The sequence below is a fragment of the Psychrobacter glaciei genome, assembly GCF_014652895.1.
GTDB lineage: Bacteria > Pseudomonadota > Gammaproteobacteria > Pseudomonadales > Moraxellaceae > Psychrobacter > Psychrobacter glaciei.
Genome location: NZ_BMZR01000004.1, coordinates 1 through 40,605, shown reverse-complemented (window position 1 = coordinate 40,605; position 40,605 = coordinate 1). Strand labels below are relative to the sequence as shown.

Annotated in this window: 41 protein-coding genes; 25 read left to right on the top strand and 16 right to left on the bottom strand. The window is 43.4% G+C overall.

Translation table 11 applies throughout. The annotated features are described in order from the left end of the window. Positions 1 to 174 precede the first annotated feature (174 nt). Complete coding sequence (gene gmk / locus IE130_RS10060) at positions 175 to 801, bottom strand: guanylate kinase (RefSeq protein WP_189585402.1); 627 nt, start codon at positions 799 to 801, stop codon at positions 175 to 177. 336 nt (positions 802 to 1,137) lie between these two features. On the opposite strand from gmk, the gene ispH reads away from it, so the two are divergent. The 11 genes from ispH to IE130_RS10005 all read left to right on the top strand — a co-directional run bounded on the left by ispH (position 1,138) and on the right by IE130_RS10005 (position 11,456). Beyond that, positions 1,138 to 2,094 carry a 4-hydroxy-3-methylbut-2-enyl diphosphate reductase gene (gene ispH / locus IE130_RS10055; RefSeq protein WP_010201433.1) on the top strand — a complete coding sequence of 319 codons (957 nt, stop codon included), beginning with the start codon at positions 1,138 to 1,140 and terminating at the stop codon, positions 2,092 to 2,094. 1 nt (position 2,095) lies between these two features. After that, positions 2,096 to 2,341 carry a hypothetical protein gene (locus tag IE130_RS10050; protein WP_189585399.1) on the top strand — a complete coding sequence of 82 codons (246 nt, stop codon included), beginning with the start codon at positions 2,096 to 2,098 and terminating at the stop codon, positions 2,339 to 2,341. Positions 2,342 to 2,494: 153 nt separating this feature from the next. Next, entirely contained in the window at positions 2,495 to 3,310 is an 816-nt protein-coding gene (locus tag IE130_RS10045; RefSeq protein ID WP_189585396.1) for a thioesterase family protein, read from the top strand. A 536-nt stretch (positions 3,311 to 3,846) separates the two neighbouring features. After that, positions 3,847 to 5,832 (top strand): molecular chaperone HtpG, encoded by a 1,986-nt coding sequence (gene htpG, locus IE130_RS10040; protein ID WP_189585393.1) that lies wholly within the window; start codon positions 3,847 to 3,849, stop codon positions 5,830 to 5,832. Positions 5,833 to 6,151: 319 nt separating this feature from the next. Beyond that, the gene (locus IE130_RS10035) at positions 6,152 to 7,654 is read left to right on the top strand and encodes a C13 family peptidase (protein ID WP_189585390.1); all 1,503 of its coding nucleotides are present in this window, start codon (positions 6,152 to 6,154) and stop codon (positions 7,652 to 7,654) included. 102 nt (positions 7,655 to 7,756) lie between these two features. Next, the gene (gene fghA, locus IE130_RS10030) at positions 7,757 to 8,662 is read left to right on the top strand and encodes an S-formylglutathione hydrolase (RefSeq protein ID WP_189585387.1); all 906 of its coding nucleotides are present in this window, start codon (positions 7,757 to 7,759) and stop codon (positions 8,660 to 8,662) included. 310 nt (positions 8,663 to 8,972) lie between these two features. Further along, positions 8,973 to 9,221, top strand: a complete 249-nt coding sequence (locus IE130_RS14240) for a TIGR03643 family protein (protein WP_227676205.1) — start codon at positions 8,973 to 8,975, stop codon at positions 9,219 to 9,221. A gap of 95 nt (positions 9,222 to 9,316) precedes the next feature. Then, on the top strand, positions 9,317 to 10,006 hold the full coding sequence (gene rpe, locus IE130_RS10020) for a ribulose-phosphate 3-epimerase (RefSeq protein ID WP_189585381.1): 690 nt from the start codon (positions 9,317 to 9,319) through the stop codon (positions 10,004 to 10,006). Positions 10,007 to 10,136: 130 nt separating this feature from the next. Beyond that, a complete protein-coding gene (locus IE130_RS10015; RefSeq protein WP_189585377.1) occupies positions 10,137 to 10,493 on the top strand; it encodes a hypothetical protein in 357 nt (118 codons plus the stop codon). A 146-nt stretch (positions 10,494 to 10,639) separates the two neighbouring features. After that, positions 10,640 to 10,951, top strand: a complete 312-nt coding sequence (locus IE130_RS10010; protein ID WP_010201409.1) for a hypothetical protein — start codon at positions 10,640 to 10,642, stop codon at positions 10,949 to 10,951. A gap of 193 nt (positions 10,952 to 11,144) precedes the next feature. After that, positions 11,145 to 11,456 (top strand): hypothetical protein, encoded by a 312-nt coding sequence (locus IE130_RS10005; protein WP_010201404.1) that lies wholly within the window; start codon positions 11,145 to 11,147, stop codon positions 11,454 to 11,456. Between the two features lie 144 nt (positions 11,457 to 11,600). On the opposite strand, the gene rpmG is transcribed toward IE130_RS10005, so the two are convergent. Next, positions 11,601 to 11,756, bottom strand: a complete 156-nt coding sequence (rpmG, locus tag IE130_RS10000) for a 50S ribosomal protein L33 (RefSeq protein ID WP_010201403.1) — start codon at positions 11,754 to 11,756, stop codon at positions 11,601 to 11,603. 134 nt (positions 11,757 to 11,890) lie between these two features. Next, positions 11,891 to 12,127 carry a 50S ribosomal protein L28 gene (gene rpmB, locus IE130_RS09995; RefSeq protein WP_010201401.1) on the bottom strand — a complete coding sequence of 79 codons (237 nt, stop codon included), beginning with the start codon at positions 12,125 to 12,127 and terminating at the stop codon, positions 11,891 to 11,893. 485 nt (positions 12,128 to 12,612) lie between these two features. Between rpmB and IE130_RS09990 the strand changes: the two genes are divergently transcribed. Both IE130_RS09990 and purU read left to right on the top strand, forming a co-directional pair. After that, the gene (locus IE130_RS09990; RefSeq protein ID WP_189585375.1) at positions 12,613 to 14,922 is read left to right on the top strand and encodes an Ig-like domain-containing protein; all 2,310 of its coding nucleotides are present in this window, start codon (positions 12,613 to 12,615) and stop codon (positions 14,920 to 14,922) included. Positions 14,923 to 15,113: 191 nt separating this feature from the next. Beyond that, on the top strand, positions 15,114 to 16,037 hold the full coding sequence (purU, locus tag IE130_RS09985) for a formyltetrahydrofolate deformylase (RefSeq protein WP_227676193.1): 924 nt from the start codon (positions 15,114 to 15,116) through the stop codon (positions 16,035 to 16,037). Positions 16,038 to 16,155: 118 nt separating this feature from the next. On the opposite strand, the gene IE130_RS09980 is transcribed toward purU, so the two are convergent. Beyond that, positions 16,156 to 16,947, bottom strand: a complete 792-nt coding sequence (locus IE130_RS09980; protein WP_010201396.1) for a cytochrome C assembly family protein — start codon at positions 16,945 to 16,947, stop codon at positions 16,156 to 16,158. Positions 16,948 to 17,336: 389 nt separating this feature from the next. Here IE130_RS09980 and ffh point away from each other — a divergent pair, with 389 nt between their 5' ends. From ffh to IE130_RS09950, 6 genes are all read left to right on the top strand, one after another. Next, a complete protein-coding gene (ffh, locus tag IE130_RS09975) occupies positions 17,337 to 18,887 on the top strand; it encodes a signal recognition particle protein (protein ID WP_189585371.1) in 1,551 nt (516 codons plus the stop codon). 189 nt (positions 18,888 to 19,076) lie between these two features. Further along, a complete protein-coding gene (gene tsaB, locus IE130_RS09970; RefSeq protein ID WP_189585368.1) occupies positions 19,077 to 19,760 on the top strand; it encodes a tRNA (adenosine(37)-N6)-threonylcarbamoyltransferase complex dimerization subunit type 1 TsaB in 684 nt (227 codons plus the stop codon). Positions 19,761 to 19,849: 89 nt separating this feature from the next. After that, positions 19,850 to 20,692, top strand: a complete 843-nt coding sequence (locus IE130_RS09965) for an undecaprenyl-diphosphate phosphatase (protein WP_189585365.1) — start codon at positions 19,850 to 19,852, stop codon at positions 20,690 to 20,692. A gap of 51 nt (positions 20,693 to 20,743) precedes the next feature. Continuing rightward, on the top strand, positions 20,744 to 21,655 hold the full coding sequence (locus tag IE130_RS09960) for a class I SAM-dependent methyltransferase (protein WP_189585362.1): 912 nt from the start codon (positions 20,744 to 20,746) through the stop codon (positions 21,653 to 21,655). Between the two features lie 99 nt (positions 21,656 to 21,754). After that, entirely contained in the window at positions 21,755 to 22,693 is a 939-nt protein-coding gene (ubiA, locus tag IE130_RS09955) for a 4-hydroxybenzoate octaprenyltransferase (RefSeq protein ID WP_189585359.1), read from the top strand. Continuing rightward, positions 22,686 to 23,369 (top strand): DUF4112 domain-containing protein, encoded by a 684-nt coding sequence (locus IE130_RS09950; protein ID WP_189585356.1) that lies wholly within the window; start codon positions 22,686 to 22,688, stop codon positions 23,367 to 23,369. The genes ubiA and IE130_RS09950 overlap by 8 nt, the downstream gene beginning before the upstream one ends. A 102-nt stretch (positions 23,370 to 23,471) precedes the next feature. Here IE130_RS09950 and IE130_RS09945 read toward each other — a convergent pair whose 3' ends face one another. From IE130_RS09945 to ispZ, 6 genes are all read right to left on the bottom strand, one after another. After that, positions 23,472 to 24,095: a hypothetical protein gene (locus IE130_RS09945; RefSeq protein WP_189585353.1), complete on the bottom strand. Its 624-nt coding sequence runs from the start codon at positions 24,093 to 24,095 to the stop codon at positions 23,472 to 23,474. Positions 24,096 to 24,210: 115 nt separating this feature from the next. Beyond that, a complete protein-coding gene (locus IE130_RS14415; protein ID WP_373299674.1) occupies positions 24,211 to 24,309 on the bottom strand; it encodes a YjbQ family protein in 99 nt (32 codons plus the stop codon). Positions 24,310 to 24,344: 35 nt separating this feature from the next. Beyond that, positions 24,345 to 26,441, bottom strand: a complete 2,097-nt coding sequence (mnmC2, locus tag IE130_RS09935; protein ID WP_189585351.1) for a tRNA (5-methylaminomethyl-2-thiouridine)(34)-methyltransferase MnmC2 — start codon at positions 26,439 to 26,441, stop codon at positions 24,345 to 24,347. 251 nt (positions 26,442 to 26,692) lie between these two features. Then, on the bottom strand, positions 26,693 to 27,112 hold the full coding sequence (locus tag IE130_RS09930) for an SH3 domain-containing protein (protein ID WP_227676192.1): 420 nt from the start codon (positions 27,110 to 27,112) through the stop codon (positions 26,693 to 26,695). Positions 27,113 to 27,126: 14 nt separating this feature from the next. Continuing rightward, positions 27,127 to 27,456, bottom strand: coding sequence for a YciI family protein (locus IE130_RS09925; protein ID WP_189585348.1), 330 nt, complete (start codon positions 27,454 to 27,456; stop codon positions 27,127 to 27,129). A gap of 180 nt (positions 27,457 to 27,636) precedes the next feature. Then, positions 27,637 to 28,188 (bottom strand): septation protein IspZ, encoded by a 552-nt coding sequence (ispZ, locus tag IE130_RS09920; RefSeq protein ID WP_189585346.1) that lies wholly within the window; start codon positions 28,186 to 28,188, stop codon positions 27,637 to 27,639. Positions 28,189 to 28,360: 172 nt separating this feature from the next. On the opposite strand from ispZ, the gene IE130_RS09915 reads away from it, so the two are divergent. Together IE130_RS09915 and IE130_RS09910 are read left to right on the top strand one after the other, a co-directional pair. Beyond that, positions 28,361 to 29,242, top strand: coding sequence for a PHP domain-containing protein (locus IE130_RS09915; RefSeq protein WP_189585344.1), 882 nt, complete (start codon positions 28,361 to 28,363; stop codon positions 29,240 to 29,242). 346 nt (positions 29,243 to 29,588) lie between these two features. Then, positions 29,589 to 31,043: a GGDEF domain-containing protein gene (locus tag IE130_RS09910; protein ID WP_227676191.1), complete on the top strand. Its 1,455-nt coding sequence runs from the start codon at positions 29,589 to 29,591 to the stop codon at positions 31,041 to 31,043. 32 nt (positions 31,044 to 31,075) lie between these two features. Here IE130_RS09910 and truD read toward each other — a convergent pair whose 3' ends face one another. Then, positions 31,076 to 32,329, bottom strand: coding sequence for a tRNA pseudouridine(13) synthase TruD (truD, locus tag IE130_RS09905; RefSeq protein WP_189585343.1), 1,254 nt, complete (start codon positions 32,327 to 32,329; stop codon positions 31,076 to 31,078). A 266-nt stretch (positions 32,330 to 32,595) separates the two neighbouring features. On the opposite strand from truD, the gene IE130_RS09900 reads away from it, so the two are divergent. Together IE130_RS09900 and IE130_RS09895 are read left to right on the top strand one after the other, a co-directional pair. Beyond that, on the top strand, positions 32,596 to 34,233 hold the full coding sequence (locus tag IE130_RS09900) for an FAD-dependent oxidoreductase (RefSeq protein WP_189585341.1): 1,638 nt from the start codon (positions 32,596 to 32,598) through the stop codon (positions 34,231 to 34,233). Positions 34,234 to 34,470: 237 nt separating this feature from the next. Further along, positions 34,471 to 35,094 (top strand): GNAT family N-acetyltransferase, encoded by a 624-nt coding sequence (locus tag IE130_RS09895; protein WP_189585339.1) that lies wholly within the window; start codon positions 34,471 to 34,473, stop codon positions 35,092 to 35,094. Positions 35,095 to 35,113: 19 nt separating this feature from the next. Here the strand turns inward: IE130_RS09895 and IE130_RS09890 are convergent, their stop codons facing one another. Beyond that, on the bottom strand, positions 35,114 to 35,326 hold the full coding sequence (locus IE130_RS09890; protein ID WP_189585337.1) for a hypothetical protein: 213 nt from the start codon (positions 35,324 to 35,326) through the stop codon (positions 35,114 to 35,116). 451 nt (positions 35,327 to 35,777) lie between these two features. On the opposite strand from IE130_RS09890, the gene IE130_RS09885 reads away from it, so the two are divergent. Next, positions 35,778 to 36,239 (top strand): DUF2846 domain-containing protein, encoded by a 462-nt coding sequence (locus IE130_RS09885; RefSeq protein ID WP_189585335.1) that lies wholly within the window; start codon positions 35,778 to 35,780, stop codon positions 36,237 to 36,239. A 73-nt stretch (positions 36,240 to 36,312) separates the two neighbouring features. Here IE130_RS09885 and gorA read toward each other — a convergent pair whose 3' ends face one another. The 3 genes from gorA to IE130_RS09870 form a co-directional block, all read right to left on the bottom strand. Continuing rightward, complete coding sequence (gene gorA / locus IE130_RS09880) at positions 36,313 to 37,668, bottom strand: glutathione-disulfide reductase (protein WP_189585332.1); 1,356 nt, start codon at positions 37,666 to 37,668, stop codon at positions 36,313 to 36,315. A 183-nt stretch (positions 37,669 to 37,851) separates the two neighbouring features. Then, positions 37,852 to 38,304, bottom strand: a complete 453-nt coding sequence (locus tag IE130_RS09875; RefSeq protein ID WP_189585329.1) for a threonine/serine exporter family protein — start codon at positions 38,302 to 38,304, stop codon at positions 37,852 to 37,854. Position 38,305: 1 nt separating this feature from the next. Beyond that, the gene (locus tag IE130_RS09870) at positions 38,306 to 39,121 is read right to left on the bottom strand and encodes a threonine/serine exporter family protein (protein WP_189585326.1); all 816 of its coding nucleotides are present in this window, start codon (positions 39,119 to 39,121) and stop codon (positions 38,306 to 38,308) included. A 163-nt stretch (positions 39,122 to 39,284) separates the two neighbouring features. Between IE130_RS09870 and IE130_RS09865 the strand changes: the two genes are divergently transcribed. Continuing rightward, positions 39,285 to 39,566, top strand: coding sequence for a DUF503 domain-containing protein (locus IE130_RS09865; RefSeq protein ID WP_189585323.1), 282 nt, complete (start codon positions 39,285 to 39,287; stop codon positions 39,564 to 39,566). Positions 39,567 to 39,660: 94 nt separating this feature from the next. On the opposite strand, the gene IE130_RS09860 is transcribed toward IE130_RS09865, so the two are convergent. Next, positions 39,661 to 40,155, bottom strand: coding sequence for an REP-associated tyrosine transposase (locus IE130_RS09860; RefSeq protein ID WP_189585320.1), 495 nt, complete (start codon positions 40,153 to 40,155; stop codon positions 39,661 to 39,663). Between the last annotated feature and the right edge of the window lie 450 nt (positions 40,156 to 40,605).

The following is a 40,605-nucleotide window of genomic DNA, read 5'->3' as shown; positions in this document are numbered from 1 at the left end:
AATAGCTACCTCGGTTGTTTTTATTAGTCACAGACATAGTCCGTCACTCAAATAAAAATAATATCAAAAATATAAAGGGGAATAGCTAGACATTGTAGCATTTTTTGCCTAGGTAGGTGGTTGCTTTTTATGTCTGCTTGCCAAATTAAACCCTACTGACAGGCAGTAATAACCCTACTCTTGTACTTTATTGCTTAGCAAGTTGCTAATCGTACGATGATAACGCTGCTGTTGGCGTTTTAGCGTCTGTCTATCAGCGACGATAATGGCTTTTAGCTCAGTCAAAGCGACTTCGAAATTATCATTAATTATGACAAAATCAAAATTTACGTATTGCGCCATCTCAGTCACTGCGCCTGCTAAGCGCTGCTCTATGACTTCTATCGTGTCTTGCGCGCGAGTCGACAAGCGCTGGCGTAACGTGGCAATGCTTGGGGGCAGAATAAAGACCATCGTCGCGTCAGTAAATATTTTTTTGACTTGTAGCGCCCCCTGCCAATCAATCTCCAAAATCACATCGACACCGGCCTCTAATTGCGCACGTACGCTTTGTTCTGAGGTGCCATAATAATTACCAAACACTTCGGCGTGCTCCAAAAATTTATTGTCGCCGATGGCAGTCACAAATTTATCGACATCGGTAAAATGATAATGATGACCATCAATTTCACCCGGACGCGGGACGCGAGTCGTATGGGAGACACTGACGGTCAAGTCATTGGTGGTGGCAAGTAGCTGTTTCACCAGTGAGGTCTTGCCCGTACCAGAGGCAGCGGTAATAATAAATAATGAACCTGTCATACAAAGTGTCCTAATGGGGTGTGCCCTAATAAAGTGTGTGCTAATAAAAGACGAAAAGATATGGTAGTGAACCGCCAAAGCATCAAAGGCTGGTAAAAATATAAAATGCCATCATGTAAGGTTAGAGAAACCATAACCACTGCCTAATTATAAACTGCTTTTGACACTTTTGTTTTTTTAAAGACCGACTGCGTCTATAGCGACTGAGACGGTGGTATTTTAAAAGGCAATAAAAGCAAATTATGCTAAAGTAGCGTATTGAATGCATCCCAACTTTTGACGTTAAGCTTTTGACGTTAAGCGATAAATACAAATTATCTAATGATAGGCCATCTTATGCAAATTTATCTTGCCAATCCACGTGGTTTTTGCGCTGGTGTCGATCGCGCGATTGCGATAGTCAACGAAGCATTGACCCGCTTTGAGCCCCCTATTTATGTCCGTCATGAGGTCGTCCATAATAAATTTGTGGTCTCGGATTTGGCCAATCGCGGTGCGGTATTTGTCGAAGAGCTTCACGAAGTGCCTGATGGTGCAATCGTTATTTTCTCGGCGCATGGGGTCTCAAAAGCGGTCGAAGATGAGGCGACTCGTCGTGACCTGACCGTCTTTGATGCCACTTGTCCGCTAGTCACTAAGGTACATATCGAAGTCGCTAAATTTGCCCAAGATGGTATGGATGCGGTGTTGATTGGTCATGCTGGACATCCTGAAGTTGAGGGCACAATGGGGCGGTTTAACCGTCGTCATGGTGGAGAGATTCATTTGGTCGAAAATGAAGCCGATGTCGAAAAGCTGACTGTGCAGGATGGTGAGCGTTTGGCATTTGTTACCCAAACGACCTTGTCGATGGACGATACGGCACGCGTCATCGATGCACTGCGCGACAAATTCCCTAGTATCGAAGGGCCGCGTAAAGATGATATCTGTTATGCCACCCAAAACCGCCAAGATGCGGTCAAAGATTTGGCCAGTCGCTGCGAGATAGTATTGGTGGTAGGCTCGCCAAATTCCTCAAACTCAAATCGTTTGCGTGAATTGGCAGAGCGGATGAATTGCCGTGCTTACTTGATAGACAACGCCAGCGAAATGGACAGTAGCTGGTTTGACGGCGTAGAGAATGTGGGTGTCACCGCAGGGGCTTCAGCGCCAGAAGTACTGATTCAAGAGGTGCTACAGCAGTTGCAAGATTGGGGCGGTGATTTGCCAAGTGAGCTGTCAGGTATCGAAGAGAATGTCATATTTAGTCTGCCCAAAGCCTTACGTATTCCGGTCACGCAAGTAGGTAAGTAACATGAAAAAGCACAAAAAAAAGTTCGTATTGGCCGAAGCCACAGTCGATGACATTAATAAGCAATTGAAAATTAATATGTTTGTGATTGTTATTTTGGTATTGATGCTTATGCTTAATACGGCACAATTTATGAAAGATTATAGTGTCTTATATGGTGCGCTCATTGCCATCATGGCTTTTTTCCTCTTTATAATGGCTAAGAGTCGCACGTTGCTCAATATGAGAAAGCAAGAGCTTACTAAATAAACAATAAAGGTAAGCCACGCCTAAAAATTACTAGGAAGTGATTGACAGGCTCTGGTAACGCATAACTTTTTTATACAACCATAACCACGTCTCACAACAGTTAAAAAATACTGGATGAATGAGCAAGATTTGGGACAACATTAAGGATGGTTAATGTCAGCTTATTACAACTTTATCAAACGTGAACAGCAAGACGATGGTGTAATGATTGCACACTATCAGCCCACCAAGCATGCCCAAGGCGCTTGGAATGAGCACGAGCAGCATATGGCACCAGCGACAGGATTACTAACCGCTGAGCTTAGTAGGTTCGCTCCACAAGAGAATATGAGAATTGCCCGTATTAGTCTCGACATTTTGGGACTCATACCGCTCGATGAGTTTACTGTTACTACCCGTTGTATTCGTCCGGGTAGAACCATTGAGCTGGTTGAGTCGGTGCTGAGCAGTCGTGGCCGTGATGCTATTATTGCTCGTGCATGGCGACTGATGACTCAAGACACCAGCGAGATTGCAGGGCTGGAGGATCAAAAGGCACAGTACCAACCTGAAGACTTGGCAGTCTGGGATGGTATGAAAGGTTGGCCAGGTGGTTTTATTAAAACAGTGCGCTTAGTCACTGATGCTGATCGTCGCGCTGGGCGTGGTATGGTTTGGATCACCAATGATGTTGGGATGGTCGAGGGCGAACTGACGAATGATTTGGTGCATTTATTGGGCATGGTCGATACTGCCAATGGCGTCGTGCCACGACTTGGTCTCGGACTATCAACGTTGGAGTGGATGTTTCCCAATACTGATTTGCAGATTCATATGCATCGCGCGCCGCAAGGACGTTGGCTCGGCATTGACGCGGTACAACAGTATGGCGCTGATGGGATTGGGGTGACCAGCGCAGTGTTGCACGATATATATGGCCCGTTTGGTCGCAGCGAGCAGATTTTGACCATTCGTCCGATGCCACGTTAAATGTTGAGTAATTTTATTGTTTTAAAAAACAAAACAAAAATATAGATTTAATATATTTTACAGAATTATAGTAATCGGTTGTAATGGTGTCTATCAAGACAATATTACTGCACTGAAGGTTACTATGAAAACATATATTCACTTTTCAAATAAGCTAACGACTATTTGGGATTTATTGATAGAAGCTTACTCAGAATAAAGTTCAATATAATTTCGATACAAGGAAACCGAGTGCAAGTTATACATTAGCATGCTTAGCGAGGATGACGATGTAGCGGATTTATATAGACTTGACTATATGCCTTTTTAAATGATTATGTGAGTATATGGCTCATAAAAAACACCGCCTTCGCAAACTAAGACGGTGTTTTTTATTGAATAACCCTTTTGCGCTTGAAATTTTCTTTGCTGCCCCTATTAGTATAAACAGCTTAACGGTATCCAACAGGCTAGCTTTGATAATGCTATTAAAGCGGTCTTGGCAGGTTCATCGTTATTTTATAATAAGTACTTAATAGAATTCAAAGGAGTGTTTTATGAGTGAAGCAACTCAAGCTAAAGGTCTGAATCCAGAATTAAAAAAACATACGTTTGAAGCGGAAGTGGCACAGTTGCTGCATTTGGTGACGCATTCGCTATATTCTAATGCCGATATCTTTGTCCGTGAGCTAGTATCTAATGCCTCTGATGCCTGCGATAAGCTGCGTTTTGAAGGCACCAATGATGACAGTCTTTATGAAAGCGATGGTGAGTTAAAAATTCGTATTGCTATCGATGAAGATGCTAAAACCATCACCTTTACCGATAATGGTATTGGTATGAATGAAGCGGATGCCATCGAAAACTTAGGTACGATTGCTAAGTCTGGCACTAAAGCGTTCTTAGACAAGCTTTCTGAGTCGCAAAAGCAAGAAGGTCAATTAATCGGACAGTTCGGTGTTGGTTTCTATTCAGGCTTTATCGTGGCAGATACGATTAGCGTAGAATCACGCAAAGCGGGCGAGCCTGCAGATAAAGGCGTACGTTGGGTATCCGATGGCACTGGTAGCTTTACCGTTGAGCCCATCACCAAAGACGCGCGTGGTACTGCCATCACGTTGCATCTAAAAGAAGAGTACGTTGAAGGTGAAGACAGCTATCTAGACCGCGCCAAAATCAAGCGCTTGGTGAATAAATACTCTGACCATATCAGCCTACCGATTCAAATGCGTAAAGAAGTTTGGCAAGAAGATGTAGCCGATGACGAAACTGACAGCGCTGATGCACAAGCCTCTGCTGGCGGCGAAATGGTACTGACTGACGAATGGGAAACCATCAACAAAGCCAGTGCTCTGTGGACTCGCTCAAGCTCTGAGATTGAAGATGAGGAATATGTCGATTTTTATAAAAACATCTCCTATGATATGGATGCACCGCTGACGTGGACGCATAACCGTGTCGAAGGCCGCGTTCAGTATACGCAGCTGCTATACATTCCTAAAAAAGCGCCTGTAGATTTATATACTCGTGAGCAGCAGCATGGTCTCAAGCTTTACGTCAAGCGCGTCTTTATTATGGACGAGGCTGAGCAGTTGCTACCGATGTATCTACGCTTTGTCAAAGGAGTTATCGATTCAGCTGACTTGCCATTGAACGTCAGTCGCGAGCTATTGCAAGAATCGCGTGATGTGAAGTCTATCCGTGATGGTAATGCGCGTCGTATTTTGACCTTGCTGGCAAGTTTGGCCAATAGCGAAGACAGTGATAAGCAAGAGAAGTTCGCGCAGTTCTACGCTGAGTTTGGTGATGTCATCAAAGAAGGTGTGGGCGAGGACATGGGCAATCAAGAACGTATTGCCAAATTGCTACGTTATGCGACCAGCACGCAAGACAGTGTGATGACCAGCTTTGAAGACTATAAAGCGCGCATGAAAGACGGTCAAAAGGCCATCTATTACATAACGGCTGATAATTTGGCAGCGGCAAAGAACAGTCCACAGCTTGAGTTGTTCAAGAAGAAAGGCATCGAAGTTATTTTGATGACCAGCCGTGTCGATGAATGGGCGATGAACTTCTTAACCTCATTTGATGAGACACCGCTACAAAATATCGCCAAAGGCGCGGTTGATTTGGGTGATTTGCAAGACGAAGCCGAAAAAGCCGAAGCCGAAAAAGCCGAAGAAACCATGAAGCCAGTGGTTGATAAGCTAAAAGCAGCGTTAGGCGAGCGTGCGAAAGACGTGAAAGTGTCTACGCGCTTGGTTGATAGCCCAGCCTGTTTGGTCGTTGGTGAAGGTGAGTTGTCGCCGCAAATGATTCAAATGCTCCAGCAAATGGGTCAAGATGTGCCAGCGAGTAAGCCAACGCTTGAAGTCAACCCTGATCATCCATTGATTAAGAAGTTAGAGGGTAGCGAGCAATCTGACGTCGATTTTGACAAGCTGGCGCAAGTCATCTTTGATCAAGCATTGCTAGCAGATGGCGGTCAATTAGACGATCCAGCCGCTTACCTAAAACGTGTCAATGAGTTATTGATGAGATAGTTTTGAGTCGTTGATATAGAAGGAGGTCTTGTATTCAAGGCCTCCTTTTTTTAATTGATTTTCGGTCAGATTTGAGCGATTTTTTACAAATCAGCCTTATCCTCTTGACCGACAATCCGTTACAATCGCGTTAGATTGGCGAGCCATACTATTGACTCATATTATTCGTTTTTTTGCTTATTCTATAGTGAATCAAACATAACGTCGCTGTGTGTAAGCCGCGCAAAAAATGTAAACAAATAACATTGAACGGCTGCTGCATCAAAATACTTATCATTGATTCACTTTATTTCTTTCGACTGGCTAGAGGTCTAAGTCTTTGTCACTTACGTCGCTAAAAACCGTATCGCTTCAGCGCTTTTCACTCAATTTCGCTGCCAATATTATCGCAACTTTATGGATGCTAGTGGGGTCAACGCGCGCGTTTTCTTGGGTTAAGCCCACCTTTATTCAGTTTGCAGTCTTCGCGCTATTGGCACTTGGTAGCAACGTGCTTTTCTCATGGCTGGCTGCTGAAGGCGGCAGTATTTTTAATGAGCAAGGATTGGTCAGCTATCTCATTTGGCCGATGATTATTTTATTGAGTGGCATTATTTTGGCACGGCGAGCGGGCAATCAAGCGCTGGTTTTTGTGCCTGTGGTGCTATGGTTGGTTGCTGACACCTTGTCGGCATTGTTACAAAGTCTGGTGCAGTTTTTTGGCAGTTATGGTTGGCTGCCGGACTGGAGTTATTCATTTTTACCCATTCTGTTTTTAGTGCTGTTCTTATGGCAGACGCTTGCCTTATTGTGGATTTTTTCTCGTCGCATGCGCACACCATGGTGGGAGCGTATTATTGTGCTGGTAGGCGCAGTGGCACTGTTGACTATCTGGCAGCGTAATGTCGCTGATCAACCCATATTCAAGCAAATTCCTGTAGAACCGGTGTTAGAAGAGGCTGCATTGTACGAGCAGCCACGTCTGTTGCAACAAGCGCTTGATGGCATTGATCCAAGTATCGATGGCAAGACTGACTGGTACTTTATGGGTGTGGCTGGGTTCTCTGATCAAAATGTTTTTCGCTCCGAGATTAATAAAGTACGTGAGCTGTTCGATGTGCGCTTTGGCACCAGCGGTCATTCGCTCTCACTCATTAATAATCAGTACAGCTGGCTCGATGAACCAATTGCGACTAAGACCAGTATTTTGCGCGGCTTAAAAAGAATTGGTCGGCAGATGAATGCCGATGAAGATGTGCTGTTTCTCACGCTATCCTCACACGGTACTGAAGATATTGTGCAATTGGCGAATCCACCACTTGCGATAGATAATTTAGATGCCACCTGGTTGCGTGAATCTTTGGATGCTTCAGGTATTCGCTGGCGTGTCATCGTCGTATCAGCGTGTTACTCAGGCTCGTTCATCGATGAATTGGCCTCACCGACCACAGTGGTGATTACTGCCTCAGCAGCTGATAAAGCTTCGTTTGGCTGCACCAATACGGCAGAAATGACTTATTTTGGGCAAGCGTTCTTTGCTGAAAGCCTGCGTGAAAATACCAGCTTTGAATCCGCCTTTAAGGATGCCCGCTTACGAGTGACTGAGCGCGAAAGTGTGATGGGTTTTGAGCCATCAGAGCCACAGATGGTGATTGGTAGCCTAATGGAGACGGCGCTACCTGCGTTTGAGCAAGTATTGTTTGATAAAACCCGTCCACCAGTCGCTAGCATTACGAATAATGCGGGTTCTACCACCGTTAATATTTTACCCAGTAATACTGCAAACACCGCTTCCAACAGTACCTTTAACTTGCCAGTGGATGCTACCAGTGATATTGATTAAAATTTGAGCGCTATTTGACTTGTTATCAATGTGCTTTTTGCCTTATAAAGCGCTTTTTATAGGCCATCGTTTATTTTACCTTGGATAAAGAGGAAGTTACTCATGAACAATACTTATAATAAAAGCTTGTCTGCTAACAGCCAGCTCACACAAAAGAGTGTGAACCGTTGCTTTGACGGCGAGCAGCATTACTATAGTCATCAATCGACAGCGACGAAAACGCCGATGACGTTCAGTATTTATCTGCCTGATGAAGCGCTCGCAGGGCGGTTATGTCCTGCCGTTTTATATCTATCTGGTCTGACCTGTAATGCCGATAACGTCACCCATAAAGCGCATTTTCAACAAAAATGTAGCGAGCTTGGTATGATATTTATTGCTCCAGATACCTCTCCTAAAACTGGTGACGGCAGTGACGGTGACAGCGGTGAAGTGCCGAACGATGAGCGCTATTTTGTCGGTCAGGGCGCAAGCTACTATGTGGATGCGACACAACAGCCGTGGGCAGAGCATTTCAATATGCAAAGCTACATCGTCGATGAGCTATACGATTTGCTGCGCTCAGAATTTCCCATTCATAGCATGGGTATCACTGGACACTCCATGGGCGGTCACGGGGCGTTACTGTTAGGTTTTAAATTCCCAAGTAAGTTTGTCAGTGTCTCCGCCTTATCACCTGTCTGTGCCGCTAGTGAATCGGCATGGGGGCAAGCTGCCTATACTGAGTATTTTGGTGAAGACCAATCACTATGGTCACAAGCCGATGCATCGAAGATGATCGAAAAGGTCGGTCAACAGTATGCCAGCATCTTGGTCGATCAAGGCGCTGCGGATAATTTTTTAGCAGAAGGGCAGCTGCAAACAGCCAAACTTCAAGACGCTTGTACAAAAGCCAAGCAGCCTTTAACATTGCGTTATCAGGCAGGTCATGACCATAGTTATTATTTTATTCAGAGCATTATCAACGACCATATCGAACATCATTGGCGCATGGCACAACTTAGCTAAGCGTCGATATCGAACTCTTTTCACTAAGCCGCTCAACACGCGCTAATGTTTAAAAGGTAAAATTATGGCAAGTTATCAAGATTTAACAGCATCTAATTCCGATGCGAACTCAATACGTGACACCCATTCAATAAGTGACACTCATCCAGAGTCTAAAAATGCGCAATCAGCACTCGCGACTATGCAAGCTGATATGGATGCGGCTCTAAAAAATAAACAACGCACCAGTATTACTGAAAATGGCAACCAAGTCTCTAAAGCTAACTCAGATGAGTTCATCGCAAAAAATATCAATGACGCTGGTGATAGAGTGCTTGATGAGACCCAAGTCTCGCGAGTGATAGAGATGGCATGGGAAGACAGAACACCATTTGGCGCGATCGAGCATAGCTACGGTCTTAATGAAGCTGGCGTGATTAAGCTCATGCGCCAAGAGCTAAAGCCGTCGTCCTTTCGATTATGGCGTCAGCGCGTGAGCAACCGTGCTACCAAACATCAAGCGAAACGAGATTTTGGCGTTGGTCGTGCTTATTGTAAAACCCAATATAAACAGCGCTAGTGGTTTAATTCCTTAAGGTTATTGCTTTAAAGGCTTAAGTTTTTTAAGTCAGTTCTTAGTATTCTTTTATTCCAACAAAATTAGGTAGCTCAATTATGATCAGTCCTTCTAAACCATATCTTATTGCACCGTCGATACTCTCAGCTGATTTTGCACGTTTAGGCGAAGAAGTTGAAAAGGTATTAGAGTCAGGTGCCGATGTGATTCATTTTGATGTAATGGATAATCATTACGTACCCAATTTGACGTTTGGTAGTATGATTTGTAAGGCACTGCGTGACTATGGCATTGATGCACCTATCGACGTACATCTGATGGTGTCACCTGTTGATAGTATGATTGAGCAGTTTTTGGAAGCAGGTGCGAGCATTATTACTTTTCATCCAGAAGCCAGTGGACACATTGATCGTTCGTTGCAGCTCATCAAAGATGGCGGTGCTGAATGTGGCTTAGTATTGAACCCAGCGACGCCATTACATTATTTAGACTATGTCATGGATAAAGTGGATCAGATTCTACTGATGAGTGTCAATCCTGGCTATGGTGGTCAGTCGTTTATTGAAGGTACTTTGGACAAGGTGCGCCAAGTTCGTCAACGAATCATTACCAGTGGTCGTGATATCAGGTTAGAAGTCGATGGTGGTGTCAAAGCCAGTAATATCCGAGCCATCGCTGAAGCGGGCGCTGATATGTTTGTCGCTGGTTCTGCGATATTTAACCAAGAAGACTATAAGGCTGCTATCGATGCCATGCGTGTAGAGCTTGCATTGGCCAATAATAGCTAATAACTGCTAATAACTGCCGTATGACGTGATAGCAAAATTGACCCAGTACCACTGGGGCAAAAAAGTATTAACATGTGCTGTATAACTTATAACGATGCCTAACAGCAAGTTCCGTAAAGGTAGGTGAAATATGGACACAAAAAATTCAATCAACTCGTCAGCGTCACCTGAACCAGTGGCAAGCACAGCGCAGCAACGCAGCTTAGTACCCAAAGGTATTACCATTGGCTTGGCTATGTTTGCGCTTGTCTTAAGCTTGGCAGGTTACGGCTTTCGTCTCATGGTAGGTGATGATACTGGCGAAGTATTACGCCACGCTGCGGTCATCGTGCCTGCATTTATGCTAGGTATTCCGCTGTTGTTCTGGATAGGGTCACGCATATTTAACAAGGTCAAAGGCACACATATAGAAGGCTGGAATGCGATTAGCTTGGGCTATTTAACCTCTTGTATATCGATACTATGGTTGATGGGCACTTATAGTTAATTTTTTAGTCGCTAAGATGAGGTTGCTGAATAGCTATAACCTTATGAATGTTCAACAGACCCTAATATGGCAATATGTTTCATAAGCGGTTTTTACACACTTTTTCATCATTAAGTCATGCTCTATAAGCATGACTGGAATTTTACATGCGAATCATACCGACCAAGATTGCTAACATTATTTATCCAAAAGACTTACCAAATGGTTTATTTACCAGCTTAATTATCGCGTGTCTGCTGTTAGGGCTGGCATCACTGCGTCATGGTACAGATTTTCAAGGCTGGCTAAATGTCATCGAAAACTGGCTGCTTATGCTGTTGATATTTCCGACTGCTACTGCCACCGTTGCCTTGCCATTTAAATATCGAGATCCAACGCTAGAGTTAAAGCTCATGTATTACCTTGGCATGTTTGTGGCTTTCTTATTCACCATCGCAAAACTACGCTATTGGCGTTAATTGGTTTGCAGCGTCAGCAGGCGAAAGTTGCATTGATATGTAAGACTTGCGTGACAGCCCTTGAATTCTAAGGTCAAAGCGTCCATTGTATGAGTAAGATAGTTTTACCCGCGTTACTGTCAAATGCTAGCTTTATTAAATGAATTATTAGGGTTTCTTTGCAGCGATAAACGGGATAATAAGGATAACGTGAATGCCATACGACATTGATAATGAAATAGAAGTAGACAACGAAAGTACCGATCAATTTGCAGGATTTGCCAAAGAGACCACACTCGAGCTAGTAGAGGCGGATGATGGTCGATTGTTATTGCGTGACGCTGAACAAGATGAAGCGCCGTTGATGACCATTGATTTTTCTGAAAAACTAAAAGAGTTGCTTGGTAGTGATACGCAAGCGATAGGTCAGCACATGATTCATGCAGCGATTCAGGTCATTATGCAAAAGCAGATGAGCCAATGGCATGCGCATGTCTATGATAAAGAGCCAACACACTATAGTTAATTTAATCTGCATAGCTATCTCTGTATGGCTATTAATAATAGCGAGCAAGTTAGTAAGGCAAGTTAAGCACAAATAGTCAAAACGTCAGCAATAAAAAAAGGGTATATCAATTGATATACCCTTTTTTTGTTCAAATAACAGCAATTATTTGATTTTAGCTTCTTTAAAGATCACATGCTGGCGTACTTTTGGATCAAACTTTTTGATTTCCATTTTGCCAGGCATAGTGCGCTTGTTTTTGGTAGTGGTGTAGTAATACCCAGTACCAGCAGTTGATACTAACTTAATTTTATCTCTCATGATAGCTTTCCTGTAAATGAGGGGTCTTCAAACGATAGGTACGGATCTAAAAAATTAAGTGGCTACAATAAATGTAGCAGAATGGCAGCTTAAGTAACAAAGATAATCGATGTCCTTAAGCTGCCAGTCGTCACTTATACTTTTTGACCTTGTGCGCGCATATCTGCTAACACTTTATCGATACCAAGTTTGTCAATGGTGCGCATACCTTTGGTAGACACACGTAGACGTACAAAACGATTTTCAGACTCTACCCAAAAACGATGGTTATGAAGGTTTGGTAGAAAGCGACGACGGGTTTTGTTGTTTGCGTGCGAAACATTATTACCCACCATAGGGCGCTTTCCAGTCACTTGGCAAACTCTAGACATGGCGAACTCCTAATCTATGAGGTATGAGTTTTTCTCATACCAGTCTGGGCAAGTTGCACGTATTTGCGGCATGGACACAGCAAGCGGCAGCTTTGCACCAAACAAAACTATATGAAGGTTGAGCTGATATGACTGTCATCTAAAGGCAAATAACAGGCTAACCAATTCAGAAAATTTTAAAGCCGACATTTATACCATAAAAGTAATGAATACTCAAATATTTTTATGATAATTGTCTGCTTCAACGCGAGCTATTATACCTGAAATGAGGGAACTATGTGATTGATTATTTAACGGTAAAGGTTAATTTTTAGTTGTAAGTTATAACAAAAGTCAGTAAAGTTGCTGTTATAAAATTAATACAATCTGTTAATACAACTGGCTTTAATGTAAATCTATGTATCATTGCCAATCTATTATGATTCTGTGTAATGCTATTTTACTTATTTGCTCGAAAAAATTACTGCTCATGCGGAGTTCAGAACATGTCATATAGCTCATTACCACTTAGCTCTAAACTATTTCAATTTACAGCGCTAACATTGGCTTTAACTCTAGCAGGCTGTGGCGGCGGTGGTACTGATACGGTCGCACCAGAACCTGATTTGGGTGTGACGCAACCTGGGACGGGTGGTGGTGACGGTGGGGAACAAACTATTGGAGACATCAATATTGTTGAAGGTGCACTCTTTAACGCTGATGGCAATGTCATAAATTCAGTTAGTTTAGAAGGCGCATATTATAAGATAAAGGTAGTTGATGATACTCAAAACCCTATTATAAATGCAAAAGTTGCTTTTGATATTGATGCAGAGGGTATAGAGCTTTCTCAAACGACATCAGGCTCAGTTCTTACAGATGCAGAAGGCATAGCGCAAATATTCTTGAAACCTAGTAGTGCAGAAGTTTCGGGCGCATATACTATATCAGCAAATGCGACTTATGAGCAGCAGTCTGCCACAGCCAATACCACGTTTTCAGTTCAAGCGACGAACGTCTCTTTATCAGCAATAACAGTTGGATCCAATAGTTTGGCTTCAGGAGGTCAAACGCCTATCAGCTTGAAAGTAACTGATCAGGCGGGGAGTATTTTAAGTGGTGTCTTAGTAAACCTTAATAGCAGCTGTGGTCAAATACCAGAACAAGTCACGTCTGATAGTGAAGGAATGGTTGAAGCAGTTTTTAAAGCTATTAATTTAGATACAACATTATGTAGTGGAAATGTCCGAATATCTGCAACGACTGGCAATTCCACACAATCAACTACAGTGATTGTCGCATCTGCTGAAGCTACTTCAATTATTTATACTTCTAGTGATGTAAGTCTAGGTATTCGCGGGAGTGGCTCATCCTCTACAGGGCAAGCTGAATTTACTGTATATTCTGGAGCCACTACGCTTGCAAATGAACAAGTAAGAGTATCTTTAGAAAAATCACCTTTTGGTCTTACTTTTGGACCAAATAGAAACCAACAGTCATATGTAACAACAACTGATGCAAGTGGTCAGGTTGTTGTTCCTATCTTCCCTGGTACGACGCCTGGTCCAGTAGAGATCGAAGTATCTTTAGTAGATGACCCCTTAATAAATGCTTTATCAAAAAATATCACAGTAGCAAGCTCACGAGTTACTCAGACAGGCCTCAGTCTCTCATGGGAAAAGAACGTTTTAGACTGGTCTTATGATGGTGATAGTGCTCAAATTAATGCAAGAATGGTAGATCGTAACGGTAATGCTGTGCCAGATGGTACAGTCATTAATTTCACTGCAGAAGGTGGCAAGATTACATCTAGCTGTGCCACAGTTGATGGCAACTGTGATGTCACCTTTACAACGCAAAACCCGCGTCCAGGTGATGGGCGAGTAAGCATATTAGCAGTTGCTGAAGGTGAAAAAGATTATATCGATATGAACGAAAACAATGCTTGGGATGAAGGTGTTGATATATTAGTTCATAATATCGGTGATACATTCCGTGACGATAATGAAAGCGGAGATTTTCAGGTTGGTGAGTTTACTTATCCACTGACAACTGGGGCAAGCAATGCATGTGAAAATAATATTGATAAGTACATCAATTTAAAATTTCCATCATTGTCTGATTTGAAAAAGCGTCAGTACGAATCTAGGTATATCAATGAGTTTGTTTCACCTAACAAAGTGAATAGCTGTAACACTGATTTAGATACGGTAGTACGTTATCAAGCTGTTACTTTGCTGTCTAACGGTAACGATACGCGTTTCACTGTGGGAAGTTTAGATCAAGGTGGTAATTTTACAGTTCGAACACCTCAAGCTATTTTTAGTAGTGACACATTAATATCATTCAGAGTGAATAGCGGTGGTTTTTACGACTTAAATCCTATGCCTTCTGGTACAACGATAACTGGTGCAGGCATTGATCAAACTTCAGCAGATCCAACAGCTAAAATTGTTGCGGTAGAAAATGGATATGTGATTGAAGTAGCAGATGCTAACCCGAGATCAACGGTAATCGTAAAAGTTGGAGAAATAGAGTATACGATAACCACAAACAGTAGAGGTCAAGGTGTTTCTTCAAGGTTTGTAAATCCACCTGTAGGCGACATTAGTGTAGAAAGCAAAAACAATACTTGTGAGGCTACCCTATCAGGTGTTACTAAAGTACCTGCTAACTTAGCAACTGGTATGCCGGGTGATAACTTGGGTACTTTTACAACCTTTAAGCTGAAAAACTGTCAGGCAACGGATGAGGTTAAGATTACTGCCACTTCACCAAATGGCAATGTAACTAGCTATACTTATACTATTGGATAGTTGCTTTAGGCTTTAGAACGAACCCCTAACCTCGCGTTGGGGGTTTTTACGTTATGAATCTTAATAACTAAAAAAAACCAACTCAGTCAGCAAAATATCGTAAAAGCGACTAAAATAGCGGTTTTCTTATACTACGAATAGATTCTAAAACCAGTAGTAAATTTTGATTTATTTTTTAGATTGGGCGCACTATGTTAAGTAATAAGACATCAGATACCACAATAACAGCTTCATCTTCTAATAATACCTCTGTTAACCCTGCCATTGATACCGCTACTCTTTTGATTAAATGTAAAGATCAAGCCGGTATCGTGCAAGCGGTATCCGAGTTTATTCATCGCTATGGTGGCAACATCATTACTCTTGATCAGTATTCAACCGCTCATGAAGGCGGACAGTATTTTATGCGCTTAGAGTTTGCGCTATCAGGGTTAAGCGACATCATTGATAATTTTGAAGCCAGCTTTGGGCATACGGTTGCCAAGCGTCACAATATGACTTGGCGCTTACACGATAATGCCATTCAAACCAAAGTCGGTATTTTGGTCTCAAAGTTTGATCACGCTTTATTAGATTTGTTATGGCGCCATCAGCGTGGATTGCTCGATTGCGAGATAACCTCTGTCGTTAGCAACCATGAAGATTTACGCCAAGCGGTAGAAAACTTTGGTATACCCTTTCATTATGTGCCAGTGACCAAGGACAATAAGGCCGAGGCAGAAGAGCAGATTCATGAGCTAATGGCAGGCAATGACTTGCTAGTATTGGCGCGCTATATGCAGATATTGTCGTCTGATTTTGTGAAGCGTTGGCCGATGCAAATTATCAATATCCATCATTCGTTCTTGCCAGCCTTCGTCGGTGCTGACCCGTATCGTCAAGCTTATGATAAAGGCGTCAAGCTTATCGGTGCGACTGCGCATTATGTCACTGCAGAATTGGATCAAGGGCCTATCATTGAGCAAGATGTGCACCGTGTGACGCATCGTCAAGGTGTGATAGAGTTGCGGGCTATTGGTCGTGATATCGAGCGCAATGTGTTGGCACGTGCCGTCAACTGGCATGTGCAAAATCGCGTCATTGTGACTGGAAATAAAACAGTGGTTTTTAATTAGAGCGGTTTTAGAGTTAGAAGAAAGCATTAAAAATAGAGTTAATAAAAAGCCGCCAGTAGTATTAAATAATAATATTGGCGGCTCCACTTTTAAGCACACTACGGTTTTAAAGCTAAGTTTATAAAAGCATCTCTAACACAAATTTGCTGCCGACAAAGCCAATAGCCAGTAGGATAAAGGCATAAATGGTGATGTTGGCCGCACGCTTACCACGCCAGCCAGCGCGCCAATTACCGAATAGTAGCGCGCCAAATAATAACCAAGACAGCAGGCTAAACACGGTCTTATGCACAATATGCTGTGCCATCAAGTCTTCTACATAAATAAAGCCAATGCCCAGAGCAATACTAAGTAGGACGAATCCTACCAACAGCATATCGAACAATAGACTCTCCATACTTTGCAGTGATGGCAGTTTATTGACCCAAAAGCGATGGATAGTTTGATGCTTAAGTTCACGGATTTGTAGCCGCAAAAATAGCGCTTGCAGCGCTGCCATCAGCAGCACACAATAGGCGGCCAGTGATAATAAAATATGCGCCTCAAGACCAACGCTAATATCCGTGAGCGGTTGATAAGGAGCGCGGCCTATATAGCCGATCGTCATGCCTATCAGGGCAGTCGGTGCTGCCAAAATTCCGAGGCTAAGAATGGGGCGATAAAGACAGAACAGCACATAAAAGAATAAGAAAAACAGACTGGTCAGGCTAAACACATTAAATAAATTAAAATTTAGCCCGTATAAGGTAACGACGTACGGATAGAGTAGCGTCGCGTGTGCGAGCATGCCGACCAATAGCAAGCCCAAACTGATGCTTTTATGGATAGGTTTATCCTGAATAAGCGCCCAGCCAATGTGGAAGCTGACGATGATATAAGCCATACTAGCAAGTAAGAATGCAAGGTGCACAGGTAAAAAGCCTCATCTCTTTATGAGCGTAAAATAGCCGCTCAATATAATGCTAAAGTGATCGTGTCAGAATGATTAGAATAATCGTCCAATTTATCATAAAATGGCAGCCAATTGAGTGTCATCTTATTTATTCCTCATAAATGCTGAGCGATGGCATGATAAATAAGATCTTGTATCGGTAACTGATGAGTTTACCCAGCAACTATTTTGCAAAACGTCTATAAGTTTTTAATCACCTTAATGCTATAGTATTGATAATATGCTGTTTTATTTGCTTAAATTGCGACCATTAACGTAAAAACACACCCTAATATTATTTATAAGCCATTGGCATGGTTTACCTAACAATTATTTTAATTGCGAATTATTTTAACTGAGAGTTATTTATGTTTGATACCTTAACAGAACGCTTATCGTCGAGCCTACGCAATATCGTAGGGACTGGGCAACTGACTGAAGACAATATCAAAGACACGCTGCGTGAAGTGCGCATGGCGCTGCTAGAAGCCGACGTGGCGCTACCAGTCACCCGTGACTTTGTAAAGCGCGTCAAAGAGCAAGCGCTTGGTGCAGAAGTGCTCAAAGAGTTGGCACCGGGGCAAGCCTTTGTCAAAATCGTCCACGATGAGCTGACGGAAATGATGGGCAGCGCCAATCAGCAGCTTGAAATGACAGGTAAGCCACCAGTGGTTTATTTACTAGCCGGTTTGCAAGGGGCGGGTAAAACCACAACCGCTGGTAAATTGGCCAAATTTTTACAAGAGCGTCATAAGAAAAAGGTGATGCTAGTCTCGGCTGACGTTTACCGTCCGGCAGCGATTGCCCAGCTTGAGCAAGTGGCTGGTCAAGTGAATGCTAAGTTTGTGAATTCAAGTACAGATGAAAACCCCATTGATATCGCACTACGCGCTATCGAAGAAGCCAAGATTCAGTATCAAGATATTCTAATTATTGATACTGCTGGTCGTCTGCATATTGACGACAATATGATGGATGAGATTAAGGCGTTAACTGCAGCGGTCAATCCATCTGAGACCTTATTCGTCGTCGATGCGATGACGGGTCAAGATGCAGCCAATACTGCCAAAGCCTTTAACGATGCGTTGCCATTGACGGGTGTGATCTTAACCAAGACGGACGGCGATGCTCGCGGCGGTGCGGCGCTTTCTGTACGCGCCATTACCGGTAAGCCGATTAAGTTTTTAGGTCGCGGTGAAAAATTAGACGCGTTAGAGCTATTCCATCCTGAACGTATTGCCCAGCGTATCCTTGGTATGGGTGACGTACTGAGTTTGGTTGAAGAAGTCGAGCAAAAAATCGACCGTGATAAAGCCGAAAAAATGGCGAAAAAAATGCAAAAGGGCGGTGATTTCGACCTTGAGGATCTTTTGACTCAGTTCCAACAAATGAAAAGCATGGGCGGCATGGCAGGTTTCTTAGATAAAATGCCAGGTATGGGCGGCTCAGATATGCAAAAAGCGGTTGAAGATGCCAAGCCAGAAGAGAAAGTGCGTGAAATGGAAGCGTTGATTAATTCGATGACACCATTTGAGCGTAAAAACCCTGATAAGATTAATCCGAGCCGTAAGCGCCGTATCGCTGCTGGTTCTGGTCGCGAGATTCAAGACGTCAATCGTTTGCTCAAGCAGCACAAGCAAATGGCAAAAATGATGAAAATGATCTCCAAGCCTGAAGGCATCAGTAAAATGATGAAATCTATGCAAGGGTTAATGGGTGGCGGCGGTGCTGGTGGCGGCGGTGGCGGTCCTTTATTTGGTGGCGGTGGTCAGCAAGGCGGTGCTAAAGACGTTAACCCACAACAAATGGCCAAACAGATGGGTCTGGATCCAAACAACATGCCAAGCACTGAAGAGATGCAAAAGCAAATGCAAGAAATGCAACATCAAGCACCAAAGGATTTTAAAAAGCGTTTTTAATTAATATCTGCTCGGATCAATAAGCCGTTTTAATGACAGCCCCATGGCAAAAATAGCCTTGGGGTTTTTTATGTCTGCTACATTCTGATGGATTAAGTATGAAAAACGCAGAAAGTCATAAAATTTGCTTATCCTAAATGCTATGATAGGCGCTGTTTTATAATGCTAAGCGAATAGGCTGAGGTGAAGATGTTTTTAGCAATGGATACCGTGTTTGATCAGTGTTCGATCGCGATTTTAGATGCCAGCGGTCAAGTGCTGTCGAGTCATACGGAGACGGGTAAACGCCAGCAAACCCAGCAAATTCTGCCGATGATTGATGCCGCTTTGTCAGAGGCTAAGCTGAACCTTGCTGATTTGCAAGCCTTGATATTTAACCGTGGCCCTGGTGCCTTTAGCGGTATACGGATTAATACGGCAGTGGTACAAGCATTGTCTGTCGCCCATGATATTCCTTGTGTGGGTGTCTCAAGCCTACAAGCGATTGCGCAAGCGGCGTATCAGAAATATGGTGTGACCGACGTGTATAGCGCCCTTGATGCGCGTATGCAGCAAGTTTATTTTGGGCAATATGTTGCAACAGATAATCTGATGCAGGCGGTTAATCAAGAAAATGGTGAAGATACCGAGCAGCTGCTCGATTATGACAGCCAGACAGTGCTTAATATTCCTATCGCTGGTAATGGTGCGTCGCTATTAGCATTATATGACGGTCAGATAATTCAGGCAGATATCCACCCTGACGCTACTGTGATAGGGCAGCTTGGTATTGCTCAGTTCATAGCGACAGGTGGCACAGAAGCCTCGCAAGCTCTACCAAAGTATCTTCGTAATCAAGCGTGGAAAACCCTTAAAGAGCAAGGTAAAGCGTAGTCAATCCCTATTATTTTTAACGCTATGTAAAATATAACAACACACTAAAAACTGTACTAACCAATAGGTCTGTATCTAGGAAAGCCATCGTGGATATCATTTTATTAATTCAAGCTGTCATCATGGGTATCGTTGAAGGTATCACTGAATTTTTACCCATCTCTAGTACTGGCTACTTGATTTTATCAGCGGATTTGATGGGCTTTTGGACCAAAGAAAAGGTCGATTTGTTTGTGGTAGTTGTGCAGCTTGGTGCTATCTTAGCGGTCATTTATGATTACTGGGGCAGACTATGGCAAGCGCTTATGGGTCTACTGACCGGTAAAGCAGAAGGCATGAGTAATCCAAGACAGCTTGGATTGAGCTTAATTGTTGCGACTATTCCGGTGATGATCGTTGGTTTTACCTTCGCTGACGAAATCAAAGCCTATTTGTTTAATCCTATCGTCGTGGCGATTATGCTGATTATCGGTGGTCTACTGATATTCTATGTAGAAAATCGTCCTAAAGTGATTATTGCGCAAGAAGCAGAAGACGTTAGTCTAAAAACAGCGTTGATGATAGGTCTGCTGCAATGTCTGGCATTGATACCGGGGACATCACGTTCAGGTGCGACGATTATTGGTGCGTTATGGTTGGGTGTCTCTCGTAAAGCTTCCGCTGAGTTTTCCTTCTTTTTGGGTATTCCGGTCATCGTCGGTGCGGCATTATTGGATTTGCTCAAGCACCACGATGTGTTGACTAATAGTGCAGACTGGCTGGTTTTAGGCATAGGTACGATCGTATCATTTGTGGTGGCTTTACTTTGCATTCGCCTGCTAGTCGCTTGGGTCAGTCGTCGTGATTTCAAAATATTTGCATGGCTACGTATCATCACTGGCGTCATCGTTTTGGTCGCTGCTTGGGGTTTTGGCTATCAAATGGCTGGCTAGATTTTCACTATATTTTTTAGCCTTAGAAGCAGTAAATAGGGTGGAGCAGTTATGACCGTTTTACAGCAAGAGTCTAAAAAAGCTAGTACCTTTATGATGCATTGCCAACTTCTCTACGTTAGCGAGTCTCAGCAAGCCCAAGTCGAGCGCATACAAGCGCTGATCGCTGTACATCAACTGTCAATTATTCTAGATATTGAGCTGTTTACTGATAAGCTCAATCAGAAACGTCGCCAGCAATTAAGCCAGACATCAATTCAACCTATTCTCTTGTTAGATGAGAAAAACAAGCTTTCATGGCTGAGTGATGGATTGAGCGTTGCGCCAGAATGGGATAAATTACAACGCCGTGTAGTGAGTGCGGGGCGTAAGTCTGAGCTATTATTGCAAGCGGCCAAAGTCACATCGGATAGTATAGTCATTGATGCGACGGCTGGTTTTGGTCATGACAGCTTGATATTGGCCAGCACGGGTGCACAGGTCATTATGCTAGAGCAGCAGCCCTTGATGGCATTGTTATTGTTAGTAGAACAGCAGCGTATGAGTGGGCTAGCAAATTGGCAAAAGCTGATGAGCCGTTTGCAGATTATCAATAACGATGCGCTCAGTTATTTTGACAGCTTGAATAATGTATCGGCAGCTGACCAAAGTAAGCTGATCGATGTGGTTTATTTGGATCCTATGTTTCCAGAGAATAGCTATCAAGATAGCAAGACAGGTAAAGGCGCTAAAGTAGGCAAGCATATGCAAGCACTACACCAATTAGCGCTCCCGCCCACAGCAGACGAAGAGCTGCAATTGCTACAAAGTGCGCAAGCCGTCGTCCATCAGAATGGGCGAAACACACAAGTACAGGGCCGTGTGGTTGTTAAGCGTCCACAACTTGCACCACAACTTGCGCATCAGCCAGCAAGTGAAAGCTGGCATAATGAAGCCGTACGTTTTGATGGCTATTTTGTTTGATGGGTTTTTGACGATGACAAGTCTACTTATTTAATAAGCTTAATGGACACGCGTAGAGATATTACGCTCAGATACTGAATATTTAGAGATGACACTGCAATGACTAACACTCACTCCGCTTTGAGTTTTAAAGAAAAGCTATATGCCTATATGCAGCTGACGCGCTTTGATAAGCCTGTGGGTATTGAGCTGTTACTGTGGCCGACGCTATGGGGTGTGCTACTGGCCGCCATGGGTCAGGCGCAGCAGAACGGAGCGACGGCAGGTCTGCCAAGTCTTAAAATATTTTTGCTTTTTGCCCTCGGCGCGATTTTTATGCGGGCGGCAGGTTGTGCGATTAATGATTTTGCCGATCGTAAGGTGGATGGTCATGTGACCCGCACCAAGGGACGCCCGCTCGCTGATGGGCGTCTGTCTGCTAAAGAAGCAATCGCTGCTTTTTTAGTATTGGTGTTACTCAGTGCCAGTCTGCTGTTTTTCCTGCCCGTTGAAGTGTTCTATTGGTCGCTTGGTGCGATCATACTGGCTTTCATTTATCCATTTATGAAGCGTTTTACCCATTTTCCGCAAGTGTTTTTGGCAGCGGCTTTTGGCTGGGCGATACCCATGGCTTACGTAGCGGTACAAGGTGCTCCTGATGTTTGGTGCTGGCTGTTGTTTAGCGCCTATATGTGCTGGACAGTGGCCTATGATACTCAGTACGCCATGGCTGACCGCGAGGATGATTTGCAGATTGGGGTCAAATCAACGGCAATATTATTTGGTCGTTATGATGTGATTATCATATCAATACTCCAAATGCTGTTTTTATTGATCATGGGCGCGGTCATGTGGCATTATTTTGCACCGACAACGTTAGGCATAACACCAGTATTTGGGCTCGCGTTAGTGGCGATGATGTTTTCCAAACAAAACAGCGCTTGTGCCAGTCGCAATGCTTTGACTTGCTTTCAGGCATTTTTAGCCAATATATGGGTGGGACGTTACGTCTTTGCTCTCATAGCAATCGCTTGTATATGGACGACTTTTAATGGATAAGTTCAATAAATTTTCGAGATTAAAAACGAAAAAATTATCTGATACCAATACTAATGCACCTGTCATCGATTATCAGGCAAAGCTGGCCGAGCATGGGTTGACACGTGAGCAAGTTATCGCGACCGAGCGTAAATTGGCCAAGTTTGCTAATACGATGGATTCGCTCGTACGTGTGCCTTTTACCAAACAAGGAATGGGTGCCGATGCGGCGCTTTCGACCATTCCGTTGGCAGGAGATTTGGCAGGATTGGCGTTAACCAGCTATGCCTTTATATTAGGTCGTCAACTGGGTGTGCCTGCGCACAAAATGACGCCAGCTGTCAGATTGGCACTCATTGATATGGTGGTTGGCATCGTGCCTGGTATTGGGACGCTACTCGATATCTTTATTCGTCCCAGTCGCAAAACCTTAGGTATCGTGCATGAGCATCTACAGGACGAATACGGCATCACTGAAACCATGCATCTGGATCGACCGTTTTTGCATCAATCACTAGAAGACAAGCAACAGCGCAGTCGCTTTGGTTTTTTTTGGCGCAATCCAGTCGTTGCTTGGTTGTATTTACATATCCCTGATATGCTCGGCTTAATGGTCATTGTGGTGATTGGCTGGGGACTGTGGGCAATGATTAGCTGGCTCGTGAGTCTGTTTGGTAAGACCACTGGTTTTGGCTAGAGGAAAGTAAAAAGACCAAAAAAGGCGGCACACGTTACTATCTAGTATTAACGTGCGTCGCCTTTTTTATGACAAATTTTTATAAGTATTCAGTCTCAGATATTACTCAGTGATGACCTCTGCTTCAGCACTGACAGCATCAAAGCTAGTGACTTTATTATTTCGAATAAGATCAATAGTGCCGCCACCCGCATGACTGACCAGCTGAATACTGCCATCGCTTGATCGATAAGTTGGGTTATTGCCTTGACCTTCAGGCGCGCTTAAAGTCATTTTCGGTTTGTTCGGTAAGGTGACGATAGCGTTGAGCACGCCCGCTGCCGAGGTTTCAAAAACGACAGAGAGTGATTCGCCAGCCGCATTTTTATAACGGACATCAGTGATTTGCGCGCCTTTAATGGCTTGTTCAGGACTGGGCGCTATGCCAGCATTATTCACTGACGGCTCAGTTGCGCCAAGGTCGTTTTCTAGCTCAGTTAAGCTCACATCTTGTTCTGAATTTACTTCAGGCTTTGCGGTATCCTCACCATTATTAGCGGCCGTATCAACATTAATATTGGTAGTCACGGGTGTGGTTTGTACTGCTACTTCAGAGGTTGTCTCGTTATCTGTCTCAGGCTCTGGTGTTTTTTGACAGGCACTCAATAGTGAGATACTCAAAAAAATAGCAGAAACAGCCTGAAAATAGAGGGTAGGTTTAGTTGGGTTAAATATATGGGTTTTCATAAGGAGATGAATATCCGTAAAGAGAGCTTTATTTAAGCACAGTAAATGGTCAGGAACAATCTACCATTTATTAAGTATTCACGGTAATAATGACTTTTCTATTGCCATTATATTTTTAAAGATAGTCTCGATGCTCACATAAATAAATGCCTTGCCACGTTCCTAGTCTTAGTGCTCTATTTACCAGCGGCACAGTCAAACTGACTCCAAACAGAATGCTTTAATGAGCGGGTAGATCATTTGGATTTTTTAAGTCAACGGTGTTTGTAAACGCGTCCGATTTGGTGACAGGCGCGCAAGCATCGCCATTGACAAGGGGGCAAACGATCCTAACATCATATCTGTTAGCCCTTCAGCACATATTGGTGCAATGGCATACCCTTTAGCACCCATCGCACTCATGACCCACATCCGTTTGCTTTGATCTAACTGTCCAACGATTGGATGATAATCAGGCGTTTGAGTGCGAATACCCGCCCGTCCTTGCCACAAACTGAGATTTGTTGGAATGACAGAGTCCATCTCAGGAATGGCAGTCACTAGTTTATCGCGGCTAATCTGATGCTCTTCCTCGCGAATATCCGTGTCTGTATCATTACGTATAAAGCTCGCGCCTAGTAATAAATACGGCGCACCCACTATCACATTATTTAAAGTTTCATCATCTGTTTGCGCGGTAAATAATGCACAGTAGCCACTATATTTGAGCGGAATTTTGGGTAGGCTTGTGAGCTGTGCGACTGTGGGCGTAAACCAAGAAAGCTGACCACGAATTTTACGGCAATCAAAAATACGCTTGTCCAGCTCATGACTCTCAAAAGCAGCGCAAATTACCACATTATCAGCGCTAATGGATATTATCTGTTTATCCTGATTATTGCCCTCAATACAAACACTTTCTTCTGTTTCACTAGCACTCGTAACGTCTAACTGCTGAAAGTGGATGAGCGGATGCGTCAAGATAGTATCTTTCAATGCTTGTGGATTTACCAAGCCAGACTGTGGTAAGTACAAATTCTCTGATAAATCTTGTGTTTTGAGGCCGCTCGCATTTTGCGCCTGTTCGCAGGATAGTGTGGTTGCCATGTCGTCAGGATAATCAGCGATTTGCTCTGTACCGATATTGGCCTTGATTAATAAATCAAGCGCGCCAGTTGGCTCTAGTATTGATGCCCCGCTTTCTTGTTCAGCTTTTGCATTCAGCAAGCGATATAATCTGCTGCTATAAAGATAACCTATGGTATGCAGATGTTCGTCGACATGATGAATGGGCGTCATCTTGGGAGCGAGCAAGGCACGCGGGTTACCTGAAGCGCCTGCTAAGGGGGCTGATTTATCTAATAAGGTGATTTGAATACCGCGATTGGCAAGCGACCAAGCCATCAATAGCCCAGAGACACCAGCACCAATAATAATGGTATGGGCGGGCAGATTATCATTAAGTTTGACAGACTCGCTATTGTTGTCTGTGGCGGGCGCTGCGGTGCTAGCATTATTGTAAAAGGTGATATCTTTACTATTATTAGCATCTAAGTTTATGGTATCTAGCATGATCGCTGTTAGCATTTCGTTCTTACGACCAAAGCCTTTCACTTTTTTAATCTGAAAGCCACAGTTTTGCAGCCCACGTTTGACGATACCGGCACAGCTATATGTGGCAGCGGTGGTCATTGGTCGCGATAAACGCTGCATTTGTGCAAAAATACTATCTGTCCATAAGGTACTATTGCAGGAAGGTGCAAAACCATCTAAAAACCAAGCATCAACATAAGGCGCATGAAAGCTAGCAGCGTTATTTGCCAGTTTAGCTAAGCTTTCAGCAGCATCACCCAACCATATATCGACTGTTAGATTGTCTTCAAAGAAGTTTAGACGATGACAGCCAGCGATGAGAGGTGGGTATGCTGTTAGTAGTGGCTCAATGAATTCAGCAAGCTCAGGCGCACGCTGTCCCCATAGGGCAAGGATCTGCGTTAAATCTACAAGCGGGATGGGATATTTTTCAGTCGTTATAAAATGCAGGCGAGCAGTCGCTAATTGAGGGTATATATCCCGCAGCTGTCGCCATAGCTGCCAAGTTGCTAAGAGGTTCAACCCAGTACCAAAACCCAGTTCAGCGATCGTAAAGCACTGCTTTTCTACAAGGTTTGCTAGTCGCTCTGGCAGTTGATTGTGCGCTAAAAACACATGACGTGACTCTGCTAAACCATCAGCATTTGAAAAGTAAACATCACCAAACTCGCCCGATACAGGCACTTTATTACCTGTATCATCCATCTGCCAGTGAATCTTGGCAGGGGTAATGACGTTTGGCTGTTCAGCGTTATTTAGTTGAGCGTTAGACATGGCGAAGTTCTTAAGAGCGTTGCTAGCTACAGCCTGACCAAAATAAAATCACTACAGCGTCAACCTCGCTGACCATACTCATGTATGGCTTATACTCGGTTTTTGTTGTAGATGTTATTTTAGGTTGACTGTATATGTGAAGAGTCAGAAAAATTGAATTCCATCAAGTGTTGTTAAGCCAAGTGCCGTTAAGCCAAGTGCCGTTAAGCATAGACAGACAATCAAATAATTTTAATCAATAAAAACAGGTATTACCAACGTTCGCGGCGCACAAACACCAACCAAGACACAAAAATACCCACCAATAAGCTGATTAACACCGTGAACGCGCCATATAAAAACAGTTGACCTTTACTCTCATAGACCAAGACATTGGCTTGGGTTTGCAAGTCATTGACCTGTCGTTGGAGTTGGGCATTACGACTGAGTAACTCTTGATTGGCGGTATTTAGCGCCTTGTTGGAGGGTTGCAGCTGTGCCGCCAAGGTATTGTTAATATCAAGGCTTGAATTTGGGGTCGTTACTGGCGCGGTAGCCGCTTGTTCCGCCAACGGATCAGTCGTACCTGTATTCACACTCGTATTGGTAACGGTGGGGGCAGCGTGCGCTGACATAGCCGCGATTAGCATGACGGCAGCAAGACTACATTGATAGTGGCGACTTTTTGACAAGGATGCGCACTGATTCACGACTGTGCTACTTTGTCTGATACGCTGTCATCGGGCTTGGGTAAGGTATAGATAAAGGGTCTGATATCGACATGACTGTACACACCGTCACGCAAGTAAGGCTCAGCGTTTGCCCATGTCTGTGCTGCTTCAATAGAGTCAAAGTCAGCAATGATTAAGCTGCCTGACATCTCGCTTTTACCATGCTCAATAGGTGTCGGACCGGCGATAATTAACCGTTGTTCGCGATCTAATGCTTGCAGGCGCTCGACGTGCTCTGCGCGGGTAGTCTGCCGTTGTGCGCTACTATTAGCAACGTCATGACCAATAATGGCAAATAAAGACATAATAATTCCTTAATAAATAGTAATAATAAATCGTATCATCATTAATGAGTAATCATTATCAATATTAGGATTTTGCAGTAATGAGTTATGATAAGACAGTAAACTTGCATACCGAATGGTGAATCATTCTAGCGGCTACTTATCTAGCAATTACTTACCTAGCGGCTAATTATTTAGCGCTTACTTAGCCGTTTTATCGGTCAGCGCTGGATTGATATGTTTTTTTAGCAGCGCAAACTGAGCGATTACGAACACCAACATAATAGGAATCCAGCCATAAGTTTTGAAGTTGATCCAAGCCTCATCCGACATGGTAAATGCCGTGATATAATGCAGTACACCCATAAAGGCAAAAAACAGTGCCCAAGCGACGGTTAGTTTTTTCCAACCGCTAAGCGTCAAGGTAAAGACTTCTTTCATCGCTAGCTGCATCAACGGCTTATTGATAGCGGCACTGACAAGCAGTGTCAAAGCAAAAATGCCATTAATAATCGGTGATTTCCAACGCAAGTAAATGTCATCGCGTAGCAAAAGCGTACCGCCACAAAATACGATGGTCAATAATAGAACCACCCATTGCTGCTTATCAAATTTGCCTTTTTGGCGGATAAAATGAATGGCGTAGACAACAATAGTGGCAATCAGTAAAGCGCCTGCTGCCGCCAAAATACCTTGGGTACGGGCGACAATAAAAAAAGCGATCAAGGGAACAAAGTCTAATAGGGCTTTCATAGCGTGTGGCATGTCCAACGAAACGTATGGGGTAGTTTACACGTCTACTGCGCCAAAAAAAAGCAATCAACACGATAATCGTTTTATATGACATCCCTTAGCCATTTTTTGGCATTTTATTGATACCATACTCATAAGCGTTATCACATTCAAAACCTTAAGGCCACTTTATATGAAAATCGACTTACATTGTCACAGTACCTGCTCAGATGGCACTTATGCGCCAACAGAAGTGGTGCAACGCGCCCATGCGGCTGGCGTCGATGTATTGGCATTGACAGACCACGATACATTATTGGGTATCGATGACGCGAGAGCCACTGCCACTGCCTGTGGCATGACGCTTATCAATGGTGTTGAAATCAGCTGTGAACATACGCTGAATGGTGGTTACGGTAAAAATAAATCCACCAACAAGATTATTCATGTGCTGGGACTGGATTTCACTGACCGCGAAAAAATGCATGCAACGCTGCAGCAATTACAGGATAGCCGCGCCACGCGTGGTCAACGAATCACTGAAAAGCTCAGCGAGCTATTAGATATCAACTATGATGAGCTGTGGCAAGCCGTACTGGACAAAGCGAGCGGTAATCCACAAGCAGTTGGGCGTGCACATATCGGTCAAGTGTTATTTGAGCGTGGCGAAGTGAAAACGGTACAAAAAGCCTTTGATAAATACTTAGCAGACAATAAACCGGCTTATGTGGCAATTGATGCACTGAGCATGGCTGACGGCATTGAGCTGATTCACGCGTGCGGCGGCAAAGCAGTACTGGCGCATCCAACGCGCTATCAGCTCTCGGCGACGCGAGTGCGTAAGCTTATCGAAGAGTTTGCTCAGCTGGGCGGTGACGCTTGTGAGCTGCCTGCGAATAGTGAACCGATTAGCACTCGTAGAATGGTCGATCGCAGCATAGCAGAGCACAAGCTCGTTACCTCGATAGGGAGCGACTTCCATGGTAGTAATATGCCGTGGCGACGGATAGGAGATGTGCCGACATTGCAGCCAGAACAACAAGGCATTTGGCAGTCTTTTACGGCATTGGCTTAGTCCAAAATAAGGTATCACTCAGACCCAATAGATAAGCTAAACTATCTTTGTTTAATAATTCTTAAATGTTATTTAATATTTTCAAAGGACAACTTTTGATTATATTAAGTCATGAACGATAATAATCGTTAAAATTTGACTCGCAATTATCTAGTAACGCCATGACGCAAAGCCATGCCATAAAAAAAGATGCCAGATATTGACGTATAAATCACTTAAACAGATTGATAGTTAAAGGAAAGATTGCCACACTAAATGCGACAGTTTGGGTTTAATATAAGTTAGCCCCTTTATTTTCTTGTTTGGTCTTAGCTCAATCACTTTTATTATCTGCGGTAGCCCAATTATGGCTGTAAAGATATCTCATTTAGGCTATAAAAAACTCTCCCGAGTTATTTTTGAATGGCAGGCGGCCGATAGGGCGTCGCTGCTGGCCTTATTTGTGTTGATAGAAGTGTTTTCCCATTGGCTATGGTGCTTGATGGTCTGGTGGTGTCGAGATACGCTCAATGATTATGTCAATATTCAACTGTTATATCCACTATGGTTAGGGGTGACGGTAACAGGATTGTTTATTTGGTGGCTAATCGGCTGCTTATCTCGTAGCGGAAACAACGGTAAAGATTTGGATAAATGGCAAATAATGTTCATTGTGCCTTATACCATTTATATTGCCGTGATCATCGTGATGATAGGCTACAGCAGTTTGTTTGCAGGGGTGTCGCTGGTTGGTGGTGCGATGCTAGGAATGGTGTTGATCAAGCGTCGTTATGCTTGGCGGGTATTTTTGCTGCAAGTTTTTCTGATTTTGTTGGCTATCGTATCGCCTTATCTTGGTATTGATTTGCCTAGCTTGCGTCAGCTAACGGTGATTTATCCCATGCTTGATACTCCAAGTTATTTGAATTACAACGAAGTCATGGCTATCGAAAATGCCGTTGCCGCCTCCGCTTTTGAAAGTGCGACATTGGACTGGGACAGCATGAGTGAATTGCAGCTCTCTTCAACATTTTTTTGGCGATTAACCCATGTGTTTTTGGCATTGCCCAAAGCTGTTTTTATCGTTTATATGTTTCGCACCTTGCTATTGATATTGGATGACAGCAAAAAAGAAGTGCTGCTACATGCCAATCAAGACGAATTGACCAAACTAAAAAACCGCCGTTATGGTTTGACGCAAATGAAGCAAGTGCTGAAGTCAGTAGAAGACCATCAAGATATCAGCGTTATTTTATTGGATTTGGATTGGTTTAAAGAGGTCAATGACAATTACGGTCATGAGATAGGAGACCGAGTTTTAGTGGAGGTCGCACAGACGCTCTTGCAGTCTTTAACTGATGAAACCATCATTAGTCGTTATGGCGGGGAAGAGTTTCTGATTGTATTGCCAGATACGAATCACGACACGGCTATGATCATTGCTGAACAACTACGGCTAAGCATTGCTAAGCAAACCATAATTGTCGATGACAATATAAGTTTTAATGTGACTGCCAGCTTAGGGCTGTATACGCTGACGCATGACGAGCGCAATTGCATAAAGCAAGCGTGCAAAACACCCATCCAAAAAGAAGCGTCGCAGTCGCTTGTAATACCGCGGATCATCAAATCGTACAGCAGTAAACGAGCGAATCGTCAAACTCCCACAGCGCAGCTACCGCATGATATTTGCCAGCGTTTAATTTGTATGGCGGATAAAGCTTTATACGAAGCCAAAGGCTGTGGTCGCAATCAAGTGGTGAGTGCCAACGAGATGTTGGCGGCAGAAAATAATAATATTAAGGTGCTCTACGGCACATGACTAGCGACCATAGTCGAAGGACCGCATACGCTTTAGTGTATTAATTGCTTTACTAAGCTTGCCAAAACACTGGTGGCAAAGCTGCCTGTCGTTAAAGTGAAATTTAGCACCAAGATTTGCGTCTCACCTTTATCCTGCCATTCCCAAGATAGCGCTTCAATAGGTAGGCGTAGCGCACGTCGTTGTGCTTTTACCTCGCGCTGCTCTAAGCCATTTGCCAAGCGACCTAATAGCGGGTTTTGCTGAATCAGGTCATTCTCGATATCTGCCGCCACACCGCTGACTTTATCATTGCCTGCACCCCATAGCACAGCAGTAGGATGGATATCACCCGTCTCAAGGCGTGTACGCAACGTATCGTCTATGGCTTCGCTAGTAAATATTGACCCTGAACCATCTAAGTTAAACACTTCGCCTGCCAATCCAGTATTCCAGCTGCCATCACGCACTCGTGCTGCCAATATCTCATTGAAAATCAGACTACGTGCAGCAGACAACTCCATGCTGTTTTGCTCTCGTGGTACGCGCTTACTTTTGCTCTTTTTGGATTGTGGTCTGCTTTGTTGCGGTGGACGCGCAAACAGCGATAATGCTTCTCTAATATTATTACCATTACGTCCAAAACGCTGAGGACCAAAATAGTTGGGCACGCCAGTTGTGCTGATGTTTGCTAAATGCTGCTCGACACCTTGCTTTGCCAATACTAATTGCTCAGGTGTTGGCGATATCGTATCGAAATTAGTAAATTGGATATCACGCAAGGTAATGATAAATTGGTTGGCACGATGCGTGCCGCGATTGAGCTTTTTATTGTGCCATTGCTGGTCGATGATAGTGACCGATTCATTGGCTCCGATATCTATCGGCGTAAACTCAACAGTTGGCAACTGCTTTTTAGGTATCCGTAAGCTGAACCACTGCGTTGTCAATGCATGACGATCTTTCAGGCCTGAATAGCCAACATCGCGCAGAGGAATATCTGCCCACTCTGACAGCAGTTTTGCCAGATATGCGGTGTTCATTCCTGATTTTTGGATATGCAGCCATAGGTGCTCACCTTCACCTGTGAATTCGAGCGGCAATAGCTCATTAACGATGAAATCAGTTGCGTTGGCTTTATAGGTTACTTGCTGTACAGGTGGTTGAATAGGCTGGGGTAACTGCGCAGTATCTGTCGCTGCGGTAATATCGATGCTTGCTATATCAAACTGCTCATTATCTTGAGTGCTTTCAAGAGCGGATTGAGGGCTAGCATTAATATCTGTGATGGCATTAGGAGAAGTCATAAAATCGTCTTTTATTTTGAGGATAAATTTTAACAAGAAGCGTTAAAGATAGGGATTAAAGGTTAAAGATTACGTTTTGCAACGCAGTAAACATACAAAAAAACAGCGTGTGCGAAAGGGTCTTGCTACTATCAATGCATAGCGTTTTAAAAAAGCATTTAAAAAACAGAGAGAAAACAATGTTTTTCGTTGAGACTGACTGATGCGATAGGGTTATTTTCAACACGTTTGATTCAGGAAACCATTATAACTGTTAAGGAAGACTTATGACCAATGCAACGATTCACACAGTGACTATTAATAAGGCCGATATTGCCAGTGGCGGCATGAAATCGTACAAGCAAGATGATGATAGTATCATCTTAATTACCCGCGATGACGATGCGTTTCAGGCGTTCGATGGCAAATGCCCGCATGCAGGCGCAGATTTAGGCACAGGCTTGCGTTGTGGCAATCGCGTGGTCTGTCCTTGGCATCATGCGACGTTTGATAGCCGTGATGGGACGCTATTAGAGCCAATAGCGACAGAAGGCTTGACTCAATATGAAGTGACCGATAACGGTGACAGCTTGACGGTGAATACCTCAGCTAAGATAGATAAACAGATTGCAAATGACAAACTGACGGATACACATACCCTCATCGTGGGCGGTGGCGCGGCTGGTTTTATGACAGCGCATCAACTGCGTAACACTGGCTATGGCGGCAAAATCACCTTGATTAGTGCTGATGACAAAGCCCCTTATAACCGTCCATTATTGTCCAAAGCATTTTTAGCGGGCAATATGCCTGAAGAAAAGCTGCTCCTGGGCGGTGCAGATTGGGCGAGCAAATACGATATTAACTTACTCTTAAATAAAACCGTCAGCGAAATATTACCCAATGAACGTACGATTGTCATCAAAGATAAAAATGGTCATAGCGACAGACAAACCGCCGATTTTTTAGTGGTCGCAACAGGCGCTGAGCCAAAGATACCGCCTTTTAAAGGGGCTGAGCTTGATGGCGTTTATACACTGCGCAGTATGGATGATGCCAAATTGATCAAAGCGGCCAGTCACGATCAGCGTGTGGTGATTGTCGGTACTGGCTTTATCGGTATGGAGGTCGCTTCCGCATTGGCGCAAGCAGGCACGACGGCTTCTATTACGGTCATCGGACAAGATCATCGGGTGATGGGAAATATTGTCTCCGAAACGGTCAGTAATGCGCTGATTAAGCTGCATGAGGAAAAAGGTATTCAGTTTGTCTTTGATGCCAGTGTGACCGAAATCGTCGAGGTAAAAAAAGCAGATGAGACTAGCGACAGCAATTTTTCGCAAGTTGGCGGTATTAAACTAGCAAATGGTGAGCAAGTTGATGCAGATATCGTGATTTTAGGGACTGGTGTAGCACCACGTATAGAATTGTTCGAAGAAGTAAATGCGCCAGATGGCGTGCAAGTGGATGACCATTTGCAGCTACGTGATGGGGTTTATGCATTGGGCGATATCGCGAAAGCTTCTGGACAAATGGGGCGCATGCGCATCGAACATTGGCGGGTGGCCTTGCAACATGGCTTAGTGACTGCGGCTGCAATATTAAATGATGATAGTGTCAGCTCGCTGGCCGCGCGCATTCCATTCTTTTGGACGATGCAATATGGCAAAAGTCTACGCTATAGTGGACATGCCGCGACACCCGATCATAATATCTTGTTTGGTTCGCCAGACACGCTAAATTATATCGAATATTACTTTGATGATGATGGGGAAGACACACGTGCTAGTGCGGCTAGCACTTTAGGGCGTGATAAAGAATTGGTTGCCTTCTCTGAACTGCTCCGCCGTGGTCATGCACCGACGCGTGCACAGATTCATGCTGGATTTAATATTATCGACCAAGCGCAGGCGTTATCGCCCTAGCACTCAAAATGTATACGTATTACTATTAAGGCTGGCCTATTAATTTGGGTCAGCTTTTTTAATACATATAGTCAGTTCAATATAAAAAAATATGACAAATACAAACATCCAGCTGGTATAAATTTCTCTCACTTGCTGTGTGCTTTGCACTTCAGAGGCTTCGAAAAATTCATCCCAGCAGTAATGTATTCTTTTTAAAGTAAATCCACTATAGCTAATAAAAGGAAAAATTATAATATGAATAAAAACACTATGAATAAAGATTACTTGAGCAAAGACTCAGTATTTTTACGTCAGGCGGAAGCAAGTGATATTGGCGCACTGGAGCAGTTATTAAACTGCTGCTATCGGGAAACGGCGGGCTGGACCAATGAGGCAGATTTGGTCGGCGGTATTCGTATCACGCCAGATGAGCTGGCTAATACCATCGCAAATCCCAAACACTATCTGTTTGTGTATCCAAAAACAACCAGTGGTGAAGGTGAGGCAGAAGAAACGGGTGAGCTACTCGGTTGTATCGCGGTCGATATCAAAACCAATAATGACTCAAACAAAAAAGCCTACATCGGTATGTTTGCGGTACATCCTGTGCTACAAGGGCAGGGCGTTGGCAATGTGATTTTGCAAGCAGCAGAAACCTTCGCTACTCGTCATTTATCGTCAAATGGGCAAGCAGCTGATAAAAACCCTGCGCGTTTGACCATGTCTATCTTGAGTCATCGTCCTGAGCTTTTGGCTTACTATCAGCGCCGCGGCTATCAGTTAAATGGTAATAAAATGCCATTTCCAAACGATGGCAATAATGGCGAGCCAAAGCGTGAGGATTTGGAGTTATTGGAGTTAGAAAAAATCGTTAGCTAACAAAGTCGATCTGTCTGAATCAACGCCAAAAATGCTTGAAGGTCATAAATAGACCAATACTTAGCAGGATAAATGCCACGATAATTAAGCGCTTAAACCAGTTAAATGCTGGCAAGCGCGTGGCATTGTCATCAGACATCAGATAAGCAAACAAAAACAACAAGCTTGCTGCCAATGTCATAATTCCCAGACCAATCGGTAATATAAATAAGTACACCTGCCACACAGTCATCTCTCAACGGTCAGTATTAATTGCATCATAGCAGTATCGGGATTGTGCTGTCTGTATGAACGTGACTTCACTTAAATTTCCCAGAGCTATTAGAATAGAGGTGATTCAAATACAGAAAAGAGATATTGAATAAAAATAGGCAAATATCGAGAAAATAAGTTGGATATCTAAGATATAATTCTATATAGTTCGAGTAACTTTATAGATACATTAAGAACGAGGGGATTAGTGATAAATAATCAACGAAAATCTCAATTATCAGTAATAGTCATATAGATATCACATGGCTATTACTGATAATTGAGGCACTTGCAAAACCAGTTTTAGGTTTTATCGAGCGAGTGATGAGTTGGTTTCGACTATTGAAACTGAGCCATGTTCCTATAAGTTATTCATAATAAAGTCATTGAAATATATTAAATAAAGCCACCCTTATTCTTAGAGAGATAACATGCTAAAAAAAATCGCTTTTCTAACGATTACATCAATACTATTTGCCGGTTGTGCTTCTGTACCCACTGAAAATGTTGAAGTATCTAACGTACTCAAGCAAGTGAAAGCACCTAGTGCCAACAATGCTGGTCTATATATTTATCGTAGCAATAGTGTGGTGGGTGGGGCTTTAAAGAAAGATGTGTGGGTAGATGATGAATGTATTGGTGAAACTGCGCGCGGCACTTTCTTCTATCATGAAGTACTAGGCAATATGCAGCACAAAGTTTCTACCGAATCTGAGTTTTCTCCTAACGATTTAATGATTGATACTACAGCGGGTAATAACTACTTTGTAAAACAATATATTAAGCCAGGTTTAATTGTTGGTGGTGCGGGTGTTAAGTTGGTACCTGAAAGTGAAGGCAGGGAAGCAATCGCTGACCTCAAGCTCGGCATAAAAGGGACTTGTAGCAAGTAGTGCAAGTCACTATCCATAAAGAAAGGCCACTCGATTCAGAGTGGCCTTTTCATTTTAAGTCATACAATAATGACTAACGCATCGTCACAAACTCTTCTGAGCCAGTTGGATGAATGGCAACTGTATTGTCAAAGTCCGCTTTAGTCGCGCCCATTTTGATGGCGACGGCAAAGCCCTGAATCATCTCATCGACACCAAAGCCAAGACCGTGTAGACCAATAACTTTTTCATCATCGCCCAAGCATACCAGTTTCATCATACACTTCTGACGATGCTGGGTCACTGCACTATACATTGAGGTAAATGTTGAGTTATAGCATTTGATATTGTCCTTGCCATAGCGTTCAACCGCGTCGATTTCAGACAAACCAATCGTACCAATAGCAGGATGGGTAAAGATCACCGTTGGTATCAACGTATAGTCTAAATGCTCATTAGGCTTGTTGTTAAACAAACGCTCGGATAAGCGGCGACCGGCGGCAATAGCCACAGGCGTCAAATCCACACTATCTTCGATAATATCGCCGACCGCATAGATATTTGCAACATTGGTATTTTGGAACTTATCGACTTTAATTTTGCCGATTTCGTTCGTTTCCACACCCGTCACTTGCAGGTTGATATTGTCTGTCGATGGCGCACGACCAATCGCCCAAATCAAACAATCTGTCGCGTCTAAGCTGCCATCTTTGGTACATAAAGTCAGGCTGCCATCTTCATTTTTATTGACTTCCGTGAGCGTGGTATTAGTGTGCAATTGAATACCGTCTTGCTCCATCTCTATGAGCAATGCCTCTACCACACTGTGGTCAAATGAGCGTAGCGGCGAGTGCTGGCGTACGTATAAATGCACCTCAGCGCCCAAACTGTTTAACACGCCTGCGATCTCGACAGCGATATAGCCTGCGCCCACAATCGCCACGCGTTTTGGCAAATGGTTCAAAGCAAAAAAGCCGTCAGAATCGATACCGTATTCTGCACCCTTGATATCTGGCTGAATCGGGTGACCACCCGTGGCAATCAAAATATGGTCAGCGGTAATCAGCTCGCCATTCACTTCTACGGTATTGGTATCGACAAATTTGGCAAAGCCTTTGATAACTTCTACACCGTTTTTGGCCAAATTATTGTCATAAGAGCGATGAATATTTTCGATATATTGTTGACGGCTCTGCACCAGTTTTTGGAAGTCAAAACCTTTAACATCCACATCAAAGCCATAGTCTGGCGCATATTTATGAATAGCCTCGGCAACTTGCGCGCCATACCACATCACTTTTTTGGGTACACAGCCCAAGTTCACACAAGTACCGCCCAATTGGTTGGCTTCGATAATGGCACATTTTTTGCCATAGCTCGCCGCACGGTTGATTGAAGCAATGCCACCGCTACCGCCGCCTATGGCGATATAGTCATAATGTTTGGTCATAATGAATCTCTTTATTAAGTTGTTATTGGTGCTATCTTGGACTCTACCGTAATGGGTCTTATCATCCATCTTACAAGTTTTTTGTGGTTAGGGTATGTTAAGTCACTTCGATGTGGTTAGTTTTTCGCTAGAAACAGCCTAATATTTAAATGTCTATACCTGCCTAAACCCACTTAAACCTATTTAAACAATGGCACGACGTCTATAAAATAGCAGCCCGGGAATGGACAAGCCGAGCACCAACCCTGAAGTCACAAATAAAGCTTCAAACAAATACACCATCATTTGGCTAAATAACTCATCTGAAAAACCAAAATATCCAATCTGCACCATGCTCACCATCGCCTTATAAGCAGCGATACCGGGCATCATACAAATGACACTGGGCGAAATTAATGCTTTGGGCGGTAGGGTGTATTTCTTGGAAAAATACACGCCTAAAAAGCTGGCAAGCATCGCCCCAAAAAAGCTAGCAACCACGATATGCACATGTTGATAAACAAGAGCCGTCTTTAGTCCAAAGCCAAACGCGGTCATCAGCAAGCAAGGCAGGATATAGCGTTTGGGTACGCTAAACATCAGCGTCCAACCAAGGGTAATAATACACGACAGCGCAACGGTCTCAATGAACCACATCTTAAAACCCCCAGTGCTGTATGCGAAGTAAAACCAGTGCCATCACGATGCCAACGCACGCTGATAGGGTCAGCATATAAGTAAAAACTGCACGTCCAATCCCAATATTGACATAGCCTTTTAAGATATCTGAGAAAGAATTGATCAAAGGAAAGCTTGGTACTAATAAGAGCACACTAGAGGCAACCGCAATATCGGCATTATTCCCAATATCAAAATAGTAGGTCGTCGCTCCAATTAAGGAAGCGATAAATGCCGTCACAATGACGGTGATAAAAGGATTGAAATGCTGCTTGGACAGGTAAATACGGGTGAACATCGCTACCATACCAGCGATAAATGTCACTGCGGTAATCGACCAACTGCCACCATTCAGGTAAGCAAACGCCGCACAAGACGCGCCAACAAATATGCCTACTAGCCACGTTGGATACACGGTTTTATCCAGCTCATCAAACGCAAGAGTGGTGCGGTCAGTCAGCTCAGATTTCAGCTGATTGTTATCTGGCTTGTCGCTATTTGTGTCGGCTTCGGTTTTATTAATAATTTGCTGGATTTGTACCAGTAAATTGACGTTGATGCTTTGATTAATCGTGTCTCTGGTGGTGGTAATACAGCGCTCGTCACAGATAGTCGTCAGAGTGATGGCATTAAAATTTAGCGAACATTCTACGCTGTTCATCCCCAACGCAAGCCCCAAGCGTTTGCATAAGTCCACCACCACGGCAGACTCAGCGCCATACTGCATAAGGAGTAATCCGCAGCGCACGCATAATCGAGTAATGTGCTGTTGCTGTACGTAGCTGATAGAGGTCATTGATTAGATACGCATGTTGGCTATTGGGATATTTGTGAATAGTATAAGTATGAGCATTGTGAGTGGTTATGAGGTATCAATACGGCAAGGTAACGATAGCATAACTTGCCGTGCTTATTTGCTACTATTATAAAGCGTAAACCCCTGTAGTAAGGAGAATAAAATGCATATCGCTATCTTAACCCTGACTTTTACTTTACCCGGTTGTGGCTCGTTAAAAGAAAAACGCCACCGTATGGGTGGCTTGCATGCACGCTTTGGCAATACGCCAAGCGTCGCGGTATGTGAGAGCGGCGAGCGTGATCGGCATGATGCCAGTGAATGGACGTTTGTGATCGTTGGATTGTCTAAACGTGAGGTCGAGTCTCAGTGCAGCCAAATTGAGGAGAAGATAGAACATACGGTAGATGCGCGGGTGATGAATGTTGAGAGGGAGTTTGTTTAGGTTAATTGGTAATTATCTCAAGTCTGAAAAATGTTTAACTTGTAGGTTGGGTGGAGCTTGCGACACCCAACATTTACTTTAAAAAAGAATATACTCATCTGCCCCAATTGATAGGAAGCAAACCATCCGTCACAAATCGATGAAATGAAGAATATTGCCAGTCTTTAGCCTGTTTAACATACCCATGTTTAATAGGGTTCATATGAATATAATCAATATGTGCTCGATAGTCTGATTCATCGCGAATGCAATGCTCCCAAAATCGACGTTGCCAAATACCACGCTCGCTTTTTTTAAGTCTGCTATTTGAGATAGATTCTGTTTTAGCAATATGATAAGAAAAGTAATATTTAATGAGTTTTATTCGTTTACAGAAGTCTGCATCATTATTTGGCATAGTACATAACATATGCAAGTGGTCTGGCAAGATAACAATAGCATCAATGTAGAAGGAGTGTTTTTGTTTGACCGTTTGAAAAGCATGTCGAAGCGTTTCAACTTCTTTGATTAGTAAATCGCTAGATCTATCAGCTAGGTTGATAGTGAAAAAGTAGGTTGCTCCTTTTTGATAGTGCCTTCGATATTGCATGCTATTCTGCAAATTATAACTAATAGCTGATATTACTTAATTTTGTTGGGTGTCGCAAGCTCCACGCCAACCTACGGATTGTAGGTAATTCCGCGTTTAAATTGTAGGTTGGTGTCGAAGGATGAGACCTAACGAGTTGGTTTTGATGAATATGAGACAGTTGGGTTTCCTTCGTTAACCCAACCTACGAGTTGATTTTTCCTGTTAGCCCAACCATAGGCCACGATGAATCCAACATTGATAATAGTGAAAGTAAGATAAAGCAATGTCAAACTTGGAAACGATCAATTAACTTACGAATTATAAATTGCCTTTATAATTTTAGAGATCATAAATCAAAATTATTAATACGTTTGTTAATCTTCAAGATATCATGCTTTATAAGTGCTGAGCCTTTCCCAAACTTTGTGTAACTGCTTATAATCCACTAACAGGAGAATAAGCAATGAC

Coding starts and splice junctions, on each gene's coding strand:
- gmk (WP_189585402.1), bottom strand. CDS start 801: ATGACAGGTTCATTATTTATTATTACCGCTGCCTCTGGTACGGGCAAG.
- ispH (WP_010201433.1), top strand. CDS start 1,138: ATGCAAATTTATCTTGCCAATCCACGTGGTTTTTGCGCTGGTGTCGAT.
- IE130_RS10050 (WP_189585399.1), top strand. CDS start 2,096: ATGAAAAAGCACAAAAAAAAGTTCGTATTGGCCGAAGCCACAGTCGAT.
- IE130_RS10045 (WP_189585396.1), top strand. CDS start 2,495: ATGTCAGCTTATTACAACTTTATCAAACGTGAACAGCAAGACGATGGT.
- htpG (WP_189585393.1), top strand. CDS start 3,847: ATGAGTGAAGCAACTCAAGCTAAAGGTCTGAATCCAGAATTAAAAAAA.
- fghA (WP_189585387.1), top strand. CDS start 7,757: ATGAACAATACTTATAATAAAAGCTTGTCTGCTAACAGCCAGCTCACA.
- rpe (WP_189585381.1), top strand. CDS start 9,317: ATGATCAGTCCTTCTAAACCATATCTTATTGCACCGTCGATACTCTCA.
- IE130_RS10015 (WP_189585377.1), top strand. CDS start 10,137: ATGGACACAAAAAATTCAATCAACTCGTCAGCGTCACCTGAACCAGTG.
- IE130_RS10010 (WP_010201409.1), top strand. CDS start 10,640: ATGCGAATCATACCGACCAAGATTGCTAACATTATTTATCCAAAAGAC.
- IE130_RS10005 (WP_010201404.1), top strand. CDS start 11,145: ATGCCATACGACATTGATAATGAAATAGAAGTAGACAACGAAAGTACC.
- rpmG (WP_010201403.1), bottom strand. CDS start 11,756: ATGAGAGATAAAATTAAGTTAGTATCAACTGCTGGTACTGGGTATTAC.
- rpmB (WP_010201401.1), bottom strand. CDS start 12,127: ATGTCTAGAGTTTGCCAAGTGACTGGAAAGCGCCCTATGGTGGGTAAT.
- IE130_RS09990 (WP_189585375.1), top strand. CDS start 12,613: ATGTCATATAGCTCATTACCACTTAGCTCTAAACTATTTCAATTTACA.
- purU (WP_227676193.1), top strand. CDS start 15,114: ATGTTAAGTAATAAGACATCAGATACCACAATAACAGCTTCATCTTCT.
- ffh (WP_189585371.1), top strand. CDS start 17,337: ATGTTTGATACCTTAACAGAACGCTTATCGTCGAGCCTACGCAATATC.
- tsaB (WP_189585368.1), top strand. CDS start 19,077: ATGTTTTTAGCAATGGATACCGTGTTTGATCAGTGTTCGATCGCGATT.
- IE130_RS09960 (WP_189585362.1), top strand. CDS start 20,744: ATGACCGTTTTACAGCAAGAGTCTAAAAAAGCTAGTACCTTTATGATG.
- ubiA (WP_189585359.1), top strand. CDS start 21,755: ATGACTAACACTCACTCCGCTTTGAGTTTTAAAGAAAAGCTATATGCC.
- IE130_RS09950 (WP_189585356.1), top strand. CDS start 22,686: ATGGATAAGTTCAATAAATTTTCGAGATTAAAAACGAAAAAATTATCT.
- IE130_RS09945 (WP_189585353.1), bottom strand. CDS start 24,095: ATGAAAACCCATATATTTAACCCAACTAAACCTACCCTCTATTTTCAG.
- mnmC2 (WP_189585351.1), bottom strand. CDS start 26,441: ATGTCTAACGCTCAACTAAATAACGCTGAACAGCCAAACGTCATTACC.
- IE130_RS09925 (WP_189585348.1), bottom strand. CDS start 27,456: ATGTCTTTATTTGCCATTATTGGTCATGACGTTGCTAATAGTAGCGCA.
- ispZ (WP_189585346.1), bottom strand. CDS start 28,188: ATGAAAGCCCTATTAGACTTTGTTCCCTTGATCGCTTTTTTTATTGTC.
- IE130_RS09915 (WP_189585344.1), top strand. CDS start 28,361: ATGAAAATCGACTTACATTGTCACAGTACCTGCTCAGATGGCACTTAT.
- IE130_RS09910 (WP_227676191.1), top strand. CDS start 29,589: ATGGCTGTAAAGATATCTCATTTAGGCTATAAAAAACTCTCCCGAGTT.
- truD (WP_189585343.1), bottom strand. CDS start 32,329: ATGACTTCTCCTAATGCCATCACAGATATTAATGCTAGCCCTCAATCC.
- IE130_RS09900 (WP_189585341.1), top strand. CDS start 32,596: ATGACCAATGCAACGATTCACACAGTGACTATTAATAAGGCCGATATT.
- IE130_RS09895 (WP_189585339.1), top strand. CDS start 34,471: ATGAATAAAAACACTATGAATAAAGATTACTTGAGCAAAGACTCAGTA.
- IE130_RS09890 (WP_189585337.1), bottom strand. CDS start 35,326: ATGACTGTGTGGCAGGTGTACTTATTTATATTACCGATTGGTCTGGGA.
- IE130_RS09885 (WP_189585335.1), top strand. CDS start 35,778: ATGCTAAAAAAAATCGCTTTTCTAACGATTACATCAATACTATTTGCC.
- gorA (WP_189585332.1), bottom strand. CDS start 37,668: ATGACCAAACATTATGACTATATCGCCATAGGCGGCGGTAGCGGTGGC.
- IE130_RS09875 (WP_189585329.1), bottom strand. CDS start 38,304: ATGTGGTTCATTGAGACCGTTGCGCTGTCGTGTATTATTACCCTTGGT.
- IE130_RS09870 (WP_189585326.1), bottom strand. CDS start 39,121: ATGACCTCTATCAGCTACGTACAGCAACAGCACATTACTCGATTATGC.
- IE130_RS09865 (WP_189585323.1), top strand. CDS start 39,285: ATGCATATCGCTATCTTAACCCTGACTTTTACTTTACCCGGTTGTGGC.
- IE130_RS09860 (WP_189585320.1), bottom strand. CDS start 40,155: ATGCAATATCGAAGGCACTATCAAAAAGGAGCAACCTACTTTTTCACT.